The sequence below is a fragment of the Vibrio sp. 1CM23M genome, assembly GCF_023161755.1.
GTDB lineage: Bacteria > Pseudomonadota > Gammaproteobacteria > Enterobacterales > Vibrionaceae > Vibrio > Vibrio coralliirubri.
The window spans coordinates 288,356-346,026 of sequence record NZ_JALNTR010000002.1; the positions used below are offsets into that span (position 1 = coordinate 288,356).

Consider the following 57,671-nt stretch of genomic DNA (forward strand, 5'->3'; position numbering starts at 1 on the left):
AGTGGAAGTAAGCTCAGTTTCCTCAAGCGTTTGTTGCGCTTCTAATGGTTGGTCGGATGATTCATCAAGCTTTCGTTGAGACCAACGGCTAAAAAAGTTAGTTGCCATTTGATCGACCCGCGCCTTTACGTTTCTTACGTCTTGCTTCTAATAACTCGCCATGACGACCGATGAACGCTTCCATCCAAGCTTGTACAGGTAATGGAATGTCGTATGAAAGGACTTGGTTGTCACCGTCCATGTATTGCCCTGCAACGGTTTGTGATGCTGTAAGTAACTGAATGATTGGCTTAACACCAGAATCGACATTATCCATCACTAAGAAAAGCTTAGGTTGCTGAGAGCTTAGGTTGAAACGATAGTCTGTACGCTCGTCTTTATGTAATTGGAGTAAACAAACGTCTTGGGCATCGTCTTCTGGCGACAGTTCAAACCCCGTCAATTCCCATTGCGTCGTTACCCAGATACCTGTTTTGATCTCTTTCTCTATTCTTTGGACACCGATTGGCCAAGCTGCTTCTGTTTTTTCATATTGTTCTTTGAATTCTTTTATCTCAGACATACTTCACCCAATTGATTTTCTTTGGTCTGAATGCACTTAGGACATTTTGTACTGTGCGCAATCATATACACCCCATAAAGCAATAAACACGCCAATACGGATTACCTACGAGAGCGTGTCTATAGCGTTCGTTATCAAGTTGTCACTATAACGTTAGTCGATACTGGTTATTTCAGACAACTCCACCCGGTGAACTCTCATATTTTGCGCTATTTTAATCTAATGCTTCATGTTTCCATCAATCCCCGTTATTTTGGAATAAGATTTGCTTTAGCTAATTCGCTAATGTTATTCACAGAGCTATGGCATGTTCGGAACGATAATCGAAACCTAGACCATAGCGAACCAACAAACTAGCGCATTGATGAATGAGAGCCTTATTGCTCTTGTTGACTTCTTATCTCATAAAATCGCTATCTCATTAAGTAGGAAATGACTGTGGTAAAACCAAACATAATAAAAACCAGTGAGAACCCACTTCAGACAATCGAAGTTGAAGTGTTTGATGAATATGGCGAAAAGCTAACAAAACAGATCGCGTGTGAGCGCCCTCTTACCGTAATGTTGAACTGGAAAGAGATCGTAACCTTAATGACATTGGGCTCTCGTCCTGAGTCATTAGTATTAGGCTATTTGAAAAACCAAAGCTTCCTTTCTGATCCGGAAGCGGTTGAATCTATTATCATCGATTGGGAAACCAGCTCTGCTGCGGTTATCACCAAAGAAGATACGAGCCAACTTGAGCAAGCGCTTAAGAAGAAGACAGTAACCTCTGGCTGCGGTCAGGGCACCATGTATGGCAACGTGATGAAGCAGTTGGAAGATTACCAAGTGCCTCAAAACAAGATTAAGCAATCTGAAATCTATACAGCGCTTGAAGCGTTGACTCATTACAACGATACCTACAAGAAAGCAGGCGCAGTGCACGGTTGTGCGGTTTGCAAAGACGACAAGGTTCTATCGTTTGTTGAAGATGTTGGCCGACACAATGCCGTTGATACATTGGCTGGTGAGATGTGGCTTAACAAAGAGACAGGTGAAGATAAGATCTTCTATACCACAGGCCGTTTAACGTCTGAGATGGTGATTAAGGTTGCTCAGATGGGTATCCCTGTTTTGCTATCACGTTCTGGCGTAACGCAAATGGGCTTAGACTTGGCTCAGAAGTTCGGCATCACAACCATTGCTCGCGCTAAAGGTTTACGCTTCCAAGTGTTCACGGGTGCAGACAAGATCGACTTTGATGTAAAAGGCGAGCAATCAGCGTAAGTCCTTTAAAGGCAAACTTCTCTAAAGACAAATGCTATCTAACGCTAGTTTTCTGGTGAACTTATATAAGGTGTAGGCGAAGGCTTGCACCTTTTTCTTTTATTCCTTTTATCTCCTTAGCACTCCCTCTGCTTGCTCCATCATTCTATTCGCACAATTTTAACAGCCAGCTCGCTGTTACCACCCTTTCTGCACATTATTTCAGCAACAGAACGCGCTTAATCTAATCGTTTAGTTTAACTTAACGTTGATTTCAAAATTACTAGATATGCCGAACGTTAACAATTCTTTATCTTATGTTCCGTGAACAGAACGAAGCACGCACTTATCGTGCTGCTTGGCGAAAGTTTCACTTCTTTGAATGCTCACTTCGAAGAAAACACATAAGAAAAAAGAATTGGATAACAATATGAAACAGCCTTTAAAAGCTTTAGCAATAGCTCTTGGATTGACCTTGGGCGCCAACTGTCACGCAATTGAACTAAAGCCGGTCGATACCGACTTTACCTTACAAATCCTGGGTTCAGGTGGTCCTATCTCGGATGACCTACGTGCATCATCAGGTGAAATCGTATGGTGGAAAGGCAAATCACGAATCATGATTGATGCCGGTGGTGGTGTTTACCTACGTTTCGGTCAAGCGGGTGCAAAACTTGAAGACCTAGATTTCATGGGTATCACTCACTTCCATACCGATCACGTCAATGACATGCCCGCTCTTCTTAAAGGTGGCTACTTCTTTGAACGTGAAAAGGCGTTGGAGATTTCAGGTCCAGCCGCAGGTTCAGCGTTCCCAAGCCTTAACGGTTACTTTGCAGCGAACTTTGACCCAGACCATGGCGCATACGCTTACCTTGCTGGCTTATACGATGGAACCGATGGTCTATTCCCAGTCAATCTTACCGATGTTGACTATCAATCCACAGTGCCAACCGTCGTTTACGAAAAAGATGGTTTGAAAATCACGGCTCTGGGTATTCCTCATGGTGATGTGCCTTGTCTCGCTTACCGAATTGAAAGTGAAGAAGGCGTGATGGTGATTTCAGCTGACCAAAACGGTAGCAACCCTGCGTTCTTAGACTTCGCTCGTGGCGCCGACATCATGATGATGCCAATGGCGATTCATGAACAAGCCGATGGTGTCTCTACATTCATGCACGCTAAGCCTTCTGTGATTGGTGAAATTGCAAAAGAGATCAATCCAAAAATGTTGGTACTTAACCACTGGATGGGTCTAGGCCTTAAGCGCAAATCTGAATCAATCAAAATTGTACGCGAATACTACGACGGACCAATCATGTCTGGTCGTGATTTAGCGAGCTTCCCTATGTCTGCTGTAAAGGAGAAATAATATGAACAACAAAATCGCCCTATCAATCGCGATCACGTCTGTGATTAGCCTTAACTCTGCAATGGCGTTTGCTGATGCACCTGCCGAAGCCACTGTTGAAGCTAAACAATCTTCAGGACACGGTGGTAAATGTGCTGCGGGTAAATGTGGTACAGAAAAACGCTTCGAAAAAGCGGAACTGACAAGCAACCCTCAAGACCGTTTAGTGCGTGCTCGTGACGGGAAATGTGGCTTAACGGCTGAAGGTATCTCGCCAAGCAAAGAGCGCATCCTAACGGCGAATAGCAAGGTGACAGGTGGAGTATGTGGCCAGTAGAAACGCATAAAACTAAAGCTATAAAAAATAAGGCTTTAAAAACTAAGACTCTAGCATCAAATGACCAAGCCCCTAAAAGCAGCGAGTTAAACCATAAAGTGCGAACCATTCAGAATACAGACAAAGGCATTGGGCTACGCAGTGAACATATTGAACTGCTCGCTCGTTCCCCAAAGCACCCTGATATTGATTTTCTGGAATTGGCTCCCGAGAACTGGATGAGCTTAGGTGGTCTTAAGCGCGAACAACTACAGGATATAGCGAAGCAATGCCCTTTGATCGCACACGGTTTAAGCTTATCCATTGGAGATTGTCAGCCGCTTAACACGAAGTTTGTACGTCAGGTTGGTCAATTTCTCGATGAACTGAATATTCAGGTATACAGCGAGCATTTGAGCTTCTCTCGAGACAGCCAAGGGTATCTGTATGAACTGTTACCCGTGCCACGTCACGCAGAAAACATCGGTTATTTAGCGGACAGAATCAAGCAAGTCCAAGACATCATTCAACGTCCTTTGGTAATGGAGAACATCTCTTATTACCACAACTACGGAGATGAGATGCCTGAGGGTGAGTTTATCGCTGAAATAGCAAAGCGTAGTGGCTGTGAGTTGTTGGTCGACATCAATAATCTCTACGTGAATAGTCAGAACCACCACTTTGATGCCGCTGAAATGCTTAAAGCTTTACCGAGCGATGCTATTCGCTACTACCACATTGCTGGGCATTTAGTTGAAAGTGATGGCTCAGGTGGAAGCGACAAATCGCTGCTTGATACCCACGGTATGCCGGTACAGCAAGCGGTTATTGACTTGGCGCGTTACACCTTCTCTATTCATGGCAGTAAACCGTTATTGCTCGAAAGAGACAACAACGTACCGCCTTTGGTCGTGCTGACTGAAGAGTTGCGAACGATGCACAGTCAGGTTCTAGACGCTGGTGTTGCTCATCGCCCAATGAATCAGGAGTTGGTTTATGCATAACCCTCCTAGCATGATGATCACTCAAACACACGCACTAACCGCACTGATACGTTCGCCACTTGAAGACAACGCAGTGTGTCGATACAGCGAGTTCATTAGAGATAACGTATTTGGTGTATTGAACAACACATTCCCGCTGTTTTGCCAGCAAGTCGACCAACACCAACTACTGATATTGGTTGATGAGTTTGTTGTGGTGCATTACGCCTCAGAGCCAGAGTTTCATCATATAGCCACTGAGTTTGTCAGCTTTATCCAGCGTCGCACTCAACCAATGGGTATGTCGAGTCTGAGTGATTTGTCTACTTTGAGTGCGAGTCATGATCTTACAGCCGACCAGCTTGCGGTGTTGGAATACGAATGGTGTGCCTTTTGCGTTGAAATTGACGCTTCAAAGCAAGTCTTGCCGATGTCATGGACGGGTGATCTTCGTGTTGATGAACAACAGCTTCAATTGGGTTTGTTAGTCAACAGTACGATGAAGCTCGTACAGGTACCTTTCCTTGTTCATGGTGAGTCACTGACGTTTCTAACACAAAGGCGACACCCCATTTATTACGCGATTTATCGCGACCGTGACCAACGCGTCAACACGATAAAACTAAGAGAAATTGATGTTGCGATTATTCAAATAATTCAACAACAACCAAATCGTTCTTTAGCCGATATAAAACAAATAATTGCTCAACAATTGGCGAGATTCGAGTTTATTAATTGGGTCGAACATTTCAGTGAAGTTGAACTGATTGGCGTTCACTCTTTAGGAGAAAAATTATGATTAAGTCAGCCCTCAGCTGGTACGACGCTATTGTCGAAAAATGCAAACAATACGATTACTTAGTACTGCTTTCAGTACGTCTTTATTTGATTCCGGTGATTTATGTCGGTGCACGCTCTAAAGTGCTGGGCTTCTCGGGAACTGTGGCATGGTTTGGTGCTTCGGCAGCCGACGGTGGTCTTAATCTTCCCTTCCCTGAGCTACTGGCATTCCTAGCGGCAGCGACCGAAGTATTAGGTTGTATCTGTATCGCGTTAGGTCTGTTTACTCGCTTTATCTCGATTCCAATGATTTTCATGATGAGCGTCGCGAGTGCAATGGTTCACTGGAAACACGGTTGGGATGCGATTGCGACTGGTGGTATGGAAGCAACCGTTCGTCTTAACGGCTTCATCGAATGGCTCGCGGTTAACTTCCCAGGTCGTTACAACTACATCACAGAACTTGGCGACCCGGTAATGCTGAACAACGGTATGGAGTTCGCAGGAACCTACTTCGTGATGTTGTTAGTACTGCTTGTTTACGGTGGTGGCCGTTACGTGAGTGCAGATTACTGGCTACGTAAACAGTTCTCTAAAAAACAAAACAAAGCACTTCGTTGGTAATAGATTCTTTTCACACAGCTACATGTAAAACCCTTAATTAGTTCTCTCTAATTATCATCTTATTTTCCATTATCTTACCCGTCACACTCGTGGCGGGAAGGAGTTTTTATGCTTACAGATGTCGTTGATCTGTCGCGGTTTCAATTCGCAAGTACCGCTCTTTATCACTTTATATTCGTCCCCCTAACTATAGGCCTCTCCTTCTTACTCGCAGTGATGGAATCGCTGTATGTCATGACCAACAAAACCATCTACAAGGACATGACCAAGTTCTGGGGTAAGTTGTTTGGTATTAACTTTGCTGTCGGTGTTGCTACCGGCTTAACCATGGAATTCCAGTTCGGTACTAACTGGGCTTATTACTCGCATTACGTAGGCGATATCTTTGGCGCTCCGCTGGCCATTGAAGCCTTAATTGCGTTTTTCTTGGAATCAACCTTAGTCGGTATGTTCTTCTTCGGTTGGGACAAGCTTTCTAAGCGTCAGCACTTATCGGTAACGTGGTTGACGGCGTTGGGTTCGAACTTCTCTGGTCTGTGGATTCTGATGGCCAATGGCTGGATGCAAAACCCAGTGGGCGCAGAGTTTAACTTCGAAACTATGCGTATGGAGATGACAGACTTCTTCGAAGTGATCTTCAACCCAGTGACTCAAGTGAAGTTCGTACATACCGTTGCGGCAGGTTACACAACCGGCGCGCTATTTATTATGGGTATCAGTGCTTACTACATGCTTAAAGGGCGTGATTTACCGTTCGCTCGTCGTTCATTTGCAGTGGCAAGTGCTTTTGGTATGGCTGCGATTGTGTCGACAGTGATGCTAGGCGATGAATCTGGTTATGAATTAGGTGATGTTCAACAGGTGAAGCTGGCGGCTATCGAAGCTGAATGGCACACAGAAGAAGCCCCTGCCTCATTCACACTGTTCGGCTTCCCGAATCAAGAAACCATGGAAACGGATTACGCGATTAAGATCCCTTACGTGATGGGTATTATCGCAACGCGATCTTTGGATACGCCAGTTGTCGGCATTCATGATCTATTGGCAAAGAACGAAGAACGTGTTCGCAGCGGCATCTTAGCTTATGGGCTACTAGAAAAACTGCGTTCTGGTGATAAATCTCAACAAAATATCGATGATTTTGAATCGGTTAAACATGATTTAGGTTATGGATTACTGGTTAAGAAATACAGCGATAACGTAGTGGATGCAACAGAGCAACAGATCAAACAAGCAGCCAAAGACACAATCCCAACGGTTGCCCCTCTGTTTTGGAGCTTTCGCATCATGGTGGTGTGTGGCGTCTTGATGTTTGCCATCATTGGTCTTTCATTCGTACAAATTTGTCGCCATAAGATTGGTACCAATCGTTGGTTACTGAAAGCAACAATATGCGCGATTCCACTTCCTTGGATTGCTTGTGAAGCCGGTTGGTTTGTTGCGGAATATGGTCGTCAGCCTTGGGCTATTGGTGAAATTCTGCCAGTAAACATGGCGGCTTCTAATCTACCCGCTTCAAGTCTATGGATCTCTATCGGCCTAGTTTACTTGTTCTACACCGCATTCCTAATTGTAGAAATGTTCCTGATGGTTAAGTTTGCAAAAATGGGCCCGAGCGCACTGAAAACTGGTCGCTATCACCATGAGCAATCAAACCAAGATCTAGCCCTTACAGGTGAGCAAAGCGCACCGCGTCAGCTAGATAAAACTATCGACCTTCATTAAGGAATTCAGATGTTTGATTACGAAAATCTTCGCCTGTTTACATGGGCAGTTATTGGCGTGTTGTTGATCGGTTTTATCATTACCGATGGCTTCGACATGGGCGTTGCGGCGTTGCTCCCTGTTCTAGGCAAGTCAGAAGTTGATCGACGAATCATGATTAACTCGATTGCCCCTCACTGGGATGGCAACCAAGTATGGTTGGTTACCGCGGGTGGCGCTATCTTTGCGATATGGCCTGCAATCTACGCGGCTGCGTTCTCCGGGTTCTATTTAGCCATGATTATCGTGTTGGCGACCTTGTGGTTAAGACCGCTCGGTATGGATTACCGCGCTAAAATCGACAACCCACAATGGAAGAAAGCGTGTGATATTGCACTTATCGTCAGTGGTTTCATTCCTCCGGTTATCTTTGGTGTTGGTTTCGGTAACTTGATGATTGGCGTTCCGTTTGAATTTAACGAATTGCTAATGATGTCATACCAAGGTGGTTTCTGGGATCTACTCACGCCCTTCCCACTGCTATGTGGCTTGGTGAGCTTGGCGATGGTTGTCACGCAAGGCGCGGCATTCCTACAGATGAAAACGACGGGTGATTTAAAACAACGCGCGCAGAAAGTGATCGTATGCATGGCGCTTGTCACTGTCGGACTGTTTATTGTTGGTGGGATATACGCGTATACACTTCCGGGTTACCTGATTACTAGCCCAGTTGTGACTGATGGTGTTTCAAACCCGTTATTAAAACATGTCATGAAGTTTGATGACTTACTGCTACATAACTACGAAAACTATCCGGTACTTTGGGGAGTTCCTGCGCTAGGCATCATCGGAATGCTGAGTTGTGCAGTAATGACTCGACTTAACCGCGCTGGTTTGGCCTTCGCTTCTTCGAGCTTATCGATAGCAAGCATCATAACGACAGCGGGCGTTGCCCTATTCCCAATGATCATGCCATCTAGCTTGATGCCATCGCATAGCTTAACGCTGTGGGACGGAACATCGAGTGAGTTAACACTGAGCATTATCTCGGTTGTCGCAGTTATCGTGGTGCCAATTATTTTGGGTTACACAATCTGGTGTTACTACAAAATGTTCGGTCGACTAGACAGCCAATACATTCACGATAACAGCTCGTCACTGTATTAATTAAAGATGAAATAGGAGGATAACCTATGTGGTATTTATGTTGGGTACTGGGCGTATTACTCGCCTGCGCGTTTGGAATCATTAATGCGCTGTGGTTAGAGCACACCGACTTTCTCGATGAACAAAACGAATAAAGCTGATCGGTAAAGTTACTAACAACGGTTAACTCGATAGTAAGCTAACTACTTAAAATAACTGAAAGTCCTCACTTAATACGATGCCTGCGATTTCAAAGATTGCCGACATGAGTGTTAATGAGGGCTTTTTCTTTTTGCATCTAATCTCATGTGCTTAACCTCATCTTATCCAGCAAACTAGACTCTTCAAATTACTAAGTTAATTGTCAAGTTGGTGCATATCATCGATTAAGTTGCTTTCCCCACCAACCGACCTTGCTTTAACAACTCTATAGGCTATTAGTTACATATCCATCATTTAAATGTATCTAATAACTATTAAGCATAGATGGACATGAAACGTCATCGGCTAAAGGGAGTTAACCATGAACAATCCATCAGAACCTCAGCATCGTTTGCTGTGTCTTTCTATTCGCAGTAAGTTTATTTTAATCAACCTCACCCTGTTTATTTCTGTTTTTATCTATGCCATCTACGAGCAGTTCAGCTTAGACAAATTGGAATCATTGGAGATCGCTGCAACCGAAAACCTCAGAAGCTCAGTCGATTTACTAACGCTTAGGCGACATGAGAAAGACTTCTTGTCTCGCCACGATCAAAAATACGCAGAGCGTTTCGATAAAACCGCCGAGACATTGAATCAAAGATTGGTGACGTTGAACCAAACCCTAACCTCGCATGAGCTTCACCTGACCGATCAAATGACCAAGATCTCCGATACCCTTCATCAATACCAGAAACAGTTCCACCAGATCGTCAATCAAGTGAACGACATTGAACGCACCACCCCACCTTTGGGCTTTGTCGCAACTCTCGATGGAAAAAGAACAGCGCTGAAATCAGCAATCGAATCAGAATCAAGTTTGGCACTGGAACTTGCGTTGTTAGAGCTGATCGAAAAAGACTTCCATTACCTCGCACATATTAATGGCCAAACGAATGCGGCGTTAACTAATGCTCTTGTTGAGTTTGAACCCTACTCCCAAACTTCGATTGCGACTGAACAAGCCTATTCCGAATATAAGGCTGCGGTTGAAACTCTGTTGGTTGCTAACAGCAATCTAGGTTTGTCTTCAGAGTTGGGGCTTAGAGGCGCCTTACGTAGCAATGTTCATCAAACAGAACAAGCCATTGAAGAAGTGCAGAATGAGATAAGCCAAGCGATTACAGCAGCAGTTAGAAACACACAAAACATGTTACATCTGTTTGGTGCAGCTATCGTCGCTCTGCTTTCTCTGTTATTGGTGTTCATCGGTCGCAACATCCTGGGTCGTATCAAAGCGATAAACGTGATGATGGAGTCTATTGCAAATGGAGATGGAGACTTAACCGTCAGAATGAACGCCAAAGGTAACGACGAGCTCGCTCAACTTGCCCACTCGTTCGATACCTTCATCGATAAACTGCACGGTAACATCAAAGAGCTATCCGGCGTGATGACGGTGCTGACAGACAGTTCATGCAGCTCTGAAGAAGCGGCAGTTAAAAGCATGAGCAATGCAGAGAAACAAAAGCAGCAATCTGAATCGGTAGCGACGGCAGTTAACGAGTTAGTGATGACCAGTAATGAGGTGACGGCGAACATCGAAAATGCCGCAACCAATGCCGAGAAGATCAAAGAAAATGCTCATCAAGCGCTACAAAAGACACAATCAACCAACGACAGCATTAATGTCTTGGTAGAAAACATCGCAGAGTCTCAGGATCTCATCGTTCAGCTTGAAGAACAGAGCCGTGAAATCAATCAGGTGGTGACGACCATTCAAGGTATTGCTGAGCAAACTAACCTATTGGCACTTAATGCTGCGATTGAAGCAGCGCGTGCTGGCGATCATGGACGAGGTTTCGCTGTGGTTGCCTCGGAAGTGCGAGAGCTTTCACTAATGACCAACGATTCAACTCATCAAATAGAATCTACGATTCATGGTTTAACCACTGGAATAGACAAGACCGTTGCTAAGATGACAGCGAGCTTAGAACAAACTGAGCTGGTGAAAAGCCAAACCAAAGATGTGGTGAATGCGATAGAAGGAATACACTTCCAAGTTGGCGAGATGTTTGACTTAAACAGTCAGATCTCAACAGCGTCCGAAGAGCAATCGATGGTTTCGGTTGAGATTGACCGAAACATTACGGATATCGCACACCTTGCCAGTGATACTTATACCGTGGTTTCTGGATCAGTGCGTTGCAGTGAACAAGTCTCGAGCGTGAGTGTGAAGCTAGAGAAGATTGTCGCGCAGTTTAAGTATTAGTAATTAGCGATTAGCGATTAGCGATTAGCGCAAGCTAGTTGATTTATGCGGTATGGAAAAACAAAAGGCCTCTATCTGATTGCTAAGATAGAGGCCTTTCTAATTTTGAATACGTACTAACGTGTTATTACGTATTAGCTCTTGCTACACGGTATTAGCCGCGTGCTTTCAAGAACTCAGCGTAAGTACCACGGAAATCGTTGATCTTGCCATCTTTGATCTCAAGGATACGAGTTGCAAGCGAGTCTACGAATACACGGTCGTGAGATACGAAGAACAATGTGCCTTTGTAGTTCTCAAGAGCCAAGTTAAGCGCTTCGATAGATTCCATATCCATGTGGTTTGTTGGCTCATCCATTAGCAGGATGTTTGGTTTATGCATCATGATCTTACCAAGAAGCATACGACCTTGCTCACCACCAGAGATAACCTTTACAGATTTCTTAATGTCGTCTTGACCAAATAGCATACGACCTAGGAAGCCACGAACAACTTGCTCGTCTTCGCCTTCTTGGCGCCATTGGCTCATCCAATCAAACAGGTTCATGTCTGTCTCGAAATCATGTGCGTGATCTTGAGCGTAGTAACCGATGTTTGAGTTTTCAGACCACTTGTACTCACCAGTGCGAGGCTCAAGAGCGCCAGCTAGTGTGTTAAGTAGTGTTGTTTTACCCACACCGTTCTCACCGATGATAGCAACACGCTCACCTACTTCGAAGATACCGTCGAACTTGTTGTATAGGTCCTCTTCAAAACCTTGAGATAGGTTTTCAACCACAAGTGCGTTACGGAATAGCTCTTTAGACTGTTCAAAACGGATGAATGGGTTTTGACGGCTAGAAGCTTTAACTTCGTCTAGTTGGATTTTATCGATCTGCTTAGCACGTGACGTTGCTTGCTTCGCTTTAGATGCGTTAGCAGAGAAACGAGATACGAACGTTTGAAGTTCAGCAATTTGTGCTTTCTTCTTAGCGTTGTCAGACAATAGACGCTCACGAGCTTGAGTCGCAGCCGTCATGTACTCATCGTAGTTACCTGGGAATAGACGAAGTTCGCCGTAATCAAGGTCAGCCATGTGTGTACAAACAGAGTTTAGGAAGTGACGGTCGTGCGAAATGATGATCATTGTGCAGTTACGTTGGTTTAGCGTATCTTCCAACCACTTGATGGTATCCATGTCCAGGTTGTTCGTTGGTTCATCAAGAAGCATGATATGCGGGTCTGCAAACAGTACTTGAGACAATAGAACACGAAGTTTCCAACCCGGTGCTACTTCGCTCATCAGACCGAAGTGCATTGATTCTTCAATACCTACCGCAAGAAGAAGCTCACCCGCTTTAGCTTCTGCCATGTAGCCGTCCATTTCAGCGAACTGAACTTCAAGGTCGGCCACTTTCATGCCGTCTTCTTCGCTCATTTCTGGCAAAGAGTAAATGCGGTCACGCTCTTGCTTAATAGCCCAAAGCTCTTTGTGACCCATGATAACCGTGTCGATTACCGTGAATTCTTCGTAAGCAAACTGGTCTTGGTTTAGCTTAGCAACGCGCTCGTTTGGATCGTAGCTTACGTTACCAGCACTTGGCTCAAGTTCACCAGATAGGATCTTCATGAACGTCGATTTACCACAGCCATTCGCGCCGATTAAACCGTAGCGGTTGCCTTCGCCGAACTTAACTGAAATATTTTCGAAAAGTGGCTTAGCGCCGAATTGTTGGGTGATATTTGCTGTGGAGATCAATGCCATTACCTTTTTAATGTGAAAAACGCCGCAACGTTACTTGTTCAGGGCTTTAACTGCAAGTATTGATTGCAATTACTGGCCATTAAGTGAGTGATAACCTAGCCAAATCATAGTTTGAGCTGACTCACATTTTTGATTTTCTATTTATCGCAGTAAAACCGTCGATTTTAAGGAAAAACAAAATATCGAACAGAGCCCCATAATGGGCGGTATATAACGTCCCAAATCATGCCAACCATTGAATATATCGTATGCTGATTAGTCACAGTAAAACTAACCCGATCAAAGCAACAACATACATAGGCAAGACTAGCCTAATCCCTGACAATTTTATGACAAAATCAGCCGAAACGGGAATAAAGTACTCGCCCCCGACACGGGGTTGGATTTCACAAAGTCAGATTATCTAACTATAGTAATCCTAACCTCATAATTCTAAGAGACTTTTATGCGTTCACTATCGCGCTTCTTAATCCTCACTTTGGCCATTCTCTCTTGGCCTAGTCATGCCAACTTCGAATATGACTTACAATCTCAACCGCAGGTATCCGATTCTGCTATTGACCTCGATGATCGAATTGATTCGTTACCCGATCCCCTCTTTATGGAGCCGTCGGACAGACGCCAAGTCAATATATTGCTCGCTGAAGTGCTACAAGTTCAAAAGCAGGAAATCAAAACCTTCGAGCAACAGATAAAAGCCTACAGAGCGAACAACGACGCCGAACAATGGTTTGCCGTTCAAACCAGTTACGTCACTTTGAATAGCTTGAATGTGAGCAAGCAACACCTGTTAGAGCAGACGAACTCCGCTAATAAAGAGCGCCTAACGGGTTTTGGCCCTTACGGCGTAACTCAATTTAAACAAGAGTGGGAATTAACTAAGCTCAACATTGAGTATCTTGTTTACTTCCAGATTCGTAGCTTTAAAGCGCTCGTTAAAGACATCTTTATTTCGCCAGTACCTGTGATTGGTGCATCGTTAAAAGTGTTGTTCATCTACTTTGGTTTAGCGTGGTGGCTTGCCAATAGCACTCGCTTGATCGAATTGTTCAGAATTAATTTTCTTGAAGCGAAAACGAACCCTCCATTTTTAGTACGTGTGATCTGGTACATCAGCCGCGCTGATCGTGCGATTGCTTGGTTAATCGCGATTACGCTTTCTCTAAGAGTGCTCTCCAGCATCCCTAGCCTACAACACCTGATTTTCCTTGAGATCTTCACCTGGTGGATTCTAGGTGGTTCGATTGCCATCAGCTTTATTTTGGAATTTGCGTATCGTTTGGGTCGCACATCCAATCAAGAAGTGATTGCGCTGCGCCTATCGACTATTCGCCGTTATGTATGGAGCTTCATTGTTGCGGGTGTGACCCTTCAGATATCGAGCATCACGCTAGGCAAAGGTACTATCTATAGCTGGATCTACAGCGCCCTATTTTTCTGGTTTGTACTGGTTACCATTTCAGTGCTTAGATTATGGCGCGCGAAAGTCTTCGATACGTTGCAACACATCTCCGATCGTCCTGTGTGGGTGAATTGGGCGGTAAACCGTAAGGAAACTTTCCTACTTAATATTTTAGCGACGGCAATTGGCATCGTATGGTTGAGCGTGTACAGCTTCCAACACCGCATCATAGCCTTGCTATCTAATTACACGCTGTTTAGCCAAGCTTTGGCTTATCTATTTCGAATCGAAGTGGCTAAGCAGTCTGACCTTGATAAAAACCAACAAAACTTGGTTCGAATCAAAGGCGATCAAACCTATGAGTACATCCTACCGGGTAATATCGACAGCACGCTGATTGATTACGCCGGTGATGAGGTTAAGCAACTGTCTCGCTACTTGATGTCGGACAGCCCTGCTATCTGTATTGTTTCAGGCGAGCGTGGTGTGGGCGCAACAACGCTGCTTTATACCCTGCTGCACAAAGTATCTAACGCTGAACCTGTCTACGTAAGTTGCCCTTACGCAGGTTATCAAGAGCTGTTAGCGCATCTAGCGGTGAGCATCGGCTTGGAAGAGAAAGCGACTGAGATTCAGATCTTGGCGCACCTTCGTAAAAGCAAGACCACGTACTTGATTGCGATCGACAATGCACAACGTCTAGTTAAGCCAATGGTTGGCGGCCTGTCTGATTTGATCCGCTTAACCAACCTACTGCGCCGTTCTAAAAAGAACCACCGTATCGTGATTTCGATTGCTAAATCGAGCTGGCGATTTGTCGATCGTGCGCGTGGTGAGCGTCTGCTGTTTGATTTGGTATGTTTTCTACCACGTTGGACAGAGAAACAAGTCGGTGAGCTTCTAAATAGCCGTATCAATACAGAGCTTGAGAAGCCGTTGTCGTTTGATGGTTTGGTGGTGCCTAAACAGTGGGACCAAGATGACATGAGCGAGGAAGACCGCGCACGCCAAGGTTTCTACCGAATCTTGTGGCATTACTCTGATGGTAACCCTACCGTTGCTCTGCGCTTCTTCCGACTCTCTTTGAATCGAAACAAAGATACCGATCAAGCCGTGGTGCGCTTGTTCCATGTTCCTGAAGCACAGGAGCTGGAAAACATGCCAAAACCTATGTTGGCTGTACTGCGCTCTATCGTGCAGTTAGAGATCGCTTCTCCGGAAGTATTGTCTGATTGTACGCAGCTAAGCACGGCAGAGATAACCGGTATTCTGCGTTACTTTGAAAGCCGTGGTTATATTGGTTGGCATGAAGAAAAGGCTCGAATTTCCGAGCACTGGTTCCGCCACATTACTAACGTTCTCGACCGTCAACATCTACTGGTGAAGTAAAATGAAGAAGTTATTTATCCTACTATTTGTTGGCTTGGCAAGTGCTGTCAGTTTCCCGACCTTTGCGACGGAAGAGTTAGCCAATGTAGAAAACATCTCAAAGATAGCGAGCCTAGTGCGATGGAGCGGCGTGTTCTTCTCTATGATCGTTATTGCTGCGATGTGGTTGCTGCTTAAGTTCATCAACTCGATGGTGACCAGTTTTGGTAGCCAATTCGTACAATATCGGATGCTGCTACAGAAACTGCAGTCGTTTACTCAGTTCTTTATCTACGTGAGCACCGGTCTTATCGTGTTCATGATGAGCTTTAGAATCAACGACCAAATACTGGCTTTGATTGGCGGTACCCTCGCCGTGTCAGTCGGCTTTGCGCTTAAAGACTTGGCAGCTTCATTCATCGCGGGCATCACGGTAATGATTGATAGACCCTTTCAAGTTGGTGACCGCGTCACGTTCGAAGGCAACTACGGCGATATCATTACCATTGGTTTGCGTTCAGTGCGAATGAGAACGTTGAACGATGACATCATTACCATTCCGAACAACAAGTTCTTAAATGAAGTGACCACCAGTGGTAACTATGGCGCATTGGACATGCAGGTGGTGATTCCGTTTTACGTCGGTATGGATGAAGACATCACCCTAGCCCGCGACCTGATTCAAGAAGCGGCGTCTTCTAGTCGTTATATCCACTTGCCGAAACCTGTAACGGTTTTGGTTAAACAGACGATTACCGATAACTACCTAGCGATACAGCTAACCTGTAAGGCTTATGTTGTGGATACTGCGTATGAGAAGCTGTTTGAAACCGACATTACCTTGCGTGTGATGAAAGAGTTTAAGAAGCACAACATCAACCCACCGAAGATTTCAGTGGCAGCGCATTAGGCTTGATGCTTTTGACGTAGTTTCTTATAGCAAATGACTAGCCATAAATAAAAACACCTCCGAACTTATCTCAAGTGCGGAGGTGTTTTTTTATGAGCTTTTTATCTTCAAGCTAATGTTCGTATTGATGCTAAACCTTAAAGTATTTCAATTGCTCAGTAAGGTGTTCTGTGGTGTTGGCCATTTTCTGACTGTCTTCTGCAAGCGATTGTGAGGCCTGCAGTACCTCATTTGCAGCGAGATGAATCCCAGTGACACTTTCACTCATCTCGGTGGCTACCGTGCTTTGCTGCTCTGAGGCTGCGGCGATCTGCGCGACCATGTCGTTGGCGTTATGCAGCTCATTCACAATCACATCGAGTTGCTGGCGAGTTTCGTTAGACGCGACAACGCTGTGATCAACTTTCTCGTTACTGCTTTGCATTGCCTTGAAGGTACGCTCTGCTTGTTGAGTCAGTTTCTCAATTGTGGATTGCACTTCGTTAGTTGAATTCTGAGTGCGGCTAGCAAGGTTACGGACTTCATCAGCAACAACCGCAAATCCTCTTCCTTGCTCTCCTGCACGCGCCGCTTCTATTGCTGCGTTGAGCGCTAACAAGTTCGTTTGTTCTGATACATCACGAATGACACCAACGACTTGGCTTATTTCAGTCACACCTGATTGCAGATCTCTGACTAAGTTATTCGCGGTCGAAATGTTCTCTGAAACCTGAGATATAGTATCAGACGTTACCTGCATGTTTTGGTCGTTTTGGTTTGCGTGGTCTACAACCTTATTGGTGCTTGCGGCAGTGTTTTCAGCATTAACGGCGACATCAGAAATGGTGGCACTCATTTCTGTCATTGCAGTCGATAACAACTCAAGCTGTGCATGCTGTGAGTTAACACTGGTTGCCGCTTCTTCGCTGGCTTGAGCGATGTGGCTCGCCATATTACTGGATAAATCCGCCGATTCATTGGCTGTGCGAAGCGTGCTTTGCAGTTTGTCGAGCATGGTATCTATTTGCTGACTCATATCGCCCAGTTCATCTTTACGTGTCATGTTCATGCGTACACGAAGATCGCCATCGGCAATCTTATGGGTGTTGTCGATAAGCTTATTTAGTGGCACTAAGATGTTATTTGAAATCGCGTAACCCATCGCAAACAACAGGCCCGACAATACGACCGCGACCAATCCCTCTTTGAGCGCCAATGCATAGAACGCGTCTTGAATGTCCGCAACTAGGATGCCCGAGCCAACAATCCAATTCCACTCTGGGAACAGTTGTACGTAGGAGATCTTGTCTTTGAGTTCACCTTGCGGGCTCATCCATTGGTAATCAAGAAAGCCTTTCTCTTCTGGAGTACGAGAAATGGTGACCATCTCACGCCAGTGGTGTTTCCCCGCACCATCTTTAAAGTTACCCGCGTTCTTGCCATTGAGTTCAGGCTTTAATGGATGGATAACAACGTTGAGTTGCTGGTTTAAGATCCAGAAGTAATTGGTGGTGTCATAACGAAGGGTTTCGATCGCTTGAAGTGCTTGTTTCTTTGCGACCTCTTCACCGAGCACATTACGTTGGTTGTAATAGTAGCTCGCTAAGCTGACTGCAGTTTCGACTTGAGCACTGAGCTTATCTTGACGCTCTTGCATGGAACTCGCACGCTGCTGCATTAGGTTAAAAGTGGATGCCATTACTAATAGAACAACCGATAAAATGACGATGGAGACGAGTTTTGATTTGATAGATAAGTTACTTAATTTCATAGCTGGCTGACTTTATTATTTGTTTTGATTATGGATTTTCGGCCAAGGTATCAAAATTTCGTACAGTTCAGATGATATGCATCAAGATCAAAAGATATACACTGTGTTACATAACCAAAAAGAGGTGCTCGTCAAACCGGCAGAGGTTGAGATTTGGTTTGAGATAGATTAGTAGTGCGGGATTTTCGTGCTTGGGCTAAAACGTTCGTGTAATAGCCCAAGTGCGTTAGAAATATTATAATATCAGTGAATGAGTTCTTGGAACTTATAGGTTTGATACGAGCAATTGAGGTGTCGCTTTCTGTTGAAGATAGATACTAAAGCAACTTCCCTTACCTACCTCTGATTCAACTCGGATCTCGCCGCCAGTTTGGCTCAAGATACTCTGAGACACTGACAACCCTAAGCCTGTGCCATCACGTTTGGTGGTATAAAATGGCGAGAAAATGCGTTTCAGTTGTTCTTCCTTAATACCGCAGCCTTCATCTTGAACATGAACGATAGCGCCGTGAGACACGCCATTTTCAACCCAGTCTTCACTCGAAATGGTTAACGTGCCCTGACCGTCCATTGCATGAATCGCGTTCATTTGTAGGTTAACCAGAATCTGCAGTAATTGGTTTCGGTTCACTTCGACTGAAGTTTTAGCGTTCAGCTGTGATACGTAGACAATGCCTTTCTTCTTCGCGCCTGTTTTTACGAGCGTAATACTTTCATCGACAATTGGATTGATATGTTGCCACGTAATTTCGTCTTGTACGCCGCCGTGACGGCTGTATTGAAGCAGGCTTCGTGTGATGTTTCGAATTCGGTCAATTTGCTCCATGATCGCGTGGACTTCTTCGTCTACACGGCTCACTTCATCGCCCAGTTCAAACTTCATCAGTTCAACGTTGCCAAGAATCACGGCGGTTGGGTTATTGATCTCATGAGCAATGCCTGCTGTTAATTCACCTAACGCGGCCAGCTTTTCATTGACCACCAGCTTATCTCTGGCTTGATTGAGAAGCTTGATATGCAGTTCGAGTTCTTCAGTTTTCTCTTTCAAACTCGCGGTACGAGAATGCACTTTGCACTCTAGTTCAGACGCCGCTTGTTGAATCTCTTGATTACGCTCGTGCAGTAGATCCAACATCTTATCGAACTGTTTAGCGAGCAGTGTCAGTTCGTGTTGATCATCCAAACCTAGCGTACCAATTCGCTTGTCTTGCCCCATCTGGACTAGTTTAACGACCTTATGGATGCGTTCAATTGGGTTGAAAAGATCACGCGCGCCACGGTGAACGATCAAACCGGATGCCAACAACAGCAACACAATGGTAATGCTAATTTCGCCAAGGTTGGTCAAGTAGGTTTCTATCAACGGCCAAATCAAATAACCGGTGTAAAGCATGCCGATCACATTATTAAACTGGTCATGGATTGGTTGGTAAGCCGTGATGTACCAAGCATCGTATACATACGCTCGATCTAGCCACTCTTTACCTTCGTTCAAGACTTTCGAGTGAACCTCGTGAGAAACACGCGTACCAATGGCGCGCCCAGCTTGTTCTTCACTGCTTAAAGGTACATTGGTACTGACGCGAAGGTCATCGAGAAAGACCGTGACCGTACCTATATGACGATTAAAGCCTTCTCTTTTTGGGTAGATAAGATTACTAATTTGGTCGACTAGTTGAGTACTGTTATTAAGTAAGATCCCGCCATCCAGAAAACCAATCACATGATCACGTTCATCTTTTATGGATACAACGGTTCGGCTTACCAGTCCGCGAGTCTCAACTTCTTGCCCATTGAGCATCGGAACTTCCGCTTTTTTAGCGAGGTCACTATCGAGGTAGTTGAGTTCGTTACGGCTTAACACGCTGAAAAACGAAGACTTGTGAGTTAAATTTAGATATTCGAGTTTCTTAGCCATACTCTCGACACTACGCCAACGCAGAAAATCGAGCTCATAGCGAGATTTGTTCTCAGACACCCAGCGCGTTAGCTCTTCGTGTGAAAGATCACTCGCGAGTTTGGTTCGAAAGTTATAAGACTCCGCGAACGCACGAACGTTGTATGCTTGCTGATTTTGGATCAGGTGAATACTGTTATCGGCAACATCCAAACGCTCATCAACATCAATCAGAGCGCCCTGCCACGTGTAATGTATTGACCAATACAGTGTGATAGCTACAAGTGCACACAAGGTAAGAATGATAGGAGCAGATGTCAGGAATAATAGGCGGTAGCGAACCATGGTTTTGAACCGGAACGCCCACTTTGACCACCAACGACGTCTAATCGGCATATTCAGAGCCTTCTGTGTTCCAATCTTTGTACTTACGTTCTAGTGTTTTACGTGCGACGCCAAGATCTCTCGCAGCTGCCGATTTATTGCCATCATGGAAACTAACCAGCTGTTCTATATGAGATTTTTCCACTTCTTTAAGTGTCCAAGTGTTTGGATAGCCCTCGGCAGCGTCTGCATTATTCAAGTTTGGCATTTCTGCACCATGTGACACCGTCACTGAAATGCTAGCGGGAACAGGATCACCATTAATCTCGCGCCAATAGTGTGCTGGTGGCTTGTCTAAAAGAATGCATCGTTCGACTAAGTTTTTAAGCTCACGAATATTCCCCGGCCATTCGTATTCGTTCAACGCCAAGATATCTTCATGTGCCCAGTTAGGAACAGGCAAGCCCAGTTCGCTTGATAAAAGACGAGTAAAATATGGAACAAGCTCAATTAAATCTGATGGACGCTCTCTCAATGGCACAACATCAATCTTAAGTACATTAAGTCGGTAGAATAGATCGCGACGGAAGTGCCCTTTATCGACCTCTTCCTGAAGGTTTCGGTTGGTCGCCGCTACAACGCGTACATCCACAGAGATCTCTTTCTCACTACCAACAGGACGAATGGTTCTTTGTTCTAACACACGTAGTAGCGCTGCTTGCATTGGCAGCGGCATTTCACCGATTTCATCAAGGAACAAGGTGCCACCACTTGCGACTCGGAAAAGGCCTTCACGGTTTTTCTTCGCACCGGTAAATGCGCCAGAGGTGTGTCCAAACAGTTCACTTTCTAGAAGCTCTGGAGCAATCGCGCCACAGTTAATTGGCACAAATGGACCAGTACGTTTACTTGCTTCATGTACACCACGCGCAACCAACTCTTTACCTGTACCCGACTCGCCTTCTATCAAAACGGAAGCTCGAGATGGTGCAAATTGACTGATAAGCAGTTTAAGCTGTTTGGTCTTGTCTGAATTGCCGATCAATTCGGTCTTAATATGACGACTAACATCGCGCTTCAACGCGTATTGCATTCTTTGGTCGAGTCGCTTATCCATACAACGTAGAACGGCTTGTATCATCTGTTCTAGGTTGAAGGGCTTAAGAATAAAATCTGAAGCACCAAGCTTAAGTGCAGATATGGTCATCTCTAGATCGGCATAACCCGTCATGAAAATCACATCGGCGCGTTTGTCGTTGTCGTTAAACGCCTCTTCCCACTCAATACCAGAGCGACCTGGTAAGTTGATATCAAGGACAATCAGATCAAAATGTTCACTCGAACGCAGCGTTTCAGCCTCTTCAACCGACCCTGCACTCGACACCTTGCCAAAGAACTTACCTAGTGCTTTCTTTAAGATAGCCTGCATACCCAACTCATCATCGACCACCAAAACGGAAAACGCCTGATACTGAGTCAATGTGTTCGGGTTGAGATTGGATGCAGATGAACTAGGTAAAGACATAATGATTAGCCGGTGAGGAAAGTTGGGACAGAGTGTACCAATTAACCTTTTGTCCAACAGGGACAATGTGCGACATTTTGTCCTAGCTCATGTTTTGATTCATTTTAACGGGGTAAATGGCGCAGTTTTGTCCGAAATAACAGCAATTTAATGAGATCTGATGCATGATTTATTGGCATTAAGATTGCTTGTAAGGTGTAGATTTCTAATTACAACAATTAGCGTCTTATGCACATGCCCTTCTTTGAGCCCTTTAAATCTGAAGGCATGTCATTCATTTATAACAGAATGGACATAATAATAATGAAAGCAATTCCCTTAACTATTGCAGCTCTATCGATCGTCAGTTACACGGCTAGCAGTGCGGAAGACACCACTCATATCAAGTTGGCGACAACCACAAGCACTTATCACTCTGGTCTACTGGACTACCTACTGCCTGAGTTCGAAAAAGATTCTGGCATCAAAGTAGATGTTCTGGCTGCGGGTACAGGTAAATCACTTCGCATGGGTGAAAATGGTGACGTGGATTTGGTGATGACTCACGCACCAAAGGCTGAAGCGAATTTCGTAGAAAAAGGTTACGGCGTTTTACCTCGTAAGCTGATGTATAACGACTTTGTCATCGTTGGCCCACAAAGCGACCCTGCAAAAATTGAATCTCAAAAAGCAGTGGCAGATGTGTTCAAAGCGATCGCGACTAATAACGTGACATTTGTGTCTCGCGGTGACGACTCTGGTACTCATAAGAAAGAGATGGGTATTTGGGCGCAAACTAAAATCGAACCAAACTTTGGTGGCTACCGCAGTGTTGGTCAAGGCATGGGCCCTACTCTGAACATGGCGTCAGAGATGCAAGGTTACACCATGACAGACCGTGGTACTTGGTTGGCTTACCAAAATAAACTGGATCTAAAAATCCTTTTCCAAGGTGACAAGAATCTATTCAACCCTTACCAAGTGATTCTCGTTAACCCTGAGCGCTACCCAAGCATTAACTACCAAGCAGCGAAAGTATTCAGTGATTGGTTGGTTAACCCTAAAGGTCAGAAACTGATTAACGACTTTAAACTGCATGGCAAACAACTGTTTGTTGCAAGCGCAGAATAGTTTGTTGTAAGTGAACAGTCGTTTTCTGTAAGTAAAAGTAGCGCTAAGGGTTCAACCCGAATCAATTAGCGCTACGCTTAACTAAAGAGTTAACGAAGCACCTAAGCAATGTCGCTTTAAAAACTGTCTTGTTTTTACAACAGATCGCTATAAAGCTGTCTCGCTTTAATAACGTTCACGCATAGAAACACAATCATGCTTAAGAGCAATAGCTGACCAACACACACTCAAATAGTTTGGGTCAGCTATGATTAACATCAGTCATTACCGATAAAACCAATTATCGATTTACACGAGATACTTCATGACCCTATGGCAAACAACGATTGATGCAATGAATCTACTTGTGAGTTTTGACCACGAATTGTGGAAAATCGTCGCGGTATCCTTCAGCGTATCTTTGTCCGCCATTTCATTGGTGATTGTTCCTGCAATCCTTATGGCTTTCTTATTGGCTTATACCGATTTCCCCGGGAAATGGGCTTTGCTTTCAGTGATCAACACCCTGCAAGCGATCCCTACTGTGGTGATCGGTTTGTTGATGTACATGATGCTTTCTCGCTCTGGCCCGTTAGGTGATTGGCAATTGCTGTTCACCCAAAAGGCGATGATTCTAGGTCAGATGGTGATCTGTTTCCCTATCCTAGTTGCGATGATGCACGGCGCTCTGCAGGCCAGTGACCGCCGAGCGGTAGAAACAGCGCGCACACTTGGCGTATCAACAACACGCGTGGCGTGTACCTTGATTTGGGAAACACGTTTTCCTCTATTGGCTGCAACCATTGCTGCCTTCTCTCGTATCGTGACAGAGGTAGGTTGTTCAATGATGGTTGGTGGCAACATTATGGGGATGACAAGAAACATCCCTACAGCTATCGCCATGGAAAGCCACAAAGGCGCATTTGCTCAAGGTGTCGCCCTCGGCATGGTGTTATTAGCATTGGCATTAGCCCTTAACTTTTTCCTTTCCAGTGTGAGAGGAAAAGGCTATTTAAGAACTTAGGAACGCTGTCATGAGTATAAAAATAACAACGCAGCAAATTTCAATGCGCTACAAAGAGCGTGTTTTGTTCCACATTCCCGAATTGTCGATCGGCCCCAACGATGCCATTTATCTCAAAGGAGACAATGGTGTTGGTAAAACGACCCTACTTAAAATCTTGTCTGGATTAATTCAGCCGAGCTCTGGCCGCATTCAATCTCCAACACAGAGCTGGCAACAAAGATTATTCCCTCGACTCAAGTTCAAAGACATCATCTACCTGCATCAAACCCCCTATCTTTTTGATGGCTCGGTGTACCAAAATGTCGCTTATGGCATTCGCTTTAACAAAGAGAGCCCAAAAGATAAGCGAGCTCAAATAATTAATGCATTGAGAATGGTAGGTTTAGAAACCCTGGCAGATGAGCACATTTCTGTGTTGTCTGGCGGTGAGCGTCAACGCGTAGCAATGGCTCGAGCTTGGATTCTTAAGCCTTCAATCTTGCTTATGGATGAACCAAGTGCTTCTTTAGACAAAGAATCTATTGAAAGATTGGTGATTATGGCCGAAGATCTTCTTCAGAGAGGCGCGAGTTTAGTCATCACCAGTCACCAAACTAACGCGTTAACCGATTTATGTAAGAAGCAGTGGTGGATCAAAGACAATACTTTGACCGAATCCCCGCTTCTGCAAGTTATTCAGAAAGATAAAGCACAAGAGAATATTTATGCTGCTTCCAACGCAAACTAGTTGGGTTATTTTGGCTGGCGGACAGGCCAGCCGTATGGGCGGAAAAGATAAAGGACTCGTTGAGCTCAACGGTTCTCCGCTTATTCAATACGTTATAAACAAGCTGTCACAACAAGATGTCAGCATCATTATCAATGCCAATCGTAACTTAGACAGTTATAAAGCATTTGCTCCGGTTGTTTCCGATTCTTTCCCTGACTACCCGGGTCCGTTGGGTGGCATTCATGCTGGCCTTAAAAACGCGAACACCGACTGGGTTGGCTTTGTCCCGTGCGACAGCCCACAAATCAGTGACGACCTTGTTGAGCGTTTTTGTTCTGCAGTTAAAGAAGACAGTGACATTCTTGTCGCGCATGATGGCGAATTTAAGCAACCTGTATTCACCCTATTCCACAAACGTGTTCTACCAAAGTTAGAAGCGTTTTTGGAACGTGGTGATCGTAAAATCATCTTGCTATACAAAGAGTGTGTTACCGAATACGTCGATTTCAGCGATTCTCCTAACTGCTTTGTTAATCTCAACACGCCAGAAGAACTCACCCAATTCGGAACGCTTCAATAATGAAAGATTCTAAACAACGCCCTAACCTTCCTTTATTGGGCTTTGCTGCTTATAGCGGTACAGGCAAAACGACCGTACTTGAAGCCCTGCTTCCTCTGTTGACTGATGCGGGTTTAAAAGTTGGCGTGTTAAAACATGCTCACCACGATTTTGATGTCGATAAGCCGGGTAAAGACAGTTACCGCTTACGTAAAGCGGGCGCGAACCAAATGTTGATTGCTTCTCGTAATCGTCACGTGATGATGACAGAAACACCAGAAGCCGAAGCAGATTTTGATTACCTGCTGACTCGATTTGATACCAACACGCTTGATCTGATTTTGGTTGAAGGCTGTAAGAACATCGCCTTCCCTAAAATTGAACTGCACCGAGATGAAGTGGGCAAACCTTGGTTGTACCCGAACGATAACAACATTATTGCTATCGCGGCAGACAGCCAAGTTGAATCACAGCTGCCACAAATGGCGATCAGCGATTTAGAAGCGATTCGTGATTTCATCATCGATTACGCGCAGTCCTTTGACCTTGCCTCTACAACAGGCAAAGCCGTGTCATGCTCATCTTCAAAAGACGTTGCGCCAGCTGTTTGTTGTGACTCGTTCTCTCCTGCAGGTTTAACCGTTACTCAAGGCCAACAAAAGATTGTTGATAGCATTGACGCGCTTGATCTCTCAGAGAGTGTTGAATTACTGCAAGGCTACGGCCGCGTGCTGGCTGAAGATGTTATTTCGCCAATCAACGTTCCTCAGAATACCAACTCTGCAATGGACGGTTATGCGATTCGTAGTGAAGATCTTGAATTGGACAGCTACAACATCGTTGCTGAAGTCATGGCGGGTCACAGCTACGAGCAAATCGTGCAACAAGGTGAAGCGGTTAAGATCATGACGGGCGCACCAATGCCAGAAGGCGTTGATGTTGTCGTGATGCGTGAACAAGCCGTCCAAGATGGCGATAAAGTGAGCTTCCCTGATGCTAAAATCTCGGTTGGACAAAATGTCCGTATGGCAGGTGAAGATTTAGAAATCGGCCAACCTGTCTTTACTCGTGGCACACGCATCGAAGCGCCAGAAATGGGCATGATGGCGTCGTTAGGTTTTGGTACCTGCCCTGTTCTGCGTAAAGTGAAAGTGGGTGTGTTCTCTACGGGTGACGAAGTTCAAGCGCCGGGTAGCGAGCAAAAACCAAACTCTATCTACGATTCAAACCGTTTCACTATTATTGGCATGCTTCAAAAGCTCGGCTGTGACATCGTCGATTACGGCATCATTGAAGATGACGAACAAAAGATGATGGACGTGCTCCACTCTGCGTCTCTTGAAACCGATATGGTTCTGACTTCTGGTGGTGTGTCTGTTGGTGATGCGGATTACATCAAACTTGCGTTAGATAAGCTGGGTGAAATCAACTTCTGGCGTATCAACATGCGTCCAGGTCGCCCATTGGCTTACGGTAAGATTGAAAACAAACCGTTCTTTGGTTTGCCGGGTAACCCAGTTGCAGTAATGGTGTCGTTTATTAACTTTGTTGAGCCTGCGATCCGCAAGCTTCAAGGTCAAACGAACTGGACACCAGTGAAGGCAAATGCTGTAGCGACGGAACAACTGCGCTCACGCCAAGGCCGTACTGAGTTCAGCCGTGGTGTGTTCTCGATGAATGAATTCGGCGTGCTTGAAGTGAAAACAACGGGTAAGCAAGGTTCAGGTATTCTGCGCTCAATGAGCGAAGCGAACTGCTTAATCGAGATTTCACCTGCGGTTGATACCGTGAAAGTTGGCGAGACAGTGACGATCATTCCTCTGCAAGGTCGCGTTTAACTCAAAGCAAACACTTAAATTGACTTGGCAGCTTTTTAATTGATTTAGAAGATCTTTGCCAAGACACAGACGAAGCCCCTATATAGATTTTTCGATGTTAAGGGGCTTTTTGTTCTTTTCGTTTCGTGAAAAACAACCTGTTCGTTTCCTAAAAGACAAATAGCTTAAATTACGCTAAACGTTTAGAACGATAATCTTAAGATTTCTTACCATTACCTTGAGCCACGTACGGTTTTTATGTAGAGTGCGCGCAAAGTAATAATTCTATTGGAGAGCACCATGGCTCGTACCATTCTGTACACTTACAAAGACGAAGACAAAGAGTTACTGTTTTCAAAACAAGAACACCGCACGATCCAAGAAGCTGTTGCTGCAGCGGAAGGCATCGACATCTCTGAGTATCTAAAAACTGAGCAACAGCTTGAGTTGATTTCTGATACTAAAGCGGTTCGCAACTACCAAGACAACTACTTCCGCAAGCTTGGCTTTACTAAGCTTACGTTGAAGCAAAAAGACAATCTTGGTGTTGGTAAAAAGAAGAAGTAAGCCCTCTTGGCTCTTTTCTTGATATGTCGTTTCTAGCTTTTCGTTTGTAGTTAACAGCTAACAGCTAACAGTTATCAGCTAAAGAAACGAAAGCACCGAACAATAAAAAATGCCGCAACCTCTTTCGAGATTGCGGCATTTTTATTTGTACTTTTTAACTATCTAACCATAGCTAGCTTAACTTAAGTCACGACTACTTAATGTTAAGGAATGCAGCACCACGAACGCCGCCTGAATCACCATGCTTCGCTTTGATGATCTTTGGACATTTCGCTACAGACAGTAGGTATTTAGGGATACGCTTTGGCATCTCTTCGTAGATAAGTTCGAAGTTTGAAAGACCGCCGCCCAATGCAACTACGTGAGGGTCAAGACCGGTAAACAGGTTCGCGAAACAGATAGCCAATAGCTCCATGAAACGATCAACGTGCTCAGCCGCTTTTGCTTCACCTTCGTTGTACGCTTGAATGATCTCGATTGCTTTCTTCTTCTCACCGAAGTAGTGCTCGTAAATCAATTCAAAGCCACGACCTGATAGGTAGCTGTCTAGACAACCTTTCTTGCCACAACCACAACCGAGTAACGGTGCGTTGTCGCCAAGGTGGAACCAAGCATCAATAGGAAGACGCATATGGCCCAGTTCACCTGCAACGTGGTTACGACCAGAGAACACTTTTCCTTCGTAAACTAAACCGCCACCAAAACCAGTACCTAGAATTAGGCCTGCTACTGATGGTTCGTCTTTAAGCTCGTCATCCCACGCTTCTGAAAGCGCAAAACAGTTCGCATCATTTTCAATTTTCACACTACGACCAATAAGCGCTTCTAGGTCTTTACGTAGTGGTTTCCCTGTTGAAGCTGGCACGTTAACAACCAGCATTGTGCCGTCGTCAGCATCTTCCATACCAGGAAGACCAAGACCAATTTTACCTTCGCAAGAAAATTCGTTGTCGTACTTCTTCACCAAACCGGCAATCGTATCAAGTAGCAGTTGATAATCTTCAGTAGGCGTTGGTACGCGTTCTGTTGCTACTCGCTCAAGTTTTTCATTGAACGCACCAAATTCAATTTTTGTGCCGCCAACATCGAAGCCGTAATACATGAAATCTCTCCAATTTTTCCCTAAATTCGGGCAAATAAATTTTTCAAATTAAACATCTAGGAAGCATTATCCATAACACTCCCCCTACAAACCGTGATAGATAACAAACTTATCTCGTGTTCGAATCTGTTTGAACAACAAGTCAGCACAAAGCGGTTAAAGGTTAGAGTGACGTCTCATTTTTAGTGTGCTCTATGAAAGCGTTCAGGCTTGGTTTGGTTGGATCGGACTTATAGCGCGTCTTACTTAGCATGTAGCTTTCGCGAAATGTCTCAAACCACAGCTGTAAAGTCTGAGCGCCCTGCTCTTCACCTGCCTGTTTCAAAACCAAGCTCGCCACTTCTGCAGTCGAAAGATGTTGTTCGTTGTCTGACTTACGCATCATGTATTGCGAAACCGATTCTGGTTCAATCGACAACACGGGTAAATCTTGCAGATACTCTGAACGACGGAAGATACGTCGCGCTTCTCGCCAACTGCCATCAATAAAAATCAGCAGCAACGTCTTGTTCGAATCTCGCATCTCACCAAGGTCTACAACCACGCGCGATTTGTCATCGGTATAATCTTCCGGAAAGACCACGACTGGCTGATATTTATCGTCTTTCAGCACATCAAGCATCTCTTGATTCGGTTCAGTGCGGTGCCAAAGGTAGGCATAGCTGTCTTTAACGGTATCAAGGATTAAACGGCCGGTATTACTTGGCTTAAGTATTTCATTGTCCGATAAGATCAACATGGTCGCGACGTTCGTATTTACGTCTGGTTGATGTTCACAGATACAGCTGTCTTGTTTGATTTTGCAGAACTCACATCGAACCACTTTACACCCGCGCGCGTTAAACGGCTTGGTAGAAAGAGACAAACGGTGTTGATATAAACGGTGAAAAGCGTGGATTCTCATGGACAATAACGATAAATCTAGAAAAGTGGCACGATTGTACTTACAGTGTCCCTAGAATGATAGAAGGAATTCCCATGCAAGACCCGTCACTGCTTCGCTTTGTTTGTTTTATTGTCGTTTTCGGACTATGTGCGCTTTGGGAATACCGCTTTCCACGTAAAACGCTGACTCAGAGTAAATGGTTTCGTTGGGGAAACAACTTTGCGCTGGTTGCTTTGAACAGCTTTCTATTGGCCACTTTAATTCCTATTGCAGCATTTCAAGCGGCGGTTATCGCACAAGAAAATCAATGGGGTTTGTTCAATACCCTGTCACTTCCGAAAGAACTCACCATTTTGATTTGTGTATTGCTGTTGGATTGTGCCATTTACCTACAGCACTTGGTGTTTCACCGTGTTTCTTGGCTGTGGAAACTACATCGAGTTCACCATGCGGACCTAGACATCGATGTCACAACCGGAACGCGCTTTCATCCTATTGAGATGATTCTTTCAATGCTCATTAAGGTGAGTTTGGTGATCACACTTGGTGTGCCTGTTATTGCTGTCGTGATCTTTGAAATTGTTCTTAATGCCAGTGCGATGTTTAACCATAGCAATGCACGTATTCCGCTATGGTTCGATAAGCTATTGAGAAAAGTGATTGTGACACCAGACATGCACCGTGTTCATCACTCGGTCATTGTTAAGGAAACGCACTCAAACTTTGGCTTCTTTTTATCAGTGTGGGACATCTGGTTTAAGACTTACCGCGCTCAGCCCAAGCTTGGCCATGATAAGGTACATATTGGTGTTCCCGAGATTCAAGATGGTAAAGAGCAACGGCTAGATTTAATGTTGCGTCAGCCATTTGCGCGATTCCCGACGACGAAAGACTAAGTTCGAATTCGGTTGAGTCTCAAGATTATATTGAGACCAACCTTAGCTTAATCCGAAAACAAAACGCCCTTAGATTCTTGTGAGAACTTAAGGGCGTTTCTGTATCGATAGAATTATAAGAGCAGCTAGCGCTTCAACTTTTGTGCTGTTTGGCTTAACTCAGCACGCTCGTCTATTTCAGCACGCTCGTTTATTTCAGCACGTATTTGTGAAGCATAGCTTGTTGGTGCCCTGCTATCTCTCCGACTTGCTCTGAACTCTCGATCATAGATTCAAGTTGCAGCTTAGTATTCTCGCCCTGCTCAGATACTCGGGTGATTGAATGGGTTACATCGACAGTCGCACGAGCTTGTTCTTCCGTAGCCACCATGATTTGCTCAACACGCCCTTTGATCTGGCTCACCGCGAATTCGATTTTCTCGAAGGCTTGTCTTACATCGCCACTGGTTTGCAGTGCATTGGCCATCTCACTTCTCGATTCCGTTACAGAAGCACGTGAGCGATCTGCTGCCGCGACTAGTTCGTTCATCATGCTACGAATATTGGTGGTTTGCTGGGACGTGCCGCTCGCCAATTTACGCACTTCGTCTGCAACTACCGCAAAACCTCGACCTTGTTCACCTGCTCGCGCCGCTTCTATCGCAGCGTTCAGTGCCAATAAGTTGGTGTTTTCAGCGATACCACTGATCATGTCGACCATTTCACGAATCTGCTTAACTCGACCATCCAAGTCAGCCATCGACTCTTCACTCATGCTAAGAGATTGCTCAAGCGCTTGTAATCGTTGTTGGTTAAGGCCAACCACTTGGCTTCCATTCACTGACTCATCTTCTGCTATTTGCGCATCGTCGTTCGATGCGTTAGAGATACGAGCAATCTCACCAATCGATGCTTCTAGTTCAGTAATGGTGGTGATCATATTCTGAAGTGATTCGTTCTGTTCGTTCAAGCTCGAATTGGTTTGTTCTGCAGCGTCGTGGCTTACTTCTGCGGTTTGGTAAAGCGTTTCACAGTTGCGCGTGACCAAACGAACCGAATCAGCTGTGGAATCAACGACCGTATTGAGCTTTGAAGTAATAACTTGCAGCTCTAACGGCCCAAGCAATTCGCTCTGTTTAGAGAAGTCATGATCTGCCAGTGAACTCAACTGTTGAGTAATGTTTTTAAGCCCTTTATTCATCCAACGGCGTAACATGAACCATGAAATCACAATGATTACGGCAATCACTAGCCCGCTGATAAACAACACACGATCAATATTGGTGATGGTTTGATTTACAATCAGTTCACTTTCATCAATCAGATGGGAAGCGGTAGAAGACAGCTGATTCAATGTGCTAATGACGGTGTTCGCTAAGTTAATGACTTGCGTTAAGTTCTGCTCTTGCTGCTGAACCAGTTCGAGTTTCAAGAGGATTTGTTTGATTACGCCTTCTTCGGTAAAGCCTTCTTTCACCATCTCATAAGGCGCCGTCAAGCTCGCGAACTCAGCGATGTCTGGATGCCAATCGGCAAAATCGCTGTAAGCCAAGTTAAGGCCTGCGATTCGGTTTCTCAATTGACGGTATTCGTCTTGTGCTTTATCAATGTCAGATTGCATCATCAGCATCAAGAAGGTGTTCGCCATAGCAGACGCGCTGGATGTAAATCGGTTCGCGGCATCGCTCGCTTCTGGGTTGTCTTCAACCAAGAATGAGCTGATTCTATTCATTTCTGGTCCGATAGACCCAACGCCATAACGGAACTCACCCATTTTACTGTCGATCAGATTTTGCTTACTTTGAATTTCGATCTGCGCCAGCAGTACCGTGTTGGTCATGGTTTGCAGTTGCGCCATGTCATCGACAAGGTTTTGTTGTTGCTCTAAAGAGATTGCATCAGGAAAAGATTGGGAGATAAAAAGGAGTTCCTCTAGCGTGGTATTGCTCTCTGTCGCGAGTTGGTCAATTGAGCCCCTTGTGGCATTCAGTGTATCTAAGTCGGTTGATTGGGTGCTGTAAGTGAGAAGTTTTACTTGTTCTAATACGCTTTGCGTTAATTCGGCATTATGTAGAGCAAGGGGTAATGCTTGTTCCGAGAGTGCATCAAAATGTCCCCCGACCCGTTCAACGCCCCGAATGCTAACCATTGATAAAAAACTAACAAGTAAAAGAATGGAAATAAATACAGCAGTGACGGTTTGAATGAGCGAGAATGTATAACGTGAGGGTTTTATTGATAAATTTGTGTCGGGCATGTGAAATCCAGTTTGACTACGAAAAGAGATATCCTTAAGTTAGTTCGTATACTAGAAGTCCTTGATGACGTTTTTATTTCAGTTTTTTGTCAGAAGAGTTACATATGAAAATCAGAAAAATGGCTGTAGTTACAATAACTTTAGCAACATTGGCTGCTTGTAGCTCGTCACCATCGCCTTCTCAGCTTAGTCAAACCGCACAAAAACCTTTATCAAAGTCAGAACAATTGACTACAAACGCTTATATGAGCGTCTATGAACAGTGGAAAGGTGTGCCATACCATTTCGGTGGGACATCATTTCGAGGCGTAGATTGCTCTGCTTTTGTTCAAATCGCCGTGCAAAATGCGACTCAACAAGCCCTACCAAGAACCACAAAAGACCAGAGTAAAAAGGGAAAAGAAATTGCATATGGGGAAGCAACAAGCGGTGACTTGGTATTTTTCAAGACTTCGATGACGGTGCGACACGTAGGTGTTTATTTAGGAAACAACCAATTCCTACATGCCTCGACATCAAAAGGTGTCATTATTTCTAGGTTAGACAACCCTTACTGGGCATCCAAGTTTTGGCACTTTAGGCGTTTATAGCGGTTCGAAAGATAAACCGCTGAGCGAGGTAACTCTAGAAAGATACGACTTAAACGCCCGTTGTTATTTATGCTGACCAATTACGACAATAAGTGGATAAACAAACCGTTAGTCGTATTTAGCAACAGCAGTATCAAACAGGTTCTTCACTAACGCGATGTACTCATCAAGGAATACAATTTGTTCGTTAGTTGCTTTCTTAGCCCACACGCCCGCTAATACTTCACCAAGATCCGCTACTACGGCATCGGCTTCTTTCAAAAGCTGAAAACGAACGCTCGAATGCAACTCTGGGTTTTGCTCGAAAATAGCCATGATGTTCGTTGAAATCATGTCGGTAACAATGTCTTCGACACTTTCGTTTCCAGTATCACCATTACTATTGGTAAACACATCAAGGTTGAATGATAGGTGCTCGATTAAAGCCAAATAGCCATCGGTTTCTACAACCACAATAATTCTCCGTTTTAAGCTCTAGAGCAGATTAATACGTACTTGCCTAATACTATGTAAATGAAGCTATTTGTCATCACTTTATTGCCCAAAACCGCATTAAAATGATCCTAGTTAGTATTTCAGCCTAAATTTAAATCGATATAGGGTTAAGTGGTATACCTGCCTACTTGAGCCATAAGTAATTTCACGCCTAACAAAGTGTAAGACAAACTTTGAAGCAAAGTATTGCGCCAGTTAACAATAGCCCTTTCAACTTACTCTAAAAGCTCATTTAAATTGGTTGGTAGACAATAACAAGCTCAAACCACTTTTCCAGTTTGTGGCGTTCAAAACCGTTTCGATTGTGAGACCAGTTCCAAACTATTTCATCACGTCAGGTTTTCAATTTATGTTTGTATTTCAAAGAGCTTGAATCAGTTCGAGTTCACAATTCGGCCAATTGATTCTACGTAAGATGAAGAAGAGCTAAGAACATTGACGAGTGCGTCTATAAATTGTTCAGATTTATCCTAAACTATTGCTATTAAACAAACAGTATTTCTAACCTTCAATCTTTTTAACTTTCAGTCTTTGAGGATTTCCTATGTGGCAGGCCATTTCTCAACAACTTTCAGATACTCTTCTATTTAACTTTCAGATTACTGAACGTACCAAGGTTTCTGGTGGCGACATTAACGATTGCTATATGATCAGCGATGGTAATGAACGTTACTTTGTGAAAGTGAATCAGCGAGAATTTTTACCTAAGTTTGAAATTGAAGCTGAGAACTTACGCTTGTTAAGAGAAACCTCCACCGTTTACGTTCCTGAGTTGGTGCTTATTGGCAAAACCAAAGAGTGCTCGTTCATTATTCTCAATTACTTGCCGACCAAACCGCTCGAGACGGGCAACAATAGCTTCGATTTCGGCGTTCAGCTTGCGCAGCTTCATCAATGGGGCGAGCAAAAAGAGTTTGGTTGCGACCAAGACAACTATATCGGCAGCACACTTCAACCCAACCCTTGGCATAAGAAATGGGGTCGCTTTTTCTCTGAGCAACGCATTGGTTTCCAACTGCAACTGCTCAAAGAGAAAGGCATCGAGTTTGGTGATATTGATGACATCGTTGATGTGGTGAATATGCGTCTTGCTGGCCACAACCCTCGCCCTTCTTTGCTTCATGGGGATCTTTGGAATGGCAATGTAGCAAATTCAGCCTTTGGGCCAATCTGTTATGACCCGGCTTGTTACTGGGGTGACCATGAATGCGATTTGGCATTAACGGAATTGTTTGAAGGCTTTCCAAAAGAGTTTTATGAAGGTTACCAGAGCGTCAATCCACTCGACGTTGGCTATACTGATCGGAAAGACATTTACAACTTGTACCATCTTCTTAACCACTGCAATCAATTTGGCGGCGAATATTTAGCACAAACTGAAGCATGCATTCAGAAGATACAGGCCGTTTAATACCAATCACAGCGAGCTAAGTCGTTCTATAAAGCGACTACGATCTATACAAGCTACTACGATTGGAACAAGTTACAGTGAGGAGAATTCGCGATGCATAAATACACAGAGAAACATGTCTCCTGCCCCCACTGTGGGCATGCCATCAGCATAACGCTTGATGCTTCTAATGGGAGCCAAGATTTTTATGACGATTGCCCAGCGTGTTGCAATGCCATTCACCTCGACATGCAGGTAGATGAAGTAAGAGACAGGATTAATCTCTCGATTGATGCAGACGACGAACAAGTCTTCTAACACCTACTCTCTTGTCGAGTTGGATCTACACCTCTATTTAGAGCTACCCTCGATTTAGAGGCTAGCCTAGAAAAACACAAATACACACAAATAGAAAAAGAGCACTCAATGTGCTCTTTTTTAATGTCTTCGACTTTTACTTAGTCAACGCTTTTTGGGGCGAGTGCTATTGATAAACAGCTACTACTATTTCTGGTTTGCTAGTACGCGTTCAACAGTATCAACAATCGCTTGTGTTTGAGGATCAAACTCAATGTTTACTTGGTCGCCTACTTCACGGCCGCCAAACAGAGTACGATTCAGCGTTTCTGGGATTAGGTGAACAGAGAAACGGTTCTCTTCCACTTCACCAATCGTCAATGAACAACCATCAACGCCGATATAACCCTTACTCAACACATACTTCATTGATTCTTGAGGCAGCTCAAACCAAAGCGTGCGGTTGTTTTCTGTCTTAATCACATCAACGAGATTAGCCATCAGAGTAATGTGGCCAGACATGCTATGCCCGCCAATTTCGTCACCAAACTTTGCTGCACGCTCAACATTCACTTTGTCACCAACATTCAGCTGGCCTAAGTTCGTCAATCGCAATGTCGCTTGCATTAAATCGAAAGCAATCTGGTTACCTGAAATTTCCGTTACCGTTAAGCAACAACCGTTATGCGCTACTGAAGCGCCAATTGCTAACCCTTCAACCATTTCGTCAGTTAACTCAATGGTATGAGTTTGAAACAACTCTTTTTTGTTTATAGCAACCAGTGTTGCCATACCTTGAACGATACCTGTAAACATAAGATTCCTATTTAGCATTCTAATAACAGTTTTTCATAGCAGTTATTGTGACATTTCTTTATGATTCGTCCAGTGGAAGCTTAAGATCATTGTCTCTGATTCCTTCAGAATGTCCTTTCCTACACTATTATTCTAATTTTCCCTCTTATTTGGAGTTGTTTGTGCATCGTTACAAAGAAGAATCCTCGAATCTAATCAAACTTGCGACCCCAGTATTGATCGCATCTGTTGCACAAACTGGAATGGGTTTTGTTGATACCGTAATGGCCGGTGGCGTAAGTGCTATCGATATGGCGGCGGTTTCGATTGCAGCAAGTATCTGGCTACCATCAATCTTATTTGGTGTCGGTCTATTGATGGCGTTGGTTCCTGTCGTTGCACAGCTGAATGGTTCTGGTCGACAAGTCAAAATTCCATTTGAGATTCAACAAGGTGCGTTTTTAGCGCTCGTTATCTCTCTTCCTATCATTGGCGTACTGTTCCAGACACAATTGATATTGGAGTGGATGGACATTGAACAACTCATGGCAGAAAAAACCATCGGCTATATGAATGCGGTGATGTTTGCTGTACCTGCGTTTTTGTTGTTCCAAACATTGCGAAGCTTTACGGATGGAATGTCTTTAACTAAGCCTGCAATGGTGATTGGTTTTATTGGCTTGCTATTAAACATCCCGCTGAACTGGATGTTCGTATACGGAAAACTTGGTGCTCCTGCTCTGGGTGGTGTTGGCTGTGGCGTGGCAACGGCTATTGTCTATTGGGTTATGTTTGCATTGCTGTTCGCTTACGTTTTAACATCAAAGCGTTTGGCGAAAATCAACATCTTCGGTACGTTCCACAAGCCTCAACTTAAAGCTCAAATCCGTCTGTTTAGACTTGGTTTCCCAGTAGCGGCCGCTATCTTCTTCGAGGTAACTCTGTTTGCGGTGGTTTCTCTGTTAGTTGCACCATTGGGTTCATTGATTGTTGCCGCGCACCAAGTCGCGATCAACTTCTCTTCGCTAGTCTTCATGATTCCAATGAGTATCGGTGCAGCCGTGAGTATTCGTGTTGGCCATAAGTTAGGCGAAAACAACACCGAAGGCGCTAAGATAGCGACACACGTGGGTATCATTGTTGGTTTAGTTACAGCCTTAATGACAGCGGCGTTAACGGTTCTGTTTAGAGAGCAGGTTGCATTACTTTACACAGAGAACACCGCGGTAATTACCGTTGCAATGCAGTTGCTGTTGTTCGCGGCGGTTTATCAATGTACTGACGCCATCCAAGTTATCGCTGCAGGTGCTCTGCGTGGCTACAAAGACATGCGTTCAATCTTCAACATCACCTTTGTGGCTTACTGGTTGCTTGGTCTTCCTATCGGCTACATCTTGGGTATGAAAGATTGGATTGTTGAACCTATGGGTGCGCACGGTTTCTGGATTGGTTTCATTGTCGGTCTAACATCAGCAGCGATTATGTTAGGTATGCGCCTACACTGGATGCATAAACAAGACGACGACGTACAGCTAGAGTTTAGTTCGCGCTAGATTTGCACTCACTAAGTCGGTCTATCTGATTTCGAATACAAAAAAGAGCTCTGATTTTCAGGGCTCTTTTCGTTTAATGGTCAGGTAGGTCGTATCTGCCTTAATATTCACTCTTCTCTCGAACAAAGCGCGCAAACTTGGGTTTTCCGTTTTGAGTAAAACCATTGTAGCGAAAGGTAATACGGCTGCCGATCTCTGGCGGTGCGAGTCTCATTTGGTCACTGAACCCGCTGCCGATATAAAATTCCACACCCTCTTCTGTGTGAACCAAAATTGAACCCATCATCCCTTTATACTTCCCTGTACCTCCCTTGTAGCCAATAACCGTGGCTTCGGCATCATGATGCCTTTTAAGCTTTAACAAATCATTACTTCGGCCTGCTTGATAACGACTGGTGATCTTTCTAAGCATCAAACCTTCGCCATTACGCTCATCGACATTATCAAGTTGATGAAATAAAGCCTCTTCACTGTGAATTGGTACATGTTCTATGTAGCCGACATGAGATTCTCCAATCACGCTTACCCAATGCAAAATGTTGTAATAGCGCTTTTGATAATCTCCTGCGGCGCCGGGCATATCAAACAGCATGAAATCGATTTGGCGCCATGCTGTGTCACTCGGCGTATGGTCGAGAACGGTAGATTGAACGAGATGGAACTTGCCTCTTCCTGCCCACAACTCTCCTTCGAGATGGACCTTAGGCAAGTTTTCAGTAAACCACTTAGGTGAGTAAATGCGATTGCCATTGCGTGTATAAAGGTGCTGCCCATCCCATAGAGCCCGAATCCCATCAAGTTTTTCACTCTTCCAGTATTCAGAAACATCTATGCCTTGCTGGTAGGAGTTTGCAAGCACCAAATGGTCAGGAGGCAAATAGGATGAATGAGATGAAAGCGAACACGCCCATAGAGTGGCTAAAGCCAGTTTGGTTAATCTCATCATCTGCTCCGTATTAATATCTGTAGTGGTCAACAAATGTCTTTAATCCTAAGCGCTCTAACACGCAGTTAGACAATCTTTGGCAGAAGATGCGATCCACTCATCAACCTTATCTAAGCCTTTCATTTATTCATTAAATTAATGACTTATAACTCTCATATGTTCCGCCGTTTTTAGTTCTCATATTGAGAAACGCCTTTTCTCAATATGAGATGGGAATTTGCACTAAATATAACTCATTGAAAAATAACAACATAAAAGTTGGCACATTCAGTGCAACTGTCCATACATACTAAAGAGGAGTTATCGCTATGGAACTACGTAAGATTGATTTGAATACAACGACACTGACGCTTTCTATCTTCGGTGATTTGGATGCAGCAGGCAGTCGTGATGCACAAACAGACATCGATGATGTGATTTCTAACGATGGCCACCCTGAAATCGAAGTTGATTTTAGCCAAGTTGAGTTTTTAGATTCATCTGGTGTTGGCGCGATTGTTTATATGTTCAAACGTCTGACTGAGCGTGAACGCAACATGCGACTTGAAAATGTGACTGGTCAGCCTCTTGAAATTATGAACCTACTACGTATTGGCCACGCTATCCCAGTAAATTCAAAAAATCCTACAAATTCATGAAGATCCACTAAGCTAGAAGTAACAAAAAATAATAATAAAAATTAGAAACATAGGACGTTGGCATGAAAATACTGAAAAACTACATAGCCCTTTCTCTGTCCGCTCTCGTTCTGGGTGGCTGTACTAGCTATCCTGAACAAGGCACAGGGGGGTTGGCTGAAAGTTATGATTCTATCAACTATCAAAACTCAGACTTCTCTCCTGTCATGCCAGACGAGCCACTTGGTCCAGAACATGGATTACGCTTTGATTGGCAGCTCGCTAAATTGCACCTTGATGCTTTGATCCAAGAAGGCGCTCGTTGGTGTTTCCCCGCTGCTGTTGTTCAAGCAATCGAAAAGCAAAATCGTATTGCTCGTGAACTTCAAGGTGGTCTACTACTGGATGCAGCCAACGACTTAGTGATCCAAAGAAAACGCCTAAATGAACTTGAAGTCCAACTGGATTACGTAACCTCTCAAGCCCGCTGTGAGCCACCAAAAAATGAAACCCAATTTAGAATGCAACTGTCAGTTATCGAACAGTTGTATGACCTGCTTAATGTTGATAACCAATTCGCGGAAGATTCGATTGAAGTAAACCCGAAGTACATGGGAAGACTTGCGGAAGCAACCAGCCTACTGAAAGAACACAAATCTCTAGACCTTGTTGTTACCGGCCATGCTGATGCGACAGGTACCGAAGAATACAACGATAAGTTAGCACTTGGACGAGCGAAACAAGTCGAACGCTACCTGACTATATTTGGCCTAGGCGCTCAACGAATCAAAGCCGTCTCTGTAGGCGAAACCGTCCCTCTTTTTGAAGGCGAATCTGACGGCACACGTTTAACGAACCGCCGAGTGAGTATCGAAATTATCTCGCCTAATAATGCGGAGAAAATGGGAGGTGGACTATGAAATCCTTAATCGCTTTTATCATCACCCTATCGTTATGCTTTGCGAATGTCGTCAATGCTAACGATGAGTTTTCAGACGCGGTTCAAGTCGGTGACCTTATCCAAGTTAACGTACCCGGTGAAAGTACCTTAAACACGGGGTTCCAAGTGGATAAGCGTGGCCGTATTACCCTTCCTGAAGTAGGCGCTGTGTTTGTTGCAGGTTACGACAGTGAGCAGCTTAACAAAGTGGTTCTAGAGTCTCTGGCAACCGCTTATAAAGATCTTTCGAACGCTTCAGTGTATGTAAAAGAGCAGCAAATCATCATCTACGTGCAAGGTTATGTAGAACAGCCTGGCGAATACACGCTCGCGTTAGGTTCTAGCATCCAAATGGCACTTTACGCTGCGGGTGGTTTACGTCCGGGCGCGCAATTGGATAAGCTTATTCTAAAGCGAGGCGCAGATAAGAAAGAGTTTAACTACAAACGATTCCTTGATTCAGGAGACGAGTCAACATTACCTACTCTGCAATCACTGGATTCATTGTTCGTTCCAGCTTCTCCATTAGTCGGTAATATCGAGCAAGAGTTCGATGCAGCAAAGCTTGCTAACTCAGGCGACAGTGCTGACTCTCGAAATTCAATTAAAGTGTTTGGTGAGGTAAACGCACCGGGTTCGTTCACTTACAAAGAGAACACCGACCTTGTCGACGTACTTATGCGTTCAGGCGGTGTCACTCGTTATGCCAGTGTTGAACAAATCCGAGTAATCTCAAACAACACCCCAACACTGTTCAACCTAAAACGTTACTTAGATTCTGGTGACGAAAGTCTGCTTCCAATTTTACGCCCGGGTGCGACAATTTTCGTTCCAAAGCAAGAAGAAGAGATCAAATCTGGCGCAAACATGGTTTACGTGATGGGTGAAGTCGCAGCACCTGGTGCTTTTGAAGGCAAAAGAGACGCGACCTTTATGGATATATTGGCTAATGCGGGTGGCCCGACTCGATTTGCAGAGTCACGACAAATCCGAGTCATCAAAGCCGATGGCAGAGTGATTAAATTCGATTTAGCGGCTTACACCGAAGGCTTACCTAACTCTAATCCTCCTAACATCAAGGCTGGTGACGCGATTTTCGTTCCCGAGAAAACCGACATGAACGAGAAGTCTTGGTTGAAAATTACGCCAGACCGAGCAGTTAACGTGATTGGTGAGGTAAATCGACCTGGTCGTATTGAATGGTCAGACGAAATGAACTTCATGGGATTACTGGCACACGTCGGCGGCCCTACACTACGCGCTGACACATCGAAAATTGAAGTCGTGACTGGTAGAAAGTTGGTTGTATTTAACCTTGATGATTTCATTCGAAATGGCGCGCCACGTGACCAAATGCCACAAATTCGCGCGGGTTCTATCGTGCGTGTTCACGACTTGCCACAAGATCCTTCGGACAATAAATCACAATGGGTTCGTCAAAGCTCTGATGCTTCGATCTACATCTTTGGACAAGTGAATGCGCCCGGTCGTTACCGCTTCACCAAAGACATGCACTTCCTTGATATCTTGTCTGCGGCTGACGGTCCAACAAAGGATGCTGACATCCACAACGTTCGAGTAACGCATCGTGACAAAACCTATTCGCAAGTAAGCAAACTTAACTTATCACTATACTTCGAAACCGGTGACGAATCGTTACTGCCAAACGTAACCACTGGCGACACGATTTACATCCCAGAGAAAGGCAAAAACTGGTTAGATACACCGAAAGAAGAAACTGTTCGTGTACTTGGTGCGATTAACAACCCAGGGCGTTATGTGTTCAACGACAACATGACCATTCTAGATATTCTGGCAGAAGCGGCAGGCCCTACCGACAATGCTTACGTAGAGAAAATTACCATCGTAAATATGTCTTGCTGCCAAGGTCAGGCTCGTACTTTTGACCTTGTAGAGTTCAGTAAAACGGCGAACATTTACAACCTGCCGGTGCTACGCGCTGGTGACACGATTTACATTCCAGACCGTCGCGAAAGCTTTATTGAAAAAGCACGTGTCGGACTTGATGACATACTGCGTATCACCACCACCATCGTATTAATAGGAGCTTTATAATGACTATTTCAGCGACCCATGCCGAAGTCGAGCAACTGTATTTAGCTTCTGAACTTAACGGCCAAAAATCAATATGCGTGACCGCCTGTCATTCAGGTGACGGCGTAACATCTATTGCAACCGCACTAGCTGAGCGTTTTCTTCTTGCGGGTCATTCAACACTTTATGTTGATCTCAACTTATTCAACCCTGCTTTCAAAGATTTGAATATGCTAGAAGATAATCAGCAAGGTCAATTGATTGAACATGTTGAATCTCAGCGTACGTTTATCGGTGTCCCTGCTCCACAAGTTGCTTCAACGCAATTGGCTTATAAAGATCCGACAACGTTACAAAAAGTGGTCAACAAATGGTTAGAGAAATACGACAGAGTCATCATTGATACCTCACCGCTTCTCAACATAAACAAAGGCAACATTCCGGCGCAGTCTGTGGCGAGCGCTTGTGACAGTACATTGATGGTTGTCGCCTATGGTGAAACGTCGACTCACCACCTAGAACAAGCGAAAAAGCTGCTTGATGCACAAAGCATCAACCTAATGGGCTGCGTGATGAACATGAAACAAAAGCCTAGCTTTGCACAAGAGTTGGTCAGACAAATCAATCGAATGAAATTCATCCCCGTTAAGCTTCGCGATAGCTTGGCAAACAAGCTGTATCAAAATGAGTTTTTGAACCTTCCGATGTAACTTTCTTTTGCTACTTTCTGGCTGTCATTGAAACCATGACAGCCACCTATCCTATTAGACTTCAAGCCCCGACAGCTCTGAATAAATCAAAACCAAATTGGGTATTTTTGGCGAAATTATTATTAAAAATAAGATTTTAAAAACCATTCAACGCATTTCACACACGTCAATCATGGTCTTACCACCTTTAAATTCCTTCAAAAATCAACAGCCCCACGCCTAACTTTAGCGGTAATGTGACACAGACGGTTAAAGTGCCATGTAAATCGCATCAAAGATGGAATTCGTACGATTATTCCCTAAGATTATAAATAGAGGTGGTTTTTGACGAATTTGTAATAGTTTGACAAAGTTATCCGATGGCTGTTGAAACACAGTGGATGAATTGGCAAATCACACTTCACTGACTTTGCACGTTTATCTATTCAAACTTCACCCATCCCTCCTTCTGCTCAAATGGTTCAAATACACGGAAAGGATCACCGTCGAGCAATTTAGATAATCAATTTACCTTGGTTACCTTAGTTGTATTATTAAAGAGAAAGGAAACTCAATATGAAATACAAGTTAAGCTCCGTATTTTTGTTAGTAGCAGCAGCCAGCGGTAATGCTAACGCTGGAGAATGTGGCAGCGTAACAATCGCAGATATGAACTGGAACTCTGCAACACTGATCGCCAATATCGACCAATTCATCCTTGAACATGGTTATGGGTGTGATGCTGAACTTATCCCTGGCGACACTATGCCAACAGGCACATCTATGATCGAAAAAGGCCAGCCTGATGTTGCACCTGAACTTTGGAGCAACAGCTTAAAAGACGCATTAGATAAAGGTGTTGATGAAAAACGTCTTCGCTACGCAGGTAAAGCACTTGTGAACGGCGGCGAAGAAGGCTTTTGGGTTCCAGCTTACCTAGTTAAACAATACCCTGAAATGGCAACCATCGAAGGCGTACGCAAGAACGCTAGCTTATTCAAACACCCTGAAGACCCAGATACATCTGCATTCTACAGCTGCCCTGCAGGCTGGAACTGTCAGATCAGCGCCGGAAACCTGTTTAACGCTCTTGAGCTAGAAAACAGTGGTTTCACGATTGTTGATCCAGGCTCGAGTGCCGGCTTATCTGGCTCTATCGCAAAAGCTTATGAACGTGAAGAAGCTTGGTTTGGTTACTACTGGGCACCGACCGCTGTTCTAGGTAAATACGACATGGTTAAAGTCGACTTTGGCAGTGGCGTTAATGAGCAAGAGTTCCTTAACTGTACCACCAAAGAAGATTGTGAATCGCCAAAAGCGACCATGTACCCGCCTTCACCTGTTCACACGATTACCACTGAAAGTTTTGCGTCACGCGCACCTGAAGCGTACGACTACTTTACTAAACGTGGTTTCACGAACGACAAAATGAACTCGCTACTTGCTTGGATGGAAGACAACCAAGCTGATGGCGAAGAAGCGAGTCTGCATTTCTTGAGTGAATTCCCAGAAGTATGGCACCCATGGGTTTCTGAAGAAGTGGCTAAGAAAGTTGAAGCAGAGCTGTAAGTTCCTGATTTAATAACAAGTAATTACGCTTCAACAATAAAACAGAAATAACGTCGCTATACTTGATGTTATTCATGATTCGGAGCCCTTTTCATTAGCGATTTTCTTATCGCATAGACAAGTGGCTCCGAACTATAAGGATATAAAATGGCTGACAGCAATTGGTTATCAAGCTTTCCAGAGATGGAACGCGGTGATTTACGAACCATAAAAAAGACGCTAGATGGCGCATACCGTGAATTTTCCCGTGAATACGGTGAAATGATTGAATCTCTCTTTGACCCTCTTCTTTCATTCCTTGTTTGGTTTGAAAAACTCCTTATCTCAACACCTTGGATTATTGTCCTTGCCGTGTGTACCAGTCTTGTCTACGCAGCAAGCCGTTCTTGGAAACTGGCTTTAGGTTGTGTTGTTTCTCTACTTCTCATTGGTTACTTTGGAATGTGGGAAGACACCATGCGGACGCTCAGTATCATTACTGTGTGTACCTTGGTTTCAATATTCTTGGGCATTCCGATCGGTATTGCGATGGCTCGTTCAAATCGAGCTCAGTCAATTGTTACGCCGATGCTCGATATCATGCAAACCATGCCTGCATTCGTTTACTTGATTCCAGTGGTAATGCTACTCGGCATCGGTAAGATTCCAGGGCTAATCGCCGTGGTTATCTACGCGATTCCACCTGTGATTCGTTTAACTAACCTAGGCATACGCCTAGTCGATAAAGAAGTCCTTGAAGCCGCTACCGCATTTGGTGCGAGCAAAAAGCAACGCTTATGGGGTGTCCAACTTCCTCTAGCAATGCCAACGATCATGGCGGGTATCAACCAAACCATCATGATGGCGCTGTCTATGGTTGTTATCGCTTCCATGATTGGTGTTAAAGGCCTAGGACAACCGGTTCTCAAATCGATTACTAACCAGTACTTCACATTAGGCTTGATGAATGGTTTCGCCATCGTTGCCCTCGCAATCCTTTTTGACCGCGCTTCACAAGCGTACGCAAGAAGAACTAATGCGCATTTAGGAGGATTCAAGCATGACTAAACCATTGATTGAAATTAGTGGTCTGTACAAGGTGTTTGGACCGAAACCAATGTCTGTTATGAACCGAGTTCAAAACGGCGAACACAAAGATCAGATTCTTGCGGATACGGGTCATACCGTTGGTTTGAAAGAGATCAACCTTGAGATTAACCGTGGTGAAATCTTCGTTATCATGGGGCTTTCTGGCTCGGGTAAATCGACGCTGATTCGCCACTTCAACCGTTTGATTGACCCGACTCAAGGTAAGATCATGGTTGAAGGCATTGATGTGATGAGCCTCAACACTAAACAACTAGAAGAGTTCCGCCGTCATAAAATGTCGATGGTATTCCAACGCTTTGGCTTAATGCCTCATCGCACTGTGGTTGAAAACGTTGCGTACGGGTTGGAAGTACAAGGCATCAAAAAAGAAGACCGTTTAGCGAAAGCCAACGAATGGTTAGAAACGGTGGGCTTGAAAGGTTACGGCAAGCAATACCCAGCGCAACTTTCAGGTGGTCAGCAACAACGTGTTGGCCTTTCTCGCGCTCTGTGTACTAACGCTGAAATCTTGTTAATGGATGAAGCCTTTTCGGCACTCGACCCTTTGATTCGAAGTGAAATGCAAGATCAGCTTATCGAACTTCAAGAGAAGCTTCATAAGACGATTGTTTTCATCACTCATGATCTGGACGAAGCACTCCGTCTAGGCGATCGAATCGCAATTTTGAAAGACGGCGAGTTAGTGCAACAAGGCACACCACATGAGATTCTGCTAAATCCAGCCGATGATTACGTGGAAGCGTTCGTGAAAGACGTAAACCGTGCTCGCGCATTGACCGTTGAAACCGTTATGCAGCCTCCTCTCTATCGAATCACATCAGAAACGATTGAAGGTGCTCTGGCACAAATGAAGATGCTTAAAAACGATTACGCTTATCACGTAACGGATGACGGCTATCAAGGCCTAGTCACACAAGAGAGCCTACAAGACGCCGTTGAAGATTCATCGGTACATGACTTTAGTGATGAGATATACGAAGAAGTCCCTGCCATCTTACCTGATGCGGTGATTGAAGAAGTGCTACCCGACACAATGTCTTGTGACTACTCTCTTCCGGTTGTTGATGAAGACGGTAATCTAAAAGGTGAACTAGAGAGAAGCGCTGTTGCTGATATCTTCTCAGAAAGTAGCGAGGAAGAAGTAGAAACCGACCCAAAGCCAAAGATAGCTAAAGCTTCGTAGTTCTACTTTTCGTGATTTAAAGCACGGCTGTTTAAATTACAGTTGTTTGGATTATCGCTATTTAGATTAGCCTAAACTTCATAAACAGCTCTAAGACCACTGCTGTTAATTCACCGCAGTGGTCTTTTTTATTTGTATCGGGCTCGTTTTCTTCTGAGATCTACCCGCACCTTAGGCTTTATAGGCACCTAAGTTTATATTTCACAAGAGAAAACAAAATAAAATCAGTCCGTTAGGTTTGTCACAAACCCAGTAGCAAGATGAACGAGATGCCAAATAAATGCTCTATTTGTACGGCAACCAGTTGAAATTATTCTAAAAAATGACTAGAACTTAATAGGGGCTGTTGGCCTTTCGAGCTGAGTTTTGCAGCATCTTGTGGGAAATTAATACAAGGAAGAGGCTTTGACGTGTAGCTGGCCTACATGAAAAGTCTCTAACGCAGTAGAAATGAACCACAAGGGCTGCCCGAAGGGTTCAGCTAAAATCGTTTTATGCTTTGTTGAAGAATATTTACTTAGAATGGCTACACACACTTCGCCGCGCCTAAAACGATTTTATCTCGAACAAAACTTAACCACGAAAGGTCAACAGCCCCTTTACCAACAGATATTAAGCTCAACAAAAGGACTTAGTTTGATGAATTCTACTTTAGCGTCAGACGCAGCTACAAATCTAAACTCACAACAAGTGAGCGAGCTTGTCGATGAAAGTGTTCTGGAGCAAATGATTCGCGATACCAGTGCGGACATTATCCCTATCTTGATCGACCATTATGTCGAAGAATCACAAACACGCTTGGTAGCCATAAAAGAGGCTGTCACGCAGAAAGACGCTCAAACACTAGAGTTCGAGGTCCACACTCTCGGCAGCACGGCGCTTTCATTAGGTAATCGTCCTTTGGGTGAATTAGCTCGCGCTTTAGAAAAACAATGCTTAGAACAGAGTCATGATGCTGCATTTCGACAAGTTGATGAATTACTAGAGCTCGCAGAGCGTTCAGTAAAAGCCTTGCTTGAAAGGAAAGAGGCAGGCTTCAGCTAGCTTTGCATGCTCATTATCAGTATCAGATTAAAAACTCAAAACAGTCGTTATTAATATAGTCGCCATAAGATGTGCTCCATCATGAACAGCAATGCGAGAAGTTATACAGGCCGCATCTTAAAAGATTGCATGCGGTAGATAACAAATACACAAGACTCGTATTGATGGTTGCATATCACTATGTTATTGATTGGTTAGGATAAAGTTTCAAAAGGAATACACAATGCGCCCTAAGGTATTGTTAGTTGAAGACTCCACCTCACTCGCCGTACTCTACAAGCAGTACGTAAAAGACGAGCCCTATGATATTTTCCACGTCGAAACCGGCGCGGAAGCTAAGACCTTCATTGAAAGGCACTCTCCACAGCTTGTGATTCTCGACCTTAAACTGCCTGACATGCCAGGCGAAGAAGTCTTAGATTGGATTAGTGCGAATGAAATACCGACCGCAGTCATCATCGCGACAGCGCATGGTTCAGTAAACATTGCTGTAGACCTTATCCAGCGCGGTGCAGAAGACTTCTTAGAGAAACCCATTCAAGCCGATCGACTCAAGACTTCTGTTCGCTTACATCTAAAAAGAGCGAAACTCGAAAACCTTGTCGATAACATGCAAAGCAAGTTCGATCGTGACCGATTTCATAATTTCATCGGCTCTTGCCTACCTATGCAGGCGGTTTACAAGATCATTGATTCGGTAGCACCAACCACTGCCAGCGTGTTTATTAACGGCGAAAGCGGTACCGGTAAAGAAGTGTGTGCGGAAGCTATTCACCAAGAAAGTCAGCGTAATGGTAAACCTTTCGTGGCTATTAACTGTGGCGCTATCCCGCGAGACCTAATGGAGAGTGAAATCTTCGGCCACGTTAAAGGTGCGTTTACCGGTGCGACAACCGACCGTAAAGGTGCAGCGATGCAAGCGCATGGCGGCACCCTATTTCTCGATGAGCTTTGTGAAATGGAACTGGAGATGCAGAAGAAGCTCCTACGATTTTTGCAAACCGGTACATTTACCCCACTTGGTGGCAACCGCGAGATTAAAGTGGATGTCAGAATTATCTGTGCAACCAACCGCGATCCACTGGTTGAGGTAGAAGAAGGACGCTTCAGAGAAGACCTTTACTATCGTGTTCACGTTGTGCCTATCGAAATGCCACCGCTTCGTGAACGAGGAAGTGACATCGTCACCCTGTCTAATCACTTCTTGAAGCTGTACGCGAAGCAAGACAAGAAGAAGTTTAAATCAATAGACAAAGAAACGCAGAAACTACTTAAACGTTACGTTTGGCCAGGCAACGTGCGTCAGTTGCAAAACATCATCCGTAACATCGTGGTGTTGAACAATGAAACGAGCGTGACTAAAGACATGTTACCGCCTCCGATTAATAAAGTAGATGCGGCTCCATCATCTAAATCAGTGACACCAATTCGAGTAACTGCGCCTCAACCTACTGTTGTTGAAGCACCAGAAGCTAAGTTGCCACCGATTACTCCGGAAGAGTTGGAGCAGTCGTCAGAAGTCCCAACTAACAACGACCCGATGACACCCGCATTTACCACAAGCGACGGTGCTATTCGTCCAATGTGGCAAATAGAACGTGAAGCCATTCAACATGCCATCAATCATTGCGATGGGAATGTGTTAAACGCTGCTGTGCTGTTAGAACTTAGCCCTTCTACTGTTTATCGTAAGAAACAGGCTTGGGAATCGGAAGATGAGTACAATCAAGCCTAGCCAAGGTGTACTCAATGTAAACCTTCACGAGATTTGGCTGTTGATCGACAGCCAAACTTTTGGAGGTATAGAAACGCATGTTTTAGAATTAGCACAAGGCCTGATATCTGAAAGCGCTCAGTATTCAGAGGCTGTTCGCATTGTTCTTTTGACCAAGTTTAATCCTGAAGCGATCATCGTTGAAAAGTTGAATGCGCTGAACATCCCTTTTAGTTACCTCTCCGATTTAGCCTCATGTTCTGCAGATTCAAATGGCAATAGCGCGACACAGCTTAAACGTGCAGTTCAACATTATCAGCCAAGGCTTATCCATGCTCATGGTTACAAAGCCAGTTTGGTCAGCAAGTTAATCAAGCTTCCACCTCGTTTCAACAACACAAAGCAAATCACCACTTATCATGCAGGTGAAACCCCAACAGGCAAAGTATGGCTTTATGATTGGCTCGACCGTTACAGCAGTTTTCTTTCTGATCAGTCGCTCGTGGTCAGTGAAAAGATTAAAGCGAAAGTGCCGAGTCAAACCCATCAATTGAATAACTTTGTTAAAGTCCCAACTGGGTTAACAAACTCCCGTTCATCAAGCCCATTCCATGTTGGTTTTGTGGGGCGATTGAGCCATGAAAAAGCGCCTGATCGATTTGTTACATTAGCCAAACAGTTTCCTGATGTTCGGTTTGAGCTTTTTGGTGACGGGCCAGAAATGGACATCTTAGTTAAATCGCCGCCTGATAATGTGACCTTTCATGGGCATCAGACCAATATGGACGACGTCTGGAGCCAAATCGATCTGTTAATCATCCCTTCTCGCTTTGAAGGCTTACCTATGTCGGCATTAGAAGCCATGATTCGTGGCATTCCCGTTCTCGCCACCTCAGTTGGTAACTTGCCTCAACTCATCGAGCATCAAGTTAACGGCTACCTTGCAAATTCAGAAGCTGAGCTAGAACAGTTTTTATCTTTGTGGATGTCATTGACGAGCGAGCAACGTGACTCTCTCAAGAGTCACGCGATAGAAACCGTGAAAAACCAATACTCTCCACAAGCCGTTGTCCCGCAGTTGTTGGAAATCTATCAACTCGAGCGTTAATACTCGTCTTAGTAGACAACTGGTTATTTGGGCTTAATGATTTAAGTACTTTAGTCAGTTTTATACTGATTCTCAAAATGACAAAACTCACCTCAAGGCTACGCCCTCACTTAATAATCCAACATTAAATCAGTAAGTTAAACAAAATGCATAACTGGCACTCACTTTGCAATCTTTAACATCAGGCGTAACTACGTCTTAAAAAGATTACGAGCCGAGTCATAAAGAGTTTATTTGCCAATAGAGGTCACAATGGTCAACCCTGAAGCCAATAGATTGCCAGTCATCATCACGATCAGCACCTTGTGTGCTGGGCTTGGTGTTGTTTGGTACTTTGTGCCTCACCCTGCTGTCATTGTGGCGCTCGCTCTTGTGCCATTAGCCGGGTTATTCGTGTTAAACAAGACATTCTGGTTAGTTCTATTGTTCGTTGTCTTTTCATTTTTCCGAATTCACGAAGCCGTACCTCAGCTCTATTCGTTAAAAATACCGCTGATGCTTTCACTAGGAGCACTGTCAGCTTTGCTCTGGCATGCATTAATTAGTAAAGAGCTTAAAATCTTCTGGCACCCTTGTTTAAATTGGCTCGCCATATTTTGGATATTGGTTTTCATTGGTATTATCTTCGCGTCCAACAGGCCAATAGCACTAGCAGAATTCAAGGGCGTTTATTGGAAAATTATCGTGATGACGCTTGCGATTACTTGGCTAGTAAACACCACGGAAAATCTCGCAAAAACCGCGATGACGATTATCTACGCTGGCGCTTTAGTCAGCTCTATTGCCGTGTACAACTCAGTAAATGGCATTGGGCTTGTTGAGGGCTCACGCGTGACTATTGGCCGCGACTTTGGCTCTATGTTAGGTGACCCGAACGACCTAGCACTTGTACTGATGTTTCCACTTGCCTTTACGATAAGCCAAGCCACTACGTCTGGCATCTCACGATCCAGACGTTTAATCAGTGCCTTAGTTTGTCTGTTACTGCTCGCCGCCATTATTGCCACTCAAAGCCGTGGTGGATTACTGGGTTGTATTGCGGTGATTGGTATTTTTGCGTGGAAGCTAGTGCGCTCTAAAGCCCTGTTAATCTCGGTAGGAACTGTCGCGGCCGTGGTGCTCTACTTGGTTGCAGGGATCTCAGACAGATCTTCTGGCGGTGCTGCTGAACAAGGCATCGATGAATCTGCAATGGGGCGAATCTATGCATGGGAAGCAGCAGTAAAAATGGCAGTTGAGAATCCTCTGACTGGCGTAGGGTTGAACAACTTCTTCTCGAACTACTTCTTTTATAGTTCACACTGGGACGGACTGAATCATGCCGTTCACAGTACCTGGTTTGGTGTGTTGGCAGAAACAGGCTTTATTGGTCTTATCATTTTTGTCTGCCTTATCGTTTCTTTGATCAAAACCTCTCGATCTACGTTAGCAAGATTAAAAAACTCAACCACAGAAATCCCACCTGAACTTAACGCGGTCGCCTATGCGATCTATGCAGGTCTTATTGGAACAATCGTGTCGGGTACATTTTTGACTCAAGGCTTCAACTGGCCGATTTATATCCTCGCAGCACTCACAGTTTGCGTCTCAAATGTATCTCAAACTGCCTGTCAAAATGAGAAAACCTAAAAGCCACATTTTAACCTATTGAAAGTATTATATTTATTAGATGGCACAATATATGAAAGTACTTCTATATAACAAAAAAGAGGATTTTCATTATGACGTCAGTATCTATACATCAATTCAAACATTGGCTTAAGTTTCATCCTAATTCTCGAATTAGAAATGTGTTTTTCATTTTGAAAAACATCAGAAGCGCAGAGCTACCTACCCCTCAAATACTCAATCGTTGCCTGTATCAAGCGCACAAGTTAGTGGTGAGTTTGGTTTCTGGCTTTACTCGATTCTTCTACTGGACACCCGCTTTCAAAGGTCGTGTGGCTCAATGTGGCAAGCGCCTGTATTTGTATGGTGGACTGCCTTTCGTCAGTGGTCCCGTGCAAATTTCGATTGGAGACAACTGCCGTATCTCTGGCCACACGACATTCTCTGGTTGTACTCAGCCACTTGAAGGCTTGGAACACCCATTATTGTCGATTGGTAACAACGTCGACATCGGTTGGCAGTCGACTATCGCTGTTGGAGGTAAAGTGGTTATCTCTGACAACGTACGAATCGCAGGCGGCGCTTTTCTATTTGGATACTCTGGACACCCGCTTGATGCAAAGCGCCGAGCGTTAGGTGAAGGCGATGACCCTCAGCAAATCGGCGACATCATTCTTGAACCCGATGTTTGGTTAGGCACGAATGTGACAGTTAAAGGTGGCGTAACCATCGGCGAAGGTGCCGTAATAGCCGCAGGCAGCGTAGTAACAAAGAATATCCCGGCCTTTGCAATCGCAGGCGGTAACCCAGCTCGAGTTGTTGGTCACATTAAACCCGTTGAAGTGACAGAATCCGATATGTTCGATTCGTTAGAGACTCATGGAGGTGACCATGCGTGATTTAATCGTATTTGGTGAAGACTTTGGTGGCCTACCTTCATCGACTCAACATTTAGTTCGTCACCTTGCTAAGCAACACAAAGTCTTATGGGTCAACTCTATTGGCTTAAGACAACCGAAGCTGTCCGCTAAAGATGCAAGCCGAGCGTTCAACAAATTGTTTGGCAAAACCAAAGCCGTTACTCAAAACATGCTCGACTCTGAGGGACACGACAACATTACTATCGTTAACTTAAAGACAATCCCTGCGCCTGCTTCTAAATTTTCTAGAAAGTTGGCTCAGCAAATGATGTTGCACCAACTAAAACCAGTGATTGCAGAGCTTAATCTTAACGCACCTATCCTCTGGACTTCTCTTCCGACCGCTGTTGATTTGTGCGGACACTTAGGCGAGTCATCTGTGGTTTATTACTGCGGTGATGATTTTAGCGCGCTGGCTGGTGTTGATCATGACACCGTTGCACAGCACGAATCGGAACTGATCGATAAATCGACGCTTATATTCGCGGCTAGCAAAAAATTGATGGATAACTTTCCAAAGCATAAAGCGCACTTGCTACCACATGGTGTCGACGTAAACCTGTTTTCAACACCCGCACCAAGAGCAAAAGATTTACCAAGCAACCACCGCCCTATTGCTGGTTTTTATGGCAGCCTTTCTAAATGGCTTGATTATGAAATGATTGATCATGTTGCGAATGCGATGCCGGAATGGGACTTTGTTTTCATTGGCCCAAACGAGCTTGATACGCTCATGCTACCTAAGTTGAGTAACGTACATTACCTTGGCCCACGTCCACACCACACGCTGCCAAGCTATTCTCAACACTGGGATGTGAGCTTGCTGCCGTTTGTTGATAACGAGCAGATCCGAGCTTGTAGCCCACTCAAACTAATGGAATACCTTGCGGCTGGCACACCCATTATCACAACACCGTTCCCTGCTTTGGTTCCATATCAAGAGCACGTAACGACTGTTGGTAGTGCGAACCAAATGATTTGGGCGCTTGATCATGCACGCCAACTCAGCAATTCACCTATCTCTGTCGTCGAACAAGAGAGCTGGCAAAACCGTGGTAACTTCGTACATTGGATGTTGGAGCTATTATGAATAATCTGAAATTGCGGTTATTAGTTATCATCAATGCGATGTGGCGCCAACGCTACGTTATCGTTCTGCCAATGCTTATTTTGCCATTTGTAGGCTTTGGTGTGAGCAAGTTGGCTCCAACTAAATATGACGCGCATACCAGTATGTTGATTCAAGAAACGGCCAAGATGAATCCATTCTTGGAAGACATCGCCGTTTCGACGATGCTCAAAGATCGACTGAACGCATTGAGAACACTGCTTCACAGTCGACATGTGCTTTACTCAGTCGCTGATGAACTGCAACTAACCACGCCAGATATGCCTGAAATTAAGAAACAAGAGATCATTACAGACCTGTCTCAGCGTTTATCGGTGACTCAGCTTGGAAAAGATTTTCTAAAGATAAGTCTAACGTCGAACACACCAAATGGAATGGAAGCGACGCTGCGCTCGGTAAGTGAACATTTCATTGAACAGTTGCTCGCGCCGGAACGTTCATCAATTGAAGACTCAAGTAACTTCTTAAAAATTCATATCGACAAACGGAGTGTGGAACTTGAAGAAGCGGAAGAAGCTTTAGCCTTGTACATGAACGAAAACGTCCAGTCGACACCTGAGGTACAAAGTCAAAGTTTGAATCGCTTAGCGTCACTCAAACAAACACTGGCAGAAAAAGAGGCTGAGTTATCGGGTGTCGAAAAAAGTTTAGGGTCAATCGACCAACAACTTTCACGAACCAACCCTGTGATAGGTAAATTAGAAGACCAGATCATCGACATTCGAAGCGATCTAACCTTGTTACAAGCAAAATACACAGATAAACACAGTGCTGTGCAAGCTAAAGTGCGTGAGCTAGACAGACTAGAGAATGAACGTAAGAGTTTACTCGAGGTAACCCAGCCAACGATGAACAGCGACCAGCTTTGGGACATTGCAAGTAGCGCGACACTAAACAAACTTTCTGATACCCAACCTCTTTTGGTCACTCAACTACATAGCCTACAACTGGTTCGTGCTCGCTTTGAGTCTTTAACAGAAGAGACCAAAAGCCTTCGTACTATGATTTTCGAACTAGAGCACAAGGCCAATAACTTCGGTGAAAATGCAAAAGAGATGTACCGTCTTAAACGACAAGTTGAGATTAAGCGCCAACTTTATGATGAACTGACAGAACGTTATGAAATGGCTCAGCTAACGGGTTCGCTTGGTGTATTCGAGCAAAACAAACGTGTGAAGATTATTGATTTGCCTTTCACACCGAGTATCAAATCTAACATGCCGACTTTTGTCTTTATTCTGGCTGGATTCGTTGCAGGTATCGGATTGGGTGTTGGCTTAGCTGTGTTGTTTGAACTGTTTGACTCTTCAATCAAACGTAAAGACGAAATCGAAGAGATCTTAGGCGTCCCGGTGATTACGGTGATCCCTAAAATGAGCTAGTCAGCCTCAAAGCCATAATTTGACTTGCTAGCTTCTTAGCTTTCTAGTTTCGTGATTCCTAGAGCAAAACGCCAACACTCGCTTGGCGTTGTGTTTGTTTAAGGCCCCAATTATTAATCCCACTTTCGATTTACCCAAGCCCTATGATTCAAACTGCCATTCAATCGTATTTTGTTTTGATTCCCATTTTGAGAAATGAAAACCGCCCTAGAACAAAACGACGTAAACAGCTGAAAAATAATGACTATTTAATTGGCACAACTCCTGCAATCTCCTTGTGTAGATAAACGTTTTAAAGAAGTTACTTTAAAAGAAACGTCAGAAAGGCGAAATAAGAATTACAAAGGCAGGGTCCGAATTATGAATACGCATTTAACGAAACATGGCAAAAAGATCATACACGTTGTTCAGCACCTTGCACCGGGTGGATTAGAAACCCTAACTCTGGATTTGCTGCGCCTTGCTAAACCAACAGACCAAGTGTTGATTGTCAGTTTAGAGGGTACAAAACAAGAGTCTATAAACAACTGGCCGAAGCTAGAGCCATACAAAGAGCAAATCGTCTTTTTGGATAAAGCACCAGGCGTACAATTCAATATCATTATTAAGCTAATTAAAGCCTTCAATGCGATTCGCCCTGATGTGGTTCATACCCATCATATTGGCCCACTATTATACGCTGGTTATGCCGCTCGCGTAACAGGGGTTCCAACTCGAATCCATACCGAACATGACGCTTGGCATCTGAACAACAACAAACGTCGTCGATTACAAGCGCTTGCTTTAAAAGCTGCTCAACCAACGTTAGTTGCCGACGCGACACGTGTTTATAACCAACTACGCACTGCTTTTTCTTATGAGAACATCATTACCATCAAAAATGGCGTCGATTGTGAGAAGTTTAAGCCAATGTCGAAAGACCAAGCGAGAGCAAGCCTAAACCTGCCGACAGACAAACACATCATCGGTTGTGCAGGTCGACTAGAACATGTCAAAGGCCAAGACCAACTTATTAAAGCACTGACTCTTTTACCTGAAAACATGGTTGTCGTATTGGCTGGCGTCGGTACTAAACGCAATCAACTAGAGCAACTGACTAGCCGCTTGAATCTGAATGACCGAGTGATCTTTCTTGGCCTAGTTGAAGACATGACCACGTTTTACGGAGCGTTGGATACCTTCTGCCTACCTTCACGCCATGAAGGTCTGCCGCTTTCTACACTCGAAGCTCAAGCATGCAATATCCCAACCGTCGCAATGGACGTTGGCGCTGTCGATGAAACCTTGTGCCCAATCAGCGGAACGCTCGTTAAAAAAGGCAGCATTACAGGGTTAGCCAATGCCTTGTTAGAGACTCAAAATGAACGCTTTTTATCACCTCGACGTTACGTTCTTGAGAACTTCGACATCATCAAAATGGTTTCGTCTTACAACGATATCTCGGAAGGAGCTTACGCATGATCGATTGGTTACTTGCGGGACTTTGTTTGTTTTCAGGTGCGTTGATTGTCTATCATCACGCAGCCTACCCTTTGTTACTGCGTTGGTATGCTAAAAGCCACCCAGCACGTCAAGTTGAAGAGAGTCATCGTTGTTACAAAGAGGAGCAGCAAGATTGTACGT

The 57,671-nt window shown here is 44.4% G+C and carries 51 protein-coding genes (2 of these 51 running past the window's edge); 39 read left to right on the forward strand and 12 right to left on the reverse strand.

Going from position 1 to position 57,671, the window contains the following annotated elements:
* On the reverse strand, positions 1 to 108 hold the 5' end (the start) of the coding sequence (locus MSG35_RS06490; RefSeq protein ID WP_248383410.1) for a DUF3306 domain-containing protein. 576 nt of this gene lie to the left of the window's left edge; only the first 108 of its 684 coding nucleotides appear in the window; the start codon lies at positions 106 to 108; its stop codon lies off the left edge, out of view.
* Positions 98 to 562 carry a DUF3305 domain-containing protein gene (locus MSG35_RS06495; protein ID WP_048611002.1) on the reverse strand — a complete coding sequence of 155 codons (465 nt, stop codon included), beginning with the start codon at positions 560 to 562 and terminating at the stop codon, positions 98 to 100. Before MSG35_RS06495 ends, MSG35_RS06490 begins: the two co-directional genes overlap by 11 nt.
* A 438-nt stretch (positions 563 to 1,000) precedes the next feature.
* Between MSG35_RS06495 and MSG35_RS06500 the strand changes: the two genes are divergently transcribed.
* The 10 genes from MSG35_RS06500 to MSG35_RS06545 all read left to right on the forward strand — a co-directional run bounded on the left by MSG35_RS06500 (position 1,001) and on the right by MSG35_RS06545 (position 11,127).
* A complete protein-coding gene (locus MSG35_RS06500) occupies positions 1,001 to 1,831 on the forward strand; it encodes a formate dehydrogenase accessory sulfurtransferase FdhD (RefSeq protein WP_048611568.1) in 831 nt (276 codons plus the stop codon).
* 409 nt (positions 1,832 to 2,240) lie between these two features.
* Positions 2,241 to 3,182 (forward strand): MBL fold metallo-hydrolase, encoded by a 942-nt coding sequence (locus MSG35_RS06505; protein WP_046225231.1) that lies wholly within the window; start codon positions 2,241 to 2,243, stop codon positions 3,180 to 3,182.
* A gap of 1 nt (position 3,183) precedes the next feature.
* Positions 3,184 to 3,498, forward strand: a complete 315-nt coding sequence (locus MSG35_RS06510; RefSeq protein ID WP_248383412.1) for a hypothetical protein — start codon at positions 3,184 to 3,186, stop codon at positions 3,496 to 3,498.
* Positions 3,499 to 3,596: 98 nt separating this feature from the next.
* The gene (locus MSG35_RS06515) at positions 3,597 to 4,481 is read left to right on the forward strand and encodes a DUF692 domain-containing protein (protein WP_248383901.1); all 885 of its coding nucleotides are present in this window, start codon (positions 3,597 to 3,599) and stop codon (positions 4,479 to 4,481) included.
* Positions 4,474 to 5,259, forward strand: coding sequence for a putative DNA-binding domain-containing protein (locus tag MSG35_RS06520; protein WP_248383413.1), 786 nt, complete (start codon positions 4,474 to 4,476; stop codon positions 5,257 to 5,259). The genes MSG35_RS06515 and MSG35_RS06520 overlap by 8 nt, the downstream gene beginning before the upstream one ends.
* Positions 5,256 to 5,864 (forward strand): DoxX family protein, encoded by a 609-nt coding sequence (locus MSG35_RS06525; RefSeq protein WP_017083666.1) that lies wholly within the window; start codon positions 5,256 to 5,258, stop codon positions 5,862 to 5,864. Before MSG35_RS06520 ends, MSG35_RS06525 begins: the two co-directional genes overlap by 4 nt.
* Before the next feature lie 108 nt (positions 5,865 to 5,972).
* Complete coding sequence (locus tag MSG35_RS06530) at positions 5,973 to 7,589, forward strand: cytochrome ubiquinol oxidase subunit I (RefSeq protein WP_248383415.1); 1,617 nt, start codon at positions 5,973 to 5,975, stop codon at positions 7,587 to 7,589.
* A 9-nt stretch (positions 7,590 to 7,598) separates the two neighbouring features.
* Complete coding sequence (cydB, locus tag MSG35_RS06535; protein ID WP_248383416.1) at positions 7,599 to 8,735, forward strand: cytochrome d ubiquinol oxidase subunit II; 1,137 nt, start codon at positions 7,599 to 7,601, stop codon at positions 8,733 to 8,735.
* A gap of 26 nt (positions 8,736 to 8,761) precedes the next feature.
* Positions 8,762 to 8,869, forward strand: coding sequence for a cytochrome bd-I oxidase subunit CydX (cydX, locus tag MSG35_RS06540; protein ID WP_082151276.1), 108 nt, complete (start codon positions 8,762 to 8,764; stop codon positions 8,867 to 8,869).
* A 368-nt stretch (positions 8,870 to 9,237) separates the two neighbouring features.
* Complete coding sequence (locus MSG35_RS06545; RefSeq protein ID WP_248383418.1) at positions 9,238 to 11,127, forward strand: methyl-accepting chemotaxis protein; 1,890 nt, start codon at positions 9,238 to 9,240, stop codon at positions 11,125 to 11,127.
* Positions 11,128 to 11,281: 154 nt separating this feature from the next.
* On the opposite strand, the gene MSG35_RS06550 is transcribed toward MSG35_RS06545, so the two are convergent.
* Entirely contained in the window at positions 11,282 to 12,865 is a 1,584-nt protein-coding gene (locus tag MSG35_RS06550) for an ABC-F family ATPase (RefSeq protein WP_009846736.1), read from the reverse strand.
* Positions 12,866 to 13,316: 451 nt separating this feature from the next.
* Here MSG35_RS06550 and MSG35_RS06555 point away from each other — a divergent pair, with 451 nt between their 5' ends.
* The gene (locus tag MSG35_RS06555) at positions 13,317 to 15,662 is read left to right on the forward strand and encodes an AAA family ATPase (protein WP_248383419.1); all 2,346 of its coding nucleotides are present in this window, start codon (positions 13,317 to 13,319) and stop codon (positions 15,660 to 15,662) included.
* A gap of 1 nt (position 15,663) precedes the next feature.
* A complete protein-coding gene (locus MSG35_RS06560) occupies positions 15,664 to 16,551 on the forward strand; it encodes a mechanosensitive ion channel domain-containing protein (protein WP_048612067.1) in 888 nt (295 codons plus the stop codon).
* Positions 16,552 to 16,681: 130 nt separating this feature from the next.
* On the opposite strand, the gene MSG35_RS06565 is transcribed toward MSG35_RS06560, so the two are convergent.
* From MSG35_RS06565 to MSG35_RS06575, 3 genes are all read right to left on the reverse strand, one after another.
* Positions 16,682 to 18,301 (reverse strand): methyl-accepting chemotaxis protein, encoded by a 1,620-nt coding sequence (locus MSG35_RS06565; RefSeq protein WP_248383421.1) that lies wholly within the window; start codon positions 18,299 to 18,301, stop codon positions 16,682 to 16,684.
* A 265-nt stretch (positions 18,302 to 18,566) separates the two neighbouring features.
* Positions 18,567 to 20,594: a cache domain-containing protein gene (locus MSG35_RS06570; protein WP_248383423.1), complete on the reverse strand. Its 2,028-nt coding sequence runs from the start codon at positions 20,592 to 20,594 to the stop codon at positions 18,567 to 18,569.
* Positions 20,584 to 22,047: a sigma-54 dependent transcriptional regulator gene (locus MSG35_RS06575; protein WP_248383424.1), complete on the reverse strand. Its 1,464-nt coding sequence runs from the start codon at positions 22,045 to 22,047 to the stop codon at positions 20,584 to 20,586. Before MSG35_RS06575 ends, MSG35_RS06570 begins: the two co-directional genes overlap by 11 nt.
* A gap of 303 nt (positions 22,048 to 22,350) precedes the next feature.
* Here MSG35_RS06575 and MSG35_RS06580 point away from each other — a divergent pair, with 303 nt between their 5' ends.
* From MSG35_RS06580 to MSG35_RS06605, 6 genes are all read left to right on the forward strand, one after another.
* Positions 22,351 to 23,157, forward strand: coding sequence for a substrate-binding domain-containing protein (locus MSG35_RS06580; RefSeq protein ID WP_017059611.1), 807 nt, complete (start codon positions 22,351 to 22,353; stop codon positions 23,155 to 23,157).
* 304 nt (positions 23,158 to 23,461) lie between these two features.
* Positions 23,462 to 24,160 (forward strand): ABC transporter permease, encoded by a 699-nt coding sequence (locus MSG35_RS06585; protein ID WP_248383426.1) that lies wholly within the window; start codon positions 23,462 to 23,464, stop codon positions 24,158 to 24,160.
* Positions 24,161 to 24,170: 10 nt separating this feature from the next.
* Positions 24,171 to 24,890 carry an energy-coupling factor ABC transporter ATP-binding protein gene (locus MSG35_RS06590; RefSeq protein ID WP_248383428.1) on the forward strand — a complete coding sequence of 240 codons (720 nt, stop codon included), beginning with the start codon at positions 24,171 to 24,173 and terminating at the stop codon, positions 24,888 to 24,890.
* Positions 24,868 to 25,452, forward strand: a complete 585-nt coding sequence (mobA, locus tag MSG35_RS06595) for a molybdenum cofactor guanylyltransferase MobA (protein ID WP_048611024.1) — start codon at positions 24,868 to 24,870, stop codon at positions 25,450 to 25,452. Before MSG35_RS06590 ends, mobA begins: the two co-directional genes overlap by 23 nt.
* Positions 25,452 to 27,269, forward strand: coding sequence for a bifunctional molybdopterin-guanine dinucleotide biosynthesis adaptor protein MobB/molybdopterin molybdotransferase MoeA (locus tag MSG35_RS06600; protein ID WP_248383429.1), 1,818 nt, complete (start codon positions 25,452 to 25,454; stop codon positions 27,267 to 27,269). The genes mobA and MSG35_RS06600 overlap by 1 nt, the downstream gene beginning before the upstream one ends.
* A 279-nt stretch (positions 27,270 to 27,548) precedes the next feature.
* A complete protein-coding gene (locus tag MSG35_RS06605; protein ID WP_017063882.1) occupies positions 27,549 to 27,815 on the forward strand; it encodes a DUF2960 family protein in 267 nt (88 codons plus the stop codon).
* 193 nt (positions 27,816 to 28,008) lie between these two features.
* Here the strand turns inward: MSG35_RS06605 and nagK are convergent, their stop codons facing one another.
* Both nagK and MSG35_RS06615 read right to left on the reverse strand, forming a co-directional pair.
* Positions 28,009 to 28,917 carry an N-acetylglucosamine kinase gene (gene nagK / locus MSG35_RS06610; RefSeq protein ID WP_050621335.1) on the reverse strand — a complete coding sequence of 303 codons (909 nt, stop codon included), beginning with the start codon at positions 28,915 to 28,917 and terminating at the stop codon, positions 28,009 to 28,011.
* A 163-nt stretch (positions 28,918 to 29,080) separates the two neighbouring features.
* Positions 29,081 to 29,827, reverse strand: a complete 747-nt coding sequence (locus MSG35_RS06615; RefSeq protein WP_248383431.1) for a tRNA-uridine aminocarboxypropyltransferase — start codon at positions 29,825 to 29,827, stop codon at positions 29,081 to 29,083.
* 68 nt (positions 29,828 to 29,895) lie between these two features.
* Here MSG35_RS06615 and MSG35_RS06620 point away from each other — a divergent pair, with 68 nt between their 5' ends.
* Positions 29,896 to 30,699: a sterol desaturase family protein gene (locus MSG35_RS06620; RefSeq protein ID WP_248383433.1), complete on the forward strand. Its 804-nt coding sequence runs from the start codon at positions 29,896 to 29,898 to the stop codon at positions 30,697 to 30,699.
* Positions 30,700 to 30,889: 190 nt separating this feature from the next.
* On the opposite strand, the gene MSG35_RS06625 is transcribed toward MSG35_RS06620, so the two are convergent.
* Entirely contained in the window at positions 30,890 to 32,935 is a 2,046-nt protein-coding gene (locus MSG35_RS06625; protein WP_048611030.1) for a methyl-accepting chemotaxis protein, read from the reverse strand.
* A gap of 104 nt (positions 32,936 to 33,039) precedes the next feature.
* On the opposite strand from MSG35_RS06625, the gene MSG35_RS06630 reads away from it, so the two are divergent.
* Positions 33,040 to 33,525 (forward strand): NlpC/P60 family protein, encoded by a 486-nt coding sequence (locus tag MSG35_RS06630; RefSeq protein ID WP_050649097.1) that lies wholly within the window; start codon positions 33,040 to 33,042, stop codon positions 33,523 to 33,525.
* 108 nt (positions 33,526 to 33,633) lie between these two features.
* Here MSG35_RS06630 and MSG35_RS06635 read toward each other — a convergent pair whose 3' ends face one another.
* Positions 33,634 to 33,978 carry a DUF3802 family protein gene (locus MSG35_RS06635; protein ID WP_010440912.1) on the reverse strand — a complete coding sequence of 115 codons (345 nt, stop codon included), beginning with the start codon at positions 33,976 to 33,978 and terminating at the stop codon, positions 33,634 to 33,636.
* A gap of 586 nt (positions 33,979 to 34,564) precedes the next feature.
* Here MSG35_RS06635 and MSG35_RS06640 point away from each other — a divergent pair.
* Together MSG35_RS06640 and MSG35_RS06645 are read left to right on the forward strand one after the other, a co-directional pair.
* On the forward strand, positions 34,565 to 35,431 hold the full coding sequence (locus MSG35_RS06640; RefSeq protein WP_019823083.1) for a fructosamine kinase family protein: 867 nt from the start codon (positions 34,565 to 34,567) through the stop codon (positions 35,429 to 35,431).
* Positions 35,432 to 35,524: 93 nt separating this feature from the next.
* Positions 35,525 to 35,728, forward strand: coding sequence for a CPXCG motif-containing cysteine-rich protein (locus MSG35_RS06645; RefSeq protein WP_004733789.1), 204 nt, complete (start codon positions 35,525 to 35,527; stop codon positions 35,726 to 35,728).
* A gap of 186 nt (positions 35,729 to 35,914) precedes the next feature.
* Here the strand turns inward: MSG35_RS06645 and MSG35_RS06650 are convergent, their stop codons facing one another.
* Positions 35,915 to 36,523 (reverse strand): riboflavin synthase, encoded by a 609-nt coding sequence (locus MSG35_RS06650; protein ID WP_050634348.1) that lies wholly within the window; start codon positions 36,521 to 36,523, stop codon positions 35,915 to 35,917.
* 161 nt (positions 36,524 to 36,684) lie between these two features.
* On the opposite strand from MSG35_RS06650, the gene MSG35_RS06655 reads away from it, so the two are divergent.
* Positions 36,685 to 38,055: an MATE family efflux transporter gene (locus MSG35_RS06655; protein ID WP_048611045.1), complete on the forward strand. Its 1,371-nt coding sequence runs from the start codon at positions 36,685 to 36,687 to the stop codon at positions 38,053 to 38,055.
* A 100-nt stretch (positions 38,056 to 38,155) separates the two neighbouring features.
* On the opposite strand, the gene MSG35_RS06660 is transcribed toward MSG35_RS06655, so the two are convergent.
* Positions 38,156 to 38,998 carry a DNA ligase gene (locus MSG35_RS06660; protein WP_048611046.1) on the reverse strand — a complete coding sequence of 281 codons (843 nt, stop codon included), beginning with the start codon at positions 38,996 to 38,998 and terminating at the stop codon, positions 38,156 to 38,158.
* A 311-nt stretch (positions 38,999 to 39,309) separates the two neighbouring features.
* Between MSG35_RS06660 and MSG35_RS06665 the strand changes: the two genes are divergently transcribed.
* The 16 genes from MSG35_RS06665 to MSG35_RS06740 form a co-directional block, all read left to right on the forward strand.
* Positions 39,310 to 39,639: an STAS domain-containing protein gene (locus MSG35_RS06665; protein WP_004733793.1), complete on the forward strand. Its 330-nt coding sequence runs from the start codon at positions 39,310 to 39,312 to the stop codon at positions 39,637 to 39,639.
* Between the two features lie 62 nt (positions 39,640 to 39,701).
* Positions 39,702 to 40,538 (forward strand): OmpA family protein, encoded by an 837-nt coding sequence (locus MSG35_RS06670; protein WP_248383435.1) that lies wholly within the window; start codon positions 39,702 to 39,704, stop codon positions 40,536 to 40,538.
* Positions 40,535 to 42,634: an SLBB domain-containing protein gene (locus MSG35_RS06675; protein ID WP_248383437.1), complete on the forward strand. Its 2,100-nt coding sequence runs from the start codon at positions 40,535 to 40,537 to the stop codon at positions 42,632 to 42,634. The genes MSG35_RS06670 and MSG35_RS06675 overlap by 4 nt, the downstream gene beginning before the upstream one ends.
* Positions 42,634 to 43,323, forward strand: coding sequence for a tyrosine-protein kinase family protein (locus MSG35_RS06680; protein WP_048612053.1), 690 nt, complete (start codon positions 42,634 to 42,636; stop codon positions 43,321 to 43,323). The genes MSG35_RS06675 and MSG35_RS06680 overlap by 1 nt, the downstream gene beginning before the upstream one ends.
* Before the next feature lie 555 nt (positions 43,324 to 43,878).
* On the forward strand, positions 43,879 to 44,871 hold the full coding sequence (locus MSG35_RS06685; RefSeq protein WP_248383438.1) for an ABC transporter substrate-binding protein: 993 nt from the start codon (positions 43,879 to 43,881) through the stop codon (positions 44,869 to 44,871).
* 147 nt (positions 44,872 to 45,018) lie between these two features.
* Positions 45,019 to 45,918, forward strand: coding sequence for a proline/glycine betaine ABC transporter permease (locus MSG35_RS06690; RefSeq protein ID WP_019823103.1), 900 nt, complete (start codon positions 45,019 to 45,021; stop codon positions 45,916 to 45,918).
* Positions 45,911 to 47,143, forward strand: coding sequence for a glycine betaine/L-proline ABC transporter ATP-binding protein (locus MSG35_RS06695; protein ID WP_050621343.1), 1,233 nt, complete (start codon positions 45,911 to 45,913; stop codon positions 47,141 to 47,143). The genes MSG35_RS06690 and MSG35_RS06695 overlap by 8 nt, the downstream gene beginning before the upstream one ends.
* A 639-nt stretch (positions 47,144 to 47,782) precedes the next feature.
* Positions 47,783 to 48,187, forward strand: a complete 405-nt coding sequence (locus MSG35_RS06700) for an Hpt domain-containing protein (protein ID WP_248383440.1) — start codon at positions 47,783 to 47,785, stop codon at positions 48,185 to 48,187.
* A 223-nt stretch (positions 48,188 to 48,410) separates the two neighbouring features.
* The gene (locus MSG35_RS06705) at positions 48,411 to 49,922 is read left to right on the forward strand and encodes a sigma-54 dependent transcriptional regulator (RefSeq protein ID WP_248383441.1); all 1,512 of its coding nucleotides are present in this window, start codon (positions 48,411 to 48,413) and stop codon (positions 49,920 to 49,922) included.
* A complete protein-coding gene (locus MSG35_RS06710) occupies positions 49,903 to 51,009 on the forward strand; it encodes a glycosyltransferase family 4 protein (RefSeq protein WP_248383443.1) in 1,107 nt (368 codons plus the stop codon). The genes MSG35_RS06705 and MSG35_RS06710 overlap by 20 nt, the downstream gene beginning before the upstream one ends.
* 252 nt (positions 51,010 to 51,261) lie before the next feature.
* Entirely contained in the window at positions 51,262 to 52,638 is a 1,377-nt protein-coding gene (locus tag MSG35_RS06715; protein WP_248383444.1) for an O-antigen ligase family protein, read from the forward strand.
* 92 nt (positions 52,639 to 52,730) lie between these two features.
* Positions 52,731 to 53,516: an acyltransferase gene (locus tag MSG35_RS06720; protein WP_248383447.1), complete on the forward strand. Its 786-nt coding sequence runs from the start codon at positions 52,731 to 52,733 to the stop codon at positions 53,514 to 53,516.
* Positions 53,509 to 54,627 (forward strand): glycosyltransferase, encoded by a 1,119-nt coding sequence (locus MSG35_RS06725; protein WP_248383449.1) that lies wholly within the window; start codon positions 53,509 to 53,511, stop codon positions 54,625 to 54,627. The genes MSG35_RS06720 and MSG35_RS06725 overlap by 8 nt, the downstream gene beginning before the upstream one ends.
* Positions 54,624 to 56,048 carry a Wzz/FepE/Etk N-terminal domain-containing protein gene (locus tag MSG35_RS06730; protein ID WP_248383450.1) on the forward strand — a complete coding sequence of 475 codons (1,425 nt, stop codon included), beginning with the start codon at positions 54,624 to 54,626 and terminating at the stop codon, positions 56,046 to 56,048. Before MSG35_RS06725 ends, MSG35_RS06730 begins: the two co-directional genes overlap by 4 nt.
* 360 nt (positions 56,049 to 56,408) lie before the next feature.
* The gene (locus tag MSG35_RS06735; protein ID WP_248383452.1) at positions 56,409 to 57,509 is read left to right on the forward strand and encodes a glycosyltransferase; all 1,101 of its coding nucleotides are present in this window, start codon (positions 56,409 to 56,411) and stop codon (positions 57,507 to 57,509) included.
* On the forward strand, positions 57,506 to 57,671 hold the 5' end (the start) of the coding sequence (locus MSG35_RS06740; protein WP_248383454.1) for a glycosyltransferase family 2 protein. It continues 1,022 nt past the right edge of the window; the window shows 166 of its 1,188 coding nt (coding positions 1-166); the start codon lies at positions 57,506 to 57,508; its stop codon lies beyond the right edge, outside the window. Before MSG35_RS06735 ends, MSG35_RS06740 begins: the two co-directional genes overlap by 4 nt.

What these genes read in the sequence shown, in the direction of transcription:
- MSG35_RS06565 (WP_248383421.1), bottom strand. Translation starts at nt 18,301, where the DNA reads ATGAAATTAAGTAACTTATCTATCAAATCAAAACTCGTCTCCATCGTC.
- MSG35_RS06730 (WP_248383450.1), top strand. Translation starts at nt 54,624, where the DNA reads ATGAATAATCTGAAATTGCGGTTATTAGTTATCATCAATGCGATGTGG.
- MSG35_RS06650 (WP_050634348.1), bottom strand. Translation starts at nt 36,523, where the DNA reads ATGTTTACAGGTATCGTTCAAGGTATGGCAACACTGGTTGCTATAAAC.
- MSG35_RS06505 (WP_046225231.1), top strand. Translation starts at nt 2,241, where the DNA reads ATGAAACAGCCTTTAAAAGCTTTAGCAATAGCTCTTGGATTGACCTTG.
- MSG35_RS06530 (WP_248383415.1), top strand. Translation starts at nt 5,973, where the DNA reads ATGCTTACAGATGTCGTTGATCTGTCGCGGTTTCAATTCGCAAGTACC.
- MSG35_RS06685 (WP_248383438.1), top strand. Translation starts at nt 43,879, where the DNA reads ATGAAATACAAGTTAAGCTCCGTATTTTTGTTAGTAGCAGCAGCCAGC.
- MSG35_RS06720 (WP_248383447.1), top strand. Translation starts at nt 52,731, where the DNA reads ATGACGTCAGTATCTATACATCAATTCAAACATTGGCTTAAGTTTCAT.
- MSG35_RS06520 (WP_248383413.1), top strand. Translation starts at nt 4,474, where the DNA reads ATGCATAACCCTCCTAGCATGATGATCACTCAAACACACGCACTAACC.
- nagK (WP_050621335.1), bottom strand. Translation starts at nt 28,917, where the DNA reads ATGTATTACGGCTTCGATGTTGGCGGCACAAAAATTGAATTTGGTGCG.
- mobA (WP_048611024.1), top strand. Translation starts at nt 24,868, where the DNA reads ATGCTGCTTCCAACGCAAACTAGTTGGGTTATTTTGGCTGGCGGACAG.
- MSG35_RS06670 (WP_248383435.1), top strand. Translation starts at nt 39,702, where the DNA reads ATGAAAATACTGAAAAACTACATAGCCCTTTCTCTGTCCGCTCTCGTT.
- MSG35_RS06605 (WP_017063882.1), top strand. Translation starts at nt 27,549, where the DNA reads ATGGCTCGTACCATTCTGTACACTTACAAAGACGAAGACAAAGAGTTA.
- MSG35_RS06495 (WP_048611002.1), bottom strand. Translation starts at nt 562, where the DNA reads ATGTCTGAGATAAAAGAATTCAAAGAACAATATGAAAAAACAGAAGCA.
- MSG35_RS06680 (WP_048612053.1), top strand. Translation starts at nt 42,634, where the DNA reads ATGACTATTTCAGCGACCCATGCCGAAGTCGAGCAACTGTATTTAGCT.
- MSG35_RS06555 (WP_248383419.1), top strand. Translation starts at nt 13,317, where the DNA reads ATGCGTTCACTATCGCGCTTCTTAATCCTCACTTTGGCCATTCTCTCT.
- MSG35_RS06590 (WP_248383428.1), top strand. Translation starts at nt 24,171, where the DNA reads ATGAGTATAAAAATAACAACGCAGCAAATTTCAATGCGCTACAAAGAG.
- MSG35_RS06695 (WP_050621343.1), top strand. Translation starts at nt 45,911, where the DNA reads ATGACTAAACCATTGATTGAAATTAGTGGTCTGTACAAGGTGTTTGGA.
- cydB (WP_248383416.1), top strand. Translation starts at nt 7,599, where the DNA reads ATGTTTGATTACGAAAATCTTCGCCTGTTTACATGGGCAGTTATTGGC.
- MSG35_RS06665 (WP_004733793.1), top strand. Translation starts at nt 39,310, where the DNA reads ATGGAACTACGTAAGATTGATTTGAATACAACGACACTGACGCTTTCT.
- MSG35_RS06645 (WP_004733789.1), top strand. Translation starts at nt 35,525, where the DNA reads ATGCATAAATACACAGAGAAACATGTCTCCTGCCCCCACTGTGGGCAT.
- MSG35_RS06620 (WP_248383433.1), top strand. Translation starts at nt 29,896, where the DNA reads ATGCAAGACCCGTCACTGCTTCGCTTTGTTTGTTTTATTGTCGTTTTC.
- MSG35_RS06715 (WP_248383444.1), top strand. Translation starts at nt 51,262, where the DNA reads ATGGTCAACCCTGAAGCCAATAGATTGCCAGTCATCATCACGATCAGC.
- MSG35_RS06545 (WP_248383418.1), top strand. Translation starts at nt 9,238, where the DNA reads ATGAACAATCCATCAGAACCTCAGCATCGTTTGCTGTGTCTTTCTATT.
- MSG35_RS06705 (WP_248383441.1), top strand. Translation starts at nt 48,411, where the DNA reads ATGCGCCCTAAGGTATTGTTAGTTGAAGACTCCACCTCACTCGCCGTA.
- cydX (WP_082151276.1), top strand. Translation starts at nt 8,762, where the DNA reads ATGTGGTATTTATGTTGGGTACTGGGCGTATTACTCGCCTGCGCGTTT.
- MSG35_RS06560 (WP_048612067.1), top strand. Translation starts at nt 15,664, where the DNA reads ATGAAGAAGTTATTTATCCTACTATTTGTTGGCTTGGCAAGTGCTGTC.
- MSG35_RS06690 (WP_019823103.1), top strand. Translation starts at nt 45,019, where the DNA reads ATGGCTGACAGCAATTGGTTATCAAGCTTTCCAGAGATGGAACGCGGT.
- MSG35_RS06640 (WP_019823083.1), top strand. Translation starts at nt 34,565, where the DNA reads ATGTGGCAGGCCATTTCTCAACAACTTTCAGATACTCTTCTATTTAAC.
- MSG35_RS06725 (WP_248383449.1), top strand. Translation starts at nt 53,509, where the DNA reads ATGCGTGATTTAATCGTATTTGGTGAAGACTTTGGTGGCCTACCTTCA.
- MSG35_RS06525 (WP_017083666.1), top strand. Translation starts at nt 5,256, where the DNA reads ATGATTAAGTCAGCCCTCAGCTGGTACGACGCTATTGTCGAAAAATGC.
- MSG35_RS06735 (WP_248383452.1), top strand. Translation starts at nt 56,409, where the DNA reads ATGAATACGCATTTAACGAAACATGGCAAAAAGATCATACACGTTGTT.
- MSG35_RS06625 (WP_048611030.1), bottom strand. Translation starts at nt 32,935, where the DNA reads ATGCCCGACACAAATTTATCAATAAAACCCTCACGTTATACATTCTCG.
- MSG35_RS06600 (WP_248383429.1), top strand. Translation starts at nt 25,452, where the DNA reads ATGAAAGATTCTAAACAACGCCCTAACCTTCCTTTATTGGGCTTTGCT.
- MSG35_RS06675 (WP_248383437.1), top strand. Translation starts at nt 40,535, where the DNA reads ATGAAATCCTTAATCGCTTTTATCATCACCCTATCGTTATGCTTTGCG.
- MSG35_RS06710 (WP_248383443.1), top strand. Translation starts at nt 49,903, where the DNA reads ATGAGTACAATCAAGCCTAGCCAAGGTGTACTCAATGTAAACCTTCAC.
- MSG35_RS06580 (WP_017059611.1), top strand. Translation starts at nt 22,351, where the DNA reads ATGAAAGCAATTCCCTTAACTATTGCAGCTCTATCGATCGTCAGTTAC.
- MSG35_RS06585 (WP_248383426.1), top strand. Translation starts at nt 23,462, where the DNA reads ATGACCCTATGGCAAACAACGATTGATGCAATGAATCTACTTGTGAGT.
- MSG35_RS06700 (WP_248383440.1), top strand. Translation starts at nt 47,783, where the DNA reads ATGAATTCTACTTTAGCGTCAGACGCAGCTACAAATCTAAACTCACAA.
- MSG35_RS06660 (WP_048611046.1), bottom strand. Translation starts at nt 38,998, where the DNA reads ATGAGATTAACCAAACTGGCTTTAGCCACTCTATGGGCGTGTTCGCTT.
- MSG35_RS06570 (WP_248383423.1), bottom strand. Translation starts at nt 20,594, where the DNA reads ATGCCGATTAGACGTCGTTGGTGGTCAAAGTGGGCGTTCCGGTTCAAA.
- MSG35_RS06510 (WP_248383412.1), top strand. Translation starts at nt 3,184, where the DNA reads ATGAACAACAAAATCGCCCTATCAATCGCGATCACGTCTGTGATTAGC.
- MSG35_RS06630 (WP_050649097.1), top strand. Translation starts at nt 33,040, where the DNA reads ATGAAAATCAGAAAAATGGCTGTAGTTACAATAACTTTAGCAACATTG.
- MSG35_RS06575 (WP_248383424.1), bottom strand. Translation starts at nt 22,047, where the DNA reads ATGTCTTTACCTAGTTCATCTGCATCCAATCTCAACCCGAACACATTG.